The sequence below is a fragment of the Streptomyces sp. NPDC001770 genome, assembly GCF_053596135.1.
The window spans coordinates 1-57108 of record NZ_JBSFFN010000042.1; the positions used below are offsets into that span (position 1 = coordinate 1).

General features: G+C 72.5%; 52 protein-coding genes and 1 pseudogene. 23 read left to right on the top strand and 30 right to left on the bottom strand.

Annotated elements, in window-relative coordinates; all coding sequences use genetic code 11:
• Nucleotides 1-171: 171 nt before the first annotated feature.
• Nucleotides 172-642, bottom strand: coding sequence for a nitroreductase family deazaflavin-dependent oxidoreductase (locus ACWCSV_RS29505; RefSeq protein WP_451147371.1), 471 nt, complete (start codon nt 640-642; stop codon nt 172-174).
• Between the two features lie 191 nt (nt 643-833).
• On the opposite strand from ACWCSV_RS29505, the gene ACWCSV_RS29510 reads away from it, so the two are divergent.
• The gene (locus ACWCSV_RS29510; protein ID WP_451147373.1) at nt 834-1553 is read left to right on the top strand and encodes a TetR/AcrR family transcriptional regulator; all 720 of its coding nucleotides are present in this window, start codon (nt 834-836) and stop codon (nt 1551-1553) included.
• A 3-nt stretch (nt 1554-1556) separates the two neighbouring features.
• Here ACWCSV_RS29510 and ACWCSV_RS29515 read toward each other — a convergent pair whose 3' ends face one another.
• From ACWCSV_RS29515 to ACWCSV_RS29530, 4 genes and pseudogenes are all read right to left on the bottom strand, one after another.
• Entirely contained in the window at nt 1557-2585 is a 1029-nt protein-coding gene (locus ACWCSV_RS29515) for a LacI family DNA-binding transcriptional regulator (RefSeq protein WP_451147375.1), read from the bottom strand.
• 52 nt (nt 2586-2637) lie between these two features.
• Nucleotides 2638-3486: pseudogene (locus ACWCSV_RS29520) on the bottom strand (ATP-binding cassette domain-containing protein); the annotation flags it as partial.
• 71 nt (nt 3487-3557) lie between these two features.
• Entirely contained in the window at nt 3558-4553 is a 996-nt protein-coding gene (locus ACWCSV_RS29525) for an ABC transporter permease (protein WP_451147377.1), read from the bottom strand.
• Between the two features lie 6 nt (nt 4554-4559).
• Entirely contained in the window at nt 4560-5573 is a 1014-nt protein-coding gene (locus ACWCSV_RS29530; RefSeq protein ID WP_451147379.1) for a substrate-binding domain-containing protein, read from the bottom strand.
• Nucleotides 5574-5851: 278 nt separating this feature from the next.
• Here ACWCSV_RS29530 and ACWCSV_RS29535 point away from each other — a divergent pair, with 278 nt between their 5' ends.
• On the top strand, nt 5852-6865 hold the full coding sequence (locus tag ACWCSV_RS29535) for a carbohydrate kinase family protein (protein ID WP_451147381.1): 1014 nt from the start codon (nt 5852-5854) through the stop codon (nt 6863-6865).
• Between the two features lie 136 nt (nt 6866-7001).
• Nucleotides 7002-9428 (top strand): glycoside hydrolase family 32 protein, encoded by a 2427-nt coding sequence (locus ACWCSV_RS29540; protein ID WP_451147383.1) that lies wholly within the window; start codon nt 7002-7004, stop codon nt 9426-9428.
• A gap of 51 nt (nt 9429-9479) precedes the next feature.
• Here ACWCSV_RS29540 and ACWCSV_RS29545 read toward each other — a convergent pair whose 3' ends face one another.
• On the bottom strand, nt 9480-10226 hold the full coding sequence (locus ACWCSV_RS29545; RefSeq protein ID WP_451147385.1) for a maleylpyruvate isomerase family mycothiol-dependent enzyme: 747 nt from the start codon (nt 10224-10226) through the stop codon (nt 9480-9482).
• Nucleotides 10227-10401: 175 nt separating this feature from the next.
• The gene (locus tag ACWCSV_RS29550) at nt 10402-11664 is read right to left on the bottom strand and encodes an MFS transporter (RefSeq protein ID WP_451147387.1); all 1263 of its coding nucleotides are present in this window, start codon (nt 11662-11664) and stop codon (nt 10402-10404) included.
• A 121-nt stretch (nt 11665-11785) separates the two neighbouring features.
• Between ACWCSV_RS29550 and ACWCSV_RS29555 the strand changes: the two genes are divergently transcribed.
• Nucleotides 11786-13000, top strand: coding sequence for an ROK family protein (locus ACWCSV_RS29555; protein ID WP_451147389.1), 1215 nt, complete (start codon nt 11786-11788; stop codon nt 12998-13000).
• Between the two features lie 117 nt (nt 13001-13117).
• Here ACWCSV_RS29555 and ACWCSV_RS29560 read toward each other — a convergent pair whose 3' ends face one another.
• Both ACWCSV_RS29560 and ACWCSV_RS29565 read right to left on the bottom strand, forming a co-directional pair.
• Nucleotides 13118-13642, bottom strand: coding sequence for an ATP-binding protein (locus ACWCSV_RS29560; protein WP_451147391.1), 525 nt, complete (start codon nt 13640-13642; stop codon nt 13118-13120).
• A 411-nt stretch (nt 13643-14053) separates the two neighbouring features.
• Nucleotides 14054-14371 carry a hypothetical protein gene (locus tag ACWCSV_RS29565; protein ID WP_327174102.1) on the bottom strand — a complete coding sequence of 106 codons (318 nt, stop codon included), beginning with the start codon at nt 14369-14371 and terminating at the stop codon, nt 14054-14056.
• A gap of 262 nt (nt 14372-14633) precedes the next feature.
• Here ACWCSV_RS29565 and ACWCSV_RS29570 point away from each other — a divergent pair, with 262 nt between their 5' ends.
• Nucleotides 14634-15767 carry a PLP-dependent cysteine synthase family protein gene (locus ACWCSV_RS29570; RefSeq protein WP_451147393.1) on the top strand — a complete coding sequence of 378 codons (1134 nt, stop codon included), beginning with the start codon at nt 14634-14636 and terminating at the stop codon, nt 15765-15767.
• Nucleotides 15768-15889: 122 nt separating this feature from the next.
• On the opposite strand, the gene ACWCSV_RS29575 is transcribed toward ACWCSV_RS29570, so the two are convergent.
• A complete protein-coding gene (locus ACWCSV_RS29575) occupies nt 15890-16348 on the bottom strand; it encodes an SRPBCC family protein (RefSeq protein ID WP_451147395.1) in 459 nt (152 codons plus the stop codon).
• A gap of 121 nt (nt 16349-16469) precedes the next feature.
• Nucleotides 16470-17330, bottom strand: a complete 861-nt coding sequence (locus ACWCSV_RS29580; protein WP_451147397.1) for a DeoR/GlpR family DNA-binding transcription regulator — start codon at nt 17328-17330, stop codon at nt 16470-16472.
• Between the two features lie 245 nt (nt 17331-17575).
• Here ACWCSV_RS29580 and ACWCSV_RS29585 point away from each other — a divergent pair, with 245 nt between their 5' ends.
• Nucleotides 17576-20059: a hypothetical protein gene (locus ACWCSV_RS29585; protein WP_451147399.1), complete on the top strand. Its 2484-nt coding sequence runs from the start codon at nt 17576-17578 to the stop codon at nt 20057-20059.
• Here the strand turns inward: ACWCSV_RS29585 and ACWCSV_RS29590 are convergent.
• From ACWCSV_RS29590 to ACWCSV_RS29615, 6 genes are all read right to left on the bottom strand, one after another.
• On the bottom strand, nt 20029-22464 hold the full coding sequence (locus ACWCSV_RS29590; RefSeq protein WP_451147401.1) for a right-handed parallel beta-helix repeat-containing protein: 2436 nt from the start codon (nt 22462-22464) through the stop codon (nt 20029-20031). The two genes, ACWCSV_RS29585 and ACWCSV_RS29590, sit on opposite strands and share 31 nt — an antisense overlap.
• 292 nt (nt 22465-22756) lie before the next feature.
• Nucleotides 22757-23365: an Rv1733c family protein gene (locus ACWCSV_RS29595; RefSeq protein WP_451147403.1), complete on the bottom strand. Its 609-nt coding sequence runs from the start codon at nt 23363-23365 to the stop codon at nt 22757-22759.
• Between the two features lie 163 nt (nt 23366-23528).
• Complete coding sequence (locus ACWCSV_RS29600; protein ID WP_451147405.1) at nt 23529-24353, bottom strand: MOSC domain-containing protein; 825 nt, start codon at nt 24351-24353, stop codon at nt 23529-23531.
• Nucleotides 24354-24440: 87 nt separating this feature from the next.
• Nucleotides 24441-25022 carry a DUF6643 family protein gene (locus tag ACWCSV_RS29605; RefSeq protein WP_451147407.1) on the bottom strand — a complete coding sequence of 194 codons (582 nt, stop codon included), beginning with the start codon at nt 25020-25022 and terminating at the stop codon, nt 24441-24443.
• Nucleotides 25023-25260: 238 nt separating this feature from the next.
• Nucleotides 25261-25635, bottom strand: coding sequence for a fluoride efflux transporter FluC (locus ACWCSV_RS29610; protein WP_451147467.1), 375 nt, complete (start codon nt 25633-25635; stop codon nt 25261-25263).
• Nucleotides 25635-26102, bottom strand: coding sequence for a fluoride efflux transporter FluC (locus ACWCSV_RS29615; RefSeq protein ID WP_451147409.1), 468 nt, complete (start codon nt 26100-26102; stop codon nt 25635-25637). The genes ACWCSV_RS29610 and ACWCSV_RS29615 overlap by 1 nt, the downstream gene beginning before the upstream one ends.
• Nucleotides 26103-26308: 206 nt before the next feature.
• Here ACWCSV_RS29615 and ACWCSV_RS29620 point away from each other — a divergent pair, with 206 nt between their 5' ends.
• Genes ACWCSV_RS29620 through ACWCSV_RS29660 form a run of 9 tightly spaced genes read left to right on the top strand, consistent with a single transcriptional unit; the run spans nt 26309 to nt 34696 of the window.
• Nucleotides 26309-27262, top strand: coding sequence for an urea transporter (locus tag ACWCSV_RS29620; RefSeq protein ID WP_451147469.1), 954 nt, complete (start codon nt 26309-26311; stop codon nt 27260-27262).
• A 49-nt stretch (nt 27263-27311) separates the two neighbouring features.
• Nucleotides 27312-27617: an urease subunit gamma gene (locus ACWCSV_RS29625; RefSeq protein WP_451147411.1), complete on the top strand. Its 306-nt coding sequence runs from the start codon at nt 27312-27314 to the stop codon at nt 27615-27617.
• The gene (locus tag ACWCSV_RS29630) at nt 27614-28729 is read left to right on the top strand and encodes a sirohydrochlorin chelatase (RefSeq protein ID WP_451147413.1); all 1116 of its coding nucleotides are present in this window, start codon (nt 27614-27616) and stop codon (nt 28727-28729) included. The genes ACWCSV_RS29625 and ACWCSV_RS29630 overlap by 4 nt, the downstream gene beginning before the upstream one ends.
• A complete protein-coding gene (locus tag ACWCSV_RS29635; protein ID WP_451147415.1) occupies nt 28726-29220 on the top strand; it encodes an urease subunit beta in 495 nt (164 codons plus the stop codon). Before ACWCSV_RS29630 ends, ACWCSV_RS29635 begins: the two co-directional genes overlap by 4 nt.
• A complete protein-coding gene (ureC, locus tag ACWCSV_RS29640; protein WP_387370443.1) occupies nt 29220-30944 on the top strand; it encodes an urease subunit alpha in 1725 nt (574 codons plus the stop codon). The genes ACWCSV_RS29635 and ureC overlap by 1 nt, the downstream gene beginning before the upstream one ends.
• A gap of 9 nt (nt 30945-30953) precedes the next feature.
• On the top strand, nt 30954-31697 hold the full coding sequence (locus ACWCSV_RS29645; protein WP_451147417.1) for an urease accessory protein UreF: 744 nt from the start codon (nt 30954-30956) through the stop codon (nt 31695-31697).
• 23 nt (nt 31698-31720) lie between these two features.
• Complete coding sequence (ureG, locus tag ACWCSV_RS29650) at nt 31721-32341, top strand: urease accessory protein UreG (protein ID WP_451147419.1); 621 nt, start codon at nt 31721-31723, stop codon at nt 32339-32341.
• Between the two features lies 1 nt (nt 32342).
• Nucleotides 32343-33302, top strand: a complete 960-nt coding sequence (locus ACWCSV_RS29655; RefSeq protein ID WP_451147421.1) for an urease accessory protein UreD — start codon at nt 32343-32345, stop codon at nt 33300-33302.
• Between the two features lie 44 nt (nt 33303-33346).
• Nucleotides 33347-34696: an ammonium transporter gene (locus ACWCSV_RS29660; RefSeq protein ID WP_451147423.1), complete on the top strand. Its 1350-nt coding sequence runs from the start codon at nt 33347-33349 to the stop codon at nt 34694-34696.
• 24 nt (nt 34697-34720) lie between these two features.
• Here ACWCSV_RS29660 and ACWCSV_RS29665 read toward each other — a convergent pair whose 3' ends face one another.
• Nucleotides 34721-35902 carry a glycosyltransferase gene (locus ACWCSV_RS29665; protein ID WP_451147425.1) on the bottom strand — a complete coding sequence of 394 codons (1182 nt, stop codon included), beginning with the start codon at nt 35900-35902 and terminating at the stop codon, nt 34721-34723.
• A gap of 57 nt (nt 35903-35959) precedes the next feature.
• Here ACWCSV_RS29665 and ACWCSV_RS29670 point away from each other — a divergent pair, with 57 nt between their 5' ends.
• The 4 genes from ACWCSV_RS29670 (at nt 35960) to ACWCSV_RS29685 (ending at nt 39582) form a co-directional block, all read left to right on the top strand.
• On the top strand, nt 35960-36745 hold the full coding sequence (locus ACWCSV_RS29670; RefSeq protein WP_451147427.1) for a glutamate racemase: 786 nt from the start codon (nt 35960-35962) through the stop codon (nt 36743-36745).
• A gap of 70 nt (nt 36746-36815) precedes the next feature.
• Nucleotides 36816-37379 (top strand): hypothetical protein, encoded by a 564-nt coding sequence (locus ACWCSV_RS29675; RefSeq protein WP_451147429.1) that lies wholly within the window; start codon nt 36816-36818, stop codon nt 37377-37379.
• A 108-nt stretch (nt 37380-37487) separates the two neighbouring features.
• On the top strand, nt 37488-39071 hold the full coding sequence (lnt, locus tag ACWCSV_RS29680) for an apolipoprotein N-acyltransferase (protein WP_451147431.1): 1584 nt from the start codon (nt 37488-37490) through the stop codon (nt 39069-39071).
• Between the two features lie 22 nt (nt 39072-39093).
• Nucleotides 39094-39582: an NUDIX hydrolase gene (locus ACWCSV_RS29685; RefSeq protein WP_451147433.1), complete on the top strand. Its 489-nt coding sequence runs from the start codon at nt 39094-39096 to the stop codon at nt 39580-39582.
• A 10-nt stretch (nt 39583-39592) separates the two neighbouring features.
• On the opposite strand, the gene ACWCSV_RS29690 is transcribed toward ACWCSV_RS29685, so the two are convergent.
• Nucleotides 39593-40714 carry a glycoside hydrolase family 26 protein gene (locus ACWCSV_RS29690; RefSeq protein ID WP_451147435.1) on the bottom strand — a complete coding sequence of 374 codons (1122 nt, stop codon included), beginning with the start codon at nt 40712-40714 and terminating at the stop codon, nt 39593-39595.
• Between the two features lie 69 nt (nt 40715-40783).
• Nucleotides 40784-42070, bottom strand: a complete 1287-nt coding sequence (locus ACWCSV_RS29695; protein ID WP_451147437.1) for a cytochrome P450 — start codon at nt 42068-42070, stop codon at nt 40784-40786.
• A 293-nt stretch (nt 42071-42363) separates the two neighbouring features.
• Between ACWCSV_RS29695 and ACWCSV_RS29700 the strand changes: the two genes are divergently transcribed.
• Entirely contained in the window at nt 42364-42774 is a 411-nt protein-coding gene (locus tag ACWCSV_RS29700) for a tyrosinase family oxidase copper chaperone (RefSeq protein WP_451147439.1), read from the top strand.
• Nucleotides 42775-42792: 18 nt separating this feature from the next.
• The gene (locus ACWCSV_RS29705; protein ID WP_451147441.1) at nt 42793-43653 is read left to right on the top strand and encodes a tyrosinase family protein; all 861 of its coding nucleotides are present in this window, start codon (nt 42793-42795) and stop codon (nt 43651-43653) included.
• Nucleotides 43654-43748: 95 nt separating this feature from the next.
• On the opposite strand, the gene ACWCSV_RS29710 is transcribed toward ACWCSV_RS29705, so the two are convergent.
• The 9 genes from ACWCSV_RS29710 to ACWCSV_RS29750 form a co-directional block, all read right to left on the bottom strand.
• Complete coding sequence (locus ACWCSV_RS29710; protein ID WP_450779332.1) at nt 43749-44051, bottom strand: chaplin; 303 nt, start codon at nt 44049-44051, stop codon at nt 43749-43751.
• A gap of 134 nt (nt 44052-44185) precedes the next feature.
• On the bottom strand, nt 44186-45346 hold the full coding sequence (locus ACWCSV_RS29715; protein WP_451147443.1) for a GNAT family N-acetyltransferase: 1161 nt from the start codon (nt 45344-45346) through the stop codon (nt 44186-44188).
• Entirely contained in the window at nt 45343-46032 is a 690-nt protein-coding gene (locus tag ACWCSV_RS29720) for a lipopolysaccharide biosynthesis protein (protein WP_451147445.1), read from the bottom strand. The genes ACWCSV_RS29715 and ACWCSV_RS29720 overlap by 4 nt, the downstream gene beginning before the upstream one ends.
• Nucleotides 46029-47159, bottom strand: a complete 1131-nt coding sequence (locus ACWCSV_RS29725; RefSeq protein WP_451147447.1) for a glycosyltransferase — start codon at nt 47157-47159, stop codon at nt 46029-46031. The genes ACWCSV_RS29720 and ACWCSV_RS29725 overlap by 4 nt, the downstream gene beginning before the upstream one ends.
• A complete protein-coding gene (locus ACWCSV_RS29730; protein ID WP_451147449.1) occupies nt 47156-47965 on the bottom strand; it encodes a polysaccharide deacetylase family protein in 810 nt (269 codons plus the stop codon). Before ACWCSV_RS29730 ends, ACWCSV_RS29725 begins: the two co-directional genes overlap by 4 nt.
• Complete coding sequence (gene murJ, locus ACWCSV_RS29735; RefSeq protein ID WP_451147451.1) at nt 47955-49751, bottom strand: murein biosynthesis integral membrane protein MurJ; 1797 nt, start codon at nt 49749-49751, stop codon at nt 47955-47957. Before murJ ends, ACWCSV_RS29730 begins: the two co-directional genes overlap by 11 nt.
• On the bottom strand, nt 49748-51157 hold the full coding sequence (locus ACWCSV_RS29740; RefSeq protein ID WP_451147453.1) for an O-antigen ligase family protein: 1410 nt from the start codon (nt 51155-51157) through the stop codon (nt 49748-49750). Before ACWCSV_RS29740 ends, murJ begins: the two co-directional genes overlap by 4 nt.
• Before the next feature lie 2 nt (nt 51158-51159).
• Nucleotides 51160-52650, bottom strand: coding sequence for an exopolysaccharide biosynthesis polyprenyl glycosylphosphotransferase (locus ACWCSV_RS29745; RefSeq protein ID WP_451147455.1), 1491 nt, complete (start codon nt 52648-52650; stop codon nt 51160-51162).
• Nucleotides 52647-53777, bottom strand: a complete 1131-nt coding sequence (locus ACWCSV_RS29750; protein ID WP_451147457.1) for a glycosyltransferase family 4 protein — start codon at nt 53775-53777, stop codon at nt 52647-52649. The genes ACWCSV_RS29745 and ACWCSV_RS29750 overlap by 4 nt, the downstream gene beginning before the upstream one ends.
• Before the next feature lie 855 nt (nt 53778-54632).
• On the opposite strand from ACWCSV_RS29750, the gene ACWCSV_RS29755 reads away from it, so the two are divergent.
• Together ACWCSV_RS29755 and ACWCSV_RS29760 are read left to right on the top strand one after the other, a co-directional pair.
• Nucleotides 54633-55541, top strand: coding sequence for an endonuclease/exonuclease/phosphatase family protein (locus ACWCSV_RS29755; RefSeq protein ID WP_451147459.1), 909 nt, complete (start codon nt 54633-54635; stop codon nt 55539-55541).
• Nucleotides 55542-55990: 449 nt separating this feature from the next.
• Entirely contained in the window at nt 55991-56296 is a 306-nt protein-coding gene (locus tag ACWCSV_RS29760; RefSeq protein WP_451147461.1) for a hypothetical protein, read from the top strand.
• Nucleotides 56297-56326: 30 nt separating this feature from the next.
• Here the strand turns inward: ACWCSV_RS29760 and ACWCSV_RS29765 are convergent, their stop codons facing one another.
• Entirely contained in the window at nt 56327-56974 is a 648-nt protein-coding gene (locus ACWCSV_RS29765; protein WP_451147463.1) for a nitroreductase family protein, read from the bottom strand.
• Nucleotides 56975-57108: the final 134 nt, after the last annotated feature.

The following is a 57108-nucleotide window of genomic DNA, read 5'->3' on the forward strand; positions in this document are numbered from 1 at the left end:
GGTGCTGCTGGCACCCCTGCTGCTGGCGGTGGCGCTGGGCGTGCGGCTCTCCTCGCGCGGTCCCGTCTTCCACCGGCAGATCCGGCACTGTTGTGCCGGTTCTCCGCGTCCGTGGCACACGCACCCGCGGTGCTGGACCAGCGGCCCAGGGCATGATCCGGACGAAAGGCCCTACCGGGCTTTCCGCTCCTCCACGGTGATCCGGAAGACCGGGTGGTCGGGGCAGGCCGCCAGCAGCTCCGCGTCCGTCGACGTGGCGGTGATGCCCTGGAAGTACTGGTTCACCTCCCAGCCCCACCGCTTCAGGTAGGCGCGGACGATGCGGACCTTCTGCGCGTCGTCCGCGATCTCCACCGCGGTGAAGGCGCGCGTCCTGCGCCCGACCCGCAGCTCACCGCCGCCCGCCGCCCGCATGTTGCGCACCCACTGGGAGTGGCCGCGGGCCGAAACCAGGTACTGCTCGCCGTCATGGGCGTGCGGATTCACCGGTACGCGCTGCATCCTGCCGCTCTTGCGCCCCCGCACGGACATCTCCGCCGAGCCCATGAGGCTGAAGCCGTGGCGGGCGAGCCACCCGACCGTGCTGTTGAAACGGGTGCTGATCGCACCGGCTCTGAAGTAGTACGGCTGTGCCTGCGACATGGTGTCCCCTGTTCCTGAGCGCGACATTCCCTGCGGGTGAGAGTCCCCGAGCGCGAAGTGGTCCGTCTTCGACGGGCCCCTCCGAGAGCGGTGCTCTCTGTTGAGATCAGTGTGCTCCAGCAGGGCCGACTGTGCAAGAGCAGTGCTCTCGTTTCTGGCCGGTGATCCACCCGCATGGCAGAATGGGCCCCATGAGTGCCATCAGGGGAGCCAGGGAACGCGCCCGTACCGAGATCACCGCCGCCATCAAGGACGAGGCGAGAGCGCAACTCGCGGCGGAGGGGGCCTCCAGGCTCTCGCTGCGTGCCGTCGCCCGCGAGCTGGGCATGGTCTCCTCGGCGCTCTACCGCTACTTCCCCAGCCGCGACGAGCTGCTGACGGCGCTGATCATCGATGCCTACGACGCGATCGGCGAAGCCGCCGAGAAGGCAGGCAGTGACGCCTCCGCCTCCCCGGACGGCTCACCCGCCACCGCCTGGACGGCCGTCGCCTGCGCCGTACGGGAATGGGCCCTCGCCCACCCCCACGAGTACGCCCTCATCCACGGCTCGCCCGTCCCCGGCTACGTGGCCCCCCAGGACACGGTGGGACCGGCCTCCAGGGTCGGCATGACCCTCATCGGCCTGATCCGCGAGGCCCACCGGGGCGCGGGCGTCACCACGCCGCCGCTCTCGGACGCACTGCGCCCCGAGGCGGTCCGGATGGCGGCCGAACTCGCCCCGGACCTGCCGCCGGCCAACGCCGCCGCACTCGTCATCGCCTGGGCCCAGCTCTTCGGACTCGTCTCCTTCGAGGTCTTCGGCCAGTTCAACGGGGTGGTGGAGGACCGGGAGGCGCTGTTTCGCCAGGCGGCCGACGGGCTCGCGCGCTCGGTCGGCCTCAAGGCGCCCGCAGCGCTTCCCGAAGAGTGAGGATCACCCGTGGCGAGGGGCGGGAAGTTCGCCGGAACCGCGGGGCACCAAAAGGGTCTCGACCATCACGGTGCGCCCCCGGGAGCGGTCCCCGTCGAGGCGTTCGATGGCGAGGGCCCCCGCCAACTCGCCCATGGCCGCGGGGTTCTGGGCGACGACCGTGAGCCCGGGATCGAGGATGGCGGCCATGGGCACGTCGTCGAAGGCGACGACCGCGACGTCCTTGCGGCGGCTGCGCGAGACCTCGGTCAGCACGCCGATCGTCATGACGTTGTTGCCCGACAGCAGCGCGGTCGGCGGGTCGGAGAGAGCGAGCAGCCTGGCCGTCGCCGCCGCCGCTCCTTCCGGGTCGTGGGCGTCGGCGACCAGCGCCCGGTCGTAGGGCAGTTCGGCCTCGGCGAGCGCCGCGCGGTAGCCGGCTATTCGTTCGCGGCGGGTGTACAGGCGGGCCGGCAGATCGCCGATGAAGCCGATCCGGCGGTGTCCGCGGGCGATCAGGTGGGCGACGCCCTCCCGCGTACCGGAGCGGTTGGAGCTGACCACCGTGTCGGCGGTGAGGCCGCTGCCGGGCCGGTCGAGGAAGACGACGGGCATCCCGGCCGCCCGGTGCGTCTTGAGGTGGGCGTGGTCGGCGCCCACCGCCGGCGCGACCATGAGGACGCTCACCCTGCGCGCCAGGAACGTACGGATCAGGGCGTGTTCGCGCTCCGGATCGTCGTCGGACGAACCCATCAGGAGCGTCAGACCGCGACCGCGCACTGCCTCCTCGATGCCCCCCGCGACCGCGCCGAAGAACGGGTTGCCGAGGTCCGGCACCACCAGCCCGACGGTGGTGTCGGGGCCGCCCACCCGGATGCTCCTGGCCATCAGGTTGGGCTGGAAGCCGAGCATCGCCACGGCGGCCAGAACGCGCTTCCTGGTCTCCGGGGAGCTGGGGCCGTCCTCGTTGAGGACCCGGGAGACCGTTTTGGCACTGACGCCGACCTCACGGGCGACGTCCGCGAGGGTCGGTCTGCGGGACGACGATGCCATGGACCACCTTTTTCTGGAGGGCGTCCCCTCGGACGCCGGGGACGGCGGGGCAGCTCCCCCGCACTCCGGCTGCCGAGGCGGCGTCACTGTCCGCCACGACCGTACCCCCGTCCGGACGCACGCCGAGCGCGCCGGTCATGATGGCCACGACTTCCGCCATGGAGTAGTCCGAAGGCCTGATCACGGCCTCGCGCCGGCCGAGCCGGTGGACGTGCACCCGGTCGGCGATCTCGAAGACGTGCGGCATGTTGTGACTGATGAGGATCACCGGCACCCCCTTGTCACGGACCCGGCGGATCAGATCGAGCACCTGCCCCGACTCCTTCACCCCCAGCGCGGCCGTCGGCTCGTCCATCACCACGACACTGCGGGCCCAGGCGGCGGCCCGTGCGACGGCCACCGCCTGACGCTGACCGCCGGAGAGTGTCTCCACGGGCTGGGACAGCGAGCCGATCTTGACCTTGAGTTCGGCCAGGTGCGCGGCGGCCTCCTGGCGCATCGCCTTCTTGTCGAGCATGCGGAGCACCGAGCCGAGCACACCCGGGCGACGGATCTCCCGGCCGAGGAACATGTTGGAGGCGATGTCCATGGACGCGGCGACGGCGAGATCCTGATACACCGTCTCGATGCCGCGCGCCCGCGCGTCCTGCGGTCCGGCGAACCTGACCGGCTCGCCGTGCAGCCGGATCTCCCCGGCATCGGGCACCAGGGCGCCGGTGAGCGCCTTGATCAGACTCGTCTTGCCGGCGCCGTTGTCACCGATGACGGCCAGTACCTCACCGGGCATGAGCTCGAAGTCGGCCTCGTCGATGGCGGTCACGTGCCCGTAGCGCTTGACCAGCCCGCGCGCGCTGAGCACCGGGGTGGGGCCGCCGTCCGGTGCGGACGGCGCCGCGGGCATGGCCGGCCGCGGATCGGCGTCCGCCTTGGACGGCTTGTACGCCGCCGGCTCTCGGGGCTGGTCCGGGTGGGTCATCGGTTCCCCTTGCGCGAGAGCTGGTCGACGGTGACCGCGAGGATCACCAGCACACCGGTGACCAGGGTCTGGTAGACGGACGAGACGCCCATCAGCTGGAGGCCGTTGCGGAACACACCGACGATGAGTACGCCGACCAGAGTGCCGAGCACCGTGCCCCGGCCGCCGAACAGGCTCGTCCCGCCGAGCACGACCGCGGTGATGCTGTCGAGGTTGTCGGTCTGCCCCGCCTGCGGATCGCCGACGCCGGTACGGGACACCAGCAGCAGAGCCGCGATCCCGTAGACCAGGCCGGCGATCGTGTAGACGCCCACGGTGAGCCGGGACACCCGGATGCCGCTGAGCCGGGCGCTCTCCGCGTTGTTGCCGAGGGCGTAGACGTGCCTGCCCCAGGCAGTACTGCTCAGCGCGTAGGCGAAGCCCAGGAAGAGCGCGATGGTGACCAGCGAACCGTAGGTGACGTCCGTCCGGCCGAGCGGAAAGGTACGGCCCAGCACGGTGAGCGGTCCGGGAAGGCCGGTGACCGTCTGCTCCTCGGAGTAGATGTGGGTCAGGGCGAAGGCGACATTGAGCATTCCCAGCGTCACGATGAACGGCGGCAGCGGCACGATGCGCACCAGAAACCCGTTGAGCAGGCCGAACCCCGCACAGGCCAGGATTCCGAGACCGATGGCGAGCAGCGGCGGCAGCGGACCGCTGACGGCCGGCTTGGCGATGAGGATGCCGCCGAACGCCATGACGGCGCCGCAGGAGAGGTCGATCCCGGCGGTGAGGATGATCAGCGTCTGCCCGATGGCGAGGGTGCCGACCACCATGACCTGCTGGAGGATCAGCGAGAAGTTGCCGCCGGACAGGAACTGGTCGGTGGCCGTGGTGAAGAACACCGACGCGAGAATGAGGGCCGCGAGCGGCCCCGCGGCCGGTGCGGTGAGGAGCCGGCGCAGCGCGGCCGTCCTGTCGGCGCGGACGGCAAGCGGAGTCGAAGGGGTCACAGCGGCTCAGCCCCAGCAGTTCTCGAGGCCGAAACCGGAGTCCTCGGACGCGGCACCGGCCTGCGGATCGTCGGTGATGAGCTGGACACCGGTGTCGGTGTAACCGGAGGCCTTCTTGCCGGACTTGGCGTACTCGGCGACCGCCTTCACGCCGTCGGCCGCCATCTTCAGGGGGTACTGCTGCGAAGTCGCCGCGATCCTGCCGTCCTTGACCGCCCGTACCCCGGTGCAGCCGCCGTCGATCGCGACGATCATGACGTCCTTCTCGCGACCCTTGGCCTTGATGGCGGTGTACGCGCCGAGCGCGGCCGGTTCGTTGATCGCGTACACCAGATTGATGTCGGGCGCCTTCTGCAGGCACGTCTCCATGGCGGTCTGGCCCTTGGCCTGGTCGCCGCCGGTGTCCTGGGAGCAGACGATCGACGGGTCGGAGGCGTCGATGCCGAAGCCCTTGACGAACCCGTCGTGCCGCTGGACGCCGACCGACACACCGGGAGCGAGGTCCATCGTGGCGATCTTCACCGGCTTGCCTCCCATCGCGGCCCTGGCGTAGGCGCCGATCAGCTCACCGGCCTTCACGTTGTCGGTGGCGAACAGCGCGTCGACGGCGGACTGCGGCTCCGGCGGAGTGTCCAGGGCGATGACGAGCACGCCCTTGGCCCGGGCCTTCGCGATCGCGGGGACGATGGCCCTGGAATCGTTCGGGGTGATCAGCACTCCCTCGACCCCGGCGGCGACCATGTTCTCCAGCGCGGTGATCTGCCCGGCATTGTCCCCGTCGAACTTCCCGGCAGCGGTGCTGAGTTCGACGTTCGCGCTCTTGGCCGCCTGTTCGGCTCCCTGCCTCATCTTCACGAAGTACGGGTTCGTGTCCGTCTTGGTGATCAGTCCGACCTTCACCTTGCCCCCGGACGAGGAACCGCCGGCGGAGCCGGTACCGGAACCGGATCCGCAGGCGGCCAGGGAGAGGGCGAGGCCGACGGCGCCGATGGCGAGGGCCGGTTGGGCTCTACGGAACATGGTGCAACTCCTGGGGACGCGGTGGGCCGGCCGGCAGCCGAGTGGTGCCGGGAGACGCTCTCGTGGCGATGTCATCGTTGACACATGTCATCGTTGACACCGCATGCGGAGGATGATGGACTCCCGGTCCGGCAACGTCAATCCCTTGCGCTGAAAAGCGAGTTGGCCGAACAGAAGGCCGATCCATGGTGCTGCGCCCCCGGACACCGCCCGGGGTCCGCGTGGCGCACGCCGCCGCGCAATCCCCGATTCCACGTCCCACCTGGAGGGTCAACCCCATGCAGACACCGCGTCAGGTCACCGTGCTGGGCGAGTGTGTAGCCGACCTCTTCGCCGAGCCCGGCCCCGCCCTCCCGCACACCGGTGCATCGAGCCCCGTCCCGCATCGGCAGGGCATGACCCTGCGCGTCCTGCCGGGCGGTGGTCCCGCCAACACCGCGGTGGGGCTGGCCCGACTCGGCACGCCGACCCGGTTGATGGCCCGGTTGTCCGGCGATGTCTTCGGCCGCCTGTTCCGTGCCCGCCTGCTGGAGTCGGGGGTCGATCTGTCGGGCGCGCCGAACGCCGCCGAGCCGAGCACGCTCGCGGTCGCCGACGTCGACGCGGGCGGGACGGCCTCGTACTCCTTCCACGCCGAGGGCACCGCGGACTGGCAGTGGACGCGTGCGGAGCTGGCCGCCGGTGATCCGCGCGACTCGGCCTGTGTGCACACCGGTTCGCTCGCGCTGGTCCGCAGCCCCGGGGGCTTCCTGGTGGAGGAGCTGCTGGCCGTGGCGCGGCTCCACTCCACGGTGAGCATCGACCCCAACGTCCGTCCGGCGCTGGTCGATCCGGAGGTGTACCGCGACCGGCTCCCCGGCTGGTGCGCGGTGGCGGACATCCTGCGGCTGAGCCAGGACGACCTCGACGCGGTGGCCCCGGGCGCCACGGTCGAAGCGGCCTGCGACGGCTTCCACGCGGCGGGCGCCCGGCTGGTCGTGGTCACCCTCGGCGCACACGGAGCGCTCGCCTCGCTCGGCGGCCGGCGGATCTCCGTACCCGGTGTGCCCACCCGGGTGGTCGACACGGTCGGCGCCGGGGACGCCTTCACCGCGGGGCTTCTGCACCACCTCGGGGAGCACGGCCTGCTGGGCGGCCGGCTCGAACGGCTGACGCCGGCCGAGGTCGCGGCGGCCTGCGCGTACGCGGTCCGCGTGGCGGCCCTGACCTGCGCCGTCGCCGGTCCCAATCCGCCGTGGGCCCACCAGATGGAACCTCGGCCCGGCACCACCAAGGCCCCGAGCCTCTCCTGACGGGCCGGAACGGATCCTGTTCGGAGCGTTGACGGGCTCCCGGCCGGGGCCCATCATCTGTCATCGATCGGGTGTCATCGATGACAGATGTCAACGATGACACCCATTCGCCTCCCTGCAGAGAGAGTGGGTTCACATGCGCCGAAGAGTCGGGGCGCTGTTCGCCGCGCTGATGACGAGCCTGGCCGCGGGCCTGGTCGCGCTGGTTCCGAGCGCACCTGCGGCCGCCGGGACCACCGGGGACTATCCCGGGTTCCCGTATCCGACGACCACGTACAGCGAGCCGCTGCGCGGCCAGTTCCACTTCAGCTCGCAGTCGGGCTGGATGAACGACCCGAACGGACTGGTGTACGCGAACGGGGTCTACCACTTCTTCTACCAGCACAACCCGCACGGCCTGGCCTGGGACACCATGCACTGGGGGCACGCCACCAGCCCCGACCTGGTGCACTGGACCCAGAAGCCGATCGCGCTGGAGCCCGACGTGCACCCCGGCACGCTCTTCTCCGGTGGCGGGGTCGTCGACAAGGACAACACCTCGGGGCTGAAGACCGGATCCCTCGACCCGATCGTGGTGTTCTCCAACACCGACGGCGTCAGCGTGTTCTACAGCAATGACAACGGCCAGACCTTCCAGGCGTACGACAAGGGCCGCAAGCAGATCCAGATACCCGACGAGAGCCGTGACCCCAAGGTCTTCTGGGACGCGGCCCGCCACCGCTGGACCATGGTCGTCTGGTCGGACGAGGGCGGCAACGGGGTGAGCATCTACACCTCGCCGAACCTCCTGAAATGGACCTTCGCCAGCCGCTTCGAGGCACCCTGGCTCTTCGAATGCCCCGACATGTACCCCCTGGCCCTCGACGGGAGGACCGGCCAGCAGCGCTGGGTGCTGACCTCGGCCTCCAGCCAGTACGTCGTCGGATCCTTCGACGGCACGACGTTCAGCACCGACTGGACCGGCCCGCAGCAGATGGACCTGGGTACGACGTACGCCGGCGGCAGCTTCTACGCCGCGCAGACGTTCACCAGCACACCGGACGGCCGCACGGTGCAGATGGCCTGGCAGGGCGGCAACCGCGGCAGCACCTGGACCGGCAACGCGACCTTCCCGGTGTCGCTCGGCCTGGTCAGCACCGCGGACGGGCCCCGGATCACCCGTACCCCGGTCGCCGAACTCGCCTCGCTGGGCTCGGAGACCAGGAGCTGGAAGAACGAGACGGTCGACGCGGACCAGGGAGGCAACCTCTTCAAGGACGTCAAGGCCGACACCTACGAGATCACCGCGCAGTTCGACGTGAGGGGCGTGAGCGCGCAGCGGTTCGGCTTCGACCTGCACGCCCGGTCCGACGGCACCGCCGACCGCAGCGTGGTCTACGACACCGGGGCGCAGACCCTCCAGGGCAAGCCGCTCAAGCCGGTGAACGGCAAGGTCACCATGCGACTCCTCGTGGACAGGGGCCAGTTGGAGACGTTCGCCGACGGCGGACGGTACTCCCTCTCCGACAACGCGGACTTCGATTCCGCGGCCGACAGCCAGGGCATCCGGCTCTTCGCCGCCGGCGGCAAGGTGAAACTGGACAGCGCGACCTTCACCCGCCTCAACACCAGCTGGGGCACGGACCAGGCGACCCTTCTCAGCAACCTGAAGGGGCCCTGGCACGCGGCCGGCGGCGCCTGGAGCGACGTCAGCACGGGCAAGCGCGCCACCACCAATGGCGACGGCTTCTACATGAGCGCGGAGAGCGGCGGCGACGCGGTCTACCAGGGCGACATCTCGCTGGACACCGCGCACGCCGCCGGCCTGACGTTCCGCGCGAACTCCGGCGGCGCCGGCTACACGGCGACCCTCGACACCAGCGGGGTGGTCAAACTCTGGCGCCCGGGCAAGGACATCGCCGTCCACACGGCACCGGTCTCCGCCGGCCGCACCTACCACCTGAAGGTACGGACCGACGGTTCCCGCATCCGGGTCTGGCTCGACAACGGCACCGACCCCGTCATCGACGCCACCGACTCCACGTACACCAGCGGCCTGTTCGGCGTGAACGTGTACAACGGCACGGCGACGGTGCAGAACCTGAACACCGGTACGGCGGGCTTCTCCGCCTTCCCGGCGGGAAGCTGGACACCGCACGGCGGCAACTGGACGGTCACCCCCGCCGGACTGAGAGGGGCCTCCGGCCAGAACGGCTTCTACCTCAGCGACCGCTCCGGCACCGACTTCACCTACGAGGGCGACCTGTCCGTCACCAACGGCACGGCCACCGGCCTGACGTTCCGCGCGAACTCCGGCGGCGCCGGCTACACGGCGAACATCGACACCAGCGGGGTGGTCAAACTCTGGCGCCCCGGCAAGGACATCGCCACCTACGCCACCCCCGTCGTCGAGGGCCGCACCTACCACCTGAAGGTGCGGACGGAGGGTACCCGTATCCGGGTCTGGTTCGGGGGCGGTGCCGACCCCGTCATCGACGCGACCGACGACGCCTACCCCGGCGGACTCTTCGGCGTGAACGGCTTCGCGGCGAACACCGTCGCGCAGAACCTGACCGTCGGCTGACCGGACGGGCCTTCCCGGAGCCCGCGGGCGCCGGGAAGGTTCACACCCGCGTCACCAGGTGATGGCGGACTTCTCCGTCCAGAGCCGCGCCAGGGCCCCGTCGCCTTCGAGGGTGACCGAGGTGAGCGGCAGGCGGTTCCACAGGGCCAGACAGAGGGACTCCGCGCTGCCGCTCACCACGCAGTCGGCGACGGCCTCACGGTTGTCGTCGCGTACCGCCCGCGGCGGTTCGGCCGAGAGGCGGACCGTCCAGGCGGCGCCCGCGTCGACCGCGTGCACCCGCAGGACGCGCGGGTCCTCGGTGCGCACCCTGCTCTTGGCGCGTGCGTGGAAACCGGTCAGCAACTCGTCGATGCCATCGAGCGCGGTGCTCGTGCCCACCGGTGAGTACGGGGCTCCGAGCGCCGATTCCGCGTCCACCCGGTGGATCGTCGTCTCGTGCAGCTGACGGCGGGCCCAGAACGCCGACCCCGAGGCCGCCGGCATGAACGTCCAGCAGACGAGGTCGCGAGGAGCGGCTTCCAGCGCCGCCACCAGAGCCCGGTGCCCGTCGGCGAACCAGTCCAGCAACTCCTGTTTGTCCAGGTCGGGTTCGCCCTCGTCGTCGACGTACTCGGTGTGCCCTTCCACGACGAACGCCGTCGCCCACCGGTGCACCGTGCCGGTGTGGCGCAGCAGGTCGCGCACCCGCCAGCCCGGGCACGTCGGCACGGTGGCGTCCGTCCCCGCCCGCTCCGCCGCCGCGACGAGCAACCGGCCTTCGACGCCGAGCTGTGTGATCTGTTCGGACATGTCCATGGCGCAGATTCTGGCAGGGCCGGGGGCGAGGGCGGTGACCTTCTCGCCTGCTGGAATCAGCGGTGTTCCGCTTCGGAGCGAGAGCCGGGACGCGGAGGACTTCCTCCGCGTCTCCGGTCCTGCGAGCCGGTCCTGCGAGCCGGTCCTGCGAACCGGCGGTTCTGCGGCGCGGCCCTCAGGCGCCGCCCGGAGATGCGGTGCGGGAGACGTACCCGAGCACGGCAGCCGCCGCGGCGAGCAGGGCCACCGTGGTCAGGGCCATCGGCAGCGAGAGCCAGTCGGCGAGGAAGCCGATGACGGGCGGCCCCATCAGCATGCCGCCGTAGCCGAGGGTGGAGGCGGCGGCCACACCGCCGGGGCCCGCCAGTGCGCCCGCCCTGCCGACCGCGACCGGGAAGATGTTGGCCAGTCCGAGCCCTGCCACGGCGAATCCGGCGAGCGCCAGGGGGACCGTGGGGGCGAGCGAGCCCAACAGCATGCCGGCCGCCGCGGCGCCGCCGCCGAACACCAGCGTCCGCGTCTGGCCGAAACGTTCCAGCAGAGCCGTACCGGTGAGTCGGCCCATCCCCATGGCCAGGGCGAACAGTGAGTAGCCGGCGGCCGCCGTGCCCGGTGTGGCGTGCAGATCCTGGGTCAGGTGCAGCGCACTCCACTCCGCGAGCGCGCCCTCGCCGTACGCGGTGCAGAGCGCGATCACGCCGAACAGGGCGACCACGCGGCGGACGGCCGGGCTCATGCGGGGCGAGGAGGCGCGGGTGTCCGGCGCGGAGGGCGCGGGAATCGCCGAAGGCACGGTGGACCCGGTGGAAGTGGCCGCCGCGCCCGGTGTGTTCCGGAGCATGAACGGCCCCGCGACCGCGGTGACCAGCAGGCCCGCCGCGGCGAGCAGGGTCAGGTGGGCGACGGGGGAGAGGTGGCCGGCGGCGACTCCGCCGATCCCCGCACCGGCCATGCCGCCGAAGCTGAACGCGGCGTGGAAGCTGGGCAGTACGGGCCGGCGGATGGTGGCGACGAGGTCCACCGCCGCACTGTTCATGGCGACGTTCATCCCGCCGTACGCGGCGCCGAAGACCAGCAGCAACAGTCCGAGCGTCAGCGCCGAACCGGCGTGCGCGGGCAGGGCGATGCTCAGGGAAAGCAGGATGCCGCACCAGACGCCCACCCGGTGGCTGCCGAAGCGGTGGCAGAGCCGGCCGGTGAGGACCATCGTGATCACCGCGCCCGCCGAGACCCCGAGCAGGGCGAGCCCGAGCGAGGAGGCGGAGGCACCGATGTGGTGCTTGATCGCCGGGATGCGTACGACCCAGCCTGCGAAGAGGAAACCGTCGAGGGCGAAGAACGCGGTCAGCGCGGTGCGGAGCCGGACCGCGGAGGGTGGAGCGGTGTCTCCGCCATGGCCCCCCGTTCGGACCGTCCGCAGTTTGTTTAGGTGCGGCACAAACTCAGCATAGGGGCGTGTCGGGGGCGGGCACAAGACACGTGCGCACGTGACCCGCGGCACGTCGTGACCTGGTGCCGAAGCGTCAGGGGCACCTCCGGATCGTGGGAGACTCGCCCCCATGAACGGCAAGGTGTCCACTACGCGGACGAAGCTGGAGAGGGGCCGCAGCGCGCTCGGGCCGGCCCTGGAACTGGTGCACACGGGGCGCGCGCCCACCCGTGCCGTGCTGACCTCGGAACTGGGCGTCACCCGCGCCACCGCGGGGGCGGTCGCGGCCGAACTGGAGGCGCTGGGGCTCATCAGGGTCGATTCCAGCCCTGGTTCGGCCGCCGGTTCGCAGGGCCGCCCCTCGCACCGGCTGTCGGTGCGCGAGACCGGCCCCGTCGTACTCGCAGCCCAGGTGCACTCGGACGGTTTCCGTGCCGCACTGGTCGGACTCGGGGGCCGGATCGTCGCCACCGCGCCGGGGTGCGGCACGGTCATGGCCGACCCCGCGCAGGTGCTCGGCGAAGTGGTGGAGGCGGGCGCGCAGCTGCTGCGCGGCAGTGGGCTGCGCTGCGTGGGCGCCGGACTCGCCGTCCCCTCGGCCGTGGCCGAACCGGAGGGAACGGCCCTGAACCCGATGCACATCGCATGGCCGGCCGGCGCCCCGGTGCGCGAGATCTTCCGCTCCTGCGTGCGTGAAGCGGGCATCGAGGGGCCGGTGTTCACCGGAAACGACGTCAACCTCGCGGCGCTCGCCGAACATCGGCACGGCTCCGGGCGCGGTGCCCGGCACCTGCTCTGCGTGGCCACCGGCCACCGGGGCGTCGGCGGCGCACTGGTACTCGACGGCCGCCTGCACACCGGGAGTTCGGGGCTCGCGCTCGAAGTGGGACACCTCACCGTGAACCCCGAGGGCCGTGCGTGCCACTGCGGAGGCCGGGGCTGCCTCGACGTCGAGGCGGACCCGCTCGCCTTCCTCCTCGCCGCGGGCCGGACGCCCGGCCCGGAGGAGTCGCTGCTCAAGCAGGCCGGCGATCTGCTGCGGACGGAGTACGGGGACGGGGACGTACGCCGCGCCGCCGAGGCGCTCATCGACAGACTGGGACTGGGGCTCGCGGGGCTCGTCAACATCCTCAACCCCGACCGGGTCATCCTCGGCGGGCTGCACCGGGATCTGCTCCAGGCCGACCCCGAGCGGCTGCGGGCCGTCGTCGCCGATCGCAGCCTGTGGGGGCGCAGCGGCAGCGTGCCGATCCTGCCGTGCACGCTGGCGCACGACAGCCTGGTGGGCGCGGCCGAACTGGCCTGGCAGCCGGTGCTCGACGACCCGCTGACCGTCCTCGTCTGACTCGTGGGAGGAAGCCCTCCCGCATCACGCGGAGCGGCCGGTGTCCGGAGAACGTACGGTTCCCGGACACCGGCCGCGAGGTCGGACCCCGTGTGATCGCAGAGTGGTGAGGGTGCGTCAGCCGAGTACGGCCGACCGGCTGGGGAACTGGGCCGAGGCTTCGACCGCCCCTGCGTACCGCCCCCCGAACGGGCCGTCGGTCATCGATCCGTACACCGCGAGCGGTGGCAGCGCCCTCGTCGCGACGGACGGGGTGGGCAAAGTGAACCAGACGATCTTGCCCGCCCCGTCTCCGGGACGGACACCCCAGCTCTCGCTGACGGCGGCGATGAGGGCCAGTCCGCGCCCGGACGTCGCGAAGGTGTCCGCCACGTTCACGGCGGGCAGACGTGGGTCGTGGTCGTGGACGGAGACCGTCAGGCGGTCGAGCAGCAGCTCGATGTCGACGGTGCACGACTTGTCCGGTTCCGCGTGGCGGTGGACATTGGTGAGCAGTTCGGTGACGCCCAGGGCCGCATGGTCGATCAGAAGATCGAGATGCCAGTAGCGCAGTTGCGCCGAGATGATTCTGCGGACCTGACCGATCCGCGACGGCAGTGCCTGGAGCTCCACCGTGCAGTGCCTGCTTGGCTCGCTGATCACGGCTGCGACTCCCCGAAAGTGGTCCGGAAGAAGACGGAGGAACGGATCCAGCATGTGGCTGGCTGGTGTTTCTGGTCTGCTGTGGTCCGTCGCGGCGGCCTGCCACCTTCAGTCGCAGGGTGACCTTCGGTAAACCGTCCGTGACGTGTGTTCAGCGTCGCTCAGGGCGCCCCGCTCCGCAACTCGCGGCCGTGGGTGCGGGGCATGGGCGCGGCTCATGGGTCGAGGAGAAGGCCGGACACATCGTGGCGGAGTCCACCCCGGGGTGGATGCGAGGGTGCCGGCCGGTCGCCTGCGGATGCGCGCGAGAGGCGACGCTCCGGAGGCCGATGCGGCGGTGCGGGCCCGGCGGTCCCGGTCCGGCGGTTTCGGTCCGGCGGTGCCGTGCGTCGGCAGGCCGGTGCGGCGGGGTCAGCGGTGGCGGCAGCCCGCGCTGCGCAGCACCTCCAGGAAGTGATGTATCGGCGCCGTCCCGTCCGGCCGCCGGCCGCGTTGTCCCATGGTGAGCCGGTAGCGCACGCCGTTGACCCGGGCGACGGCCGAATCCGTCTGGGAGAACCACCACTTCCACGCGCTGACCGCTCCCACCGGCGCACTGTCGATCTCCCGGCCGTTGCTCGTGAGGAGAGCGACCCGGCCGTCCTTGACGATCACCTGCCCGGCCCGGGTGAGCGACCGGGCCCATCGTTCGATCCGTACCCCCCGTGCGCTGAACTCCACGTCGTCCACCGCTCGGTCGCCCCCCTTCGCACATCGACTCCTGGAAGGAAGTCTTCCCGTCCCGGCACTGCTTCACGTGCGCGTGTCGGGCTGAATCGCGTGTACGCAAGGTGACTCCGGGCGACGTGTGTCGCCCAGGTCCGCCCCGTCGTCCGGTCTTCGCACCCAAGCATTTCCTGGGGGAGATCCAAGTCCCTGTTTGCGCAGGTGGGGGGAATATCGTGGGAGGAAGGCACCACAGGTTCCGCAGGCTCCACCAGGAGGATCAGCGATGGGCATCAGCGAGCACGGACGCGACGAAGAGGCCGTCGCGACGATCGACGTCGACCGCAGTGACTCCGCGTACCGGTCGTGGCTCAAAGAGGCCGTGCGCAAGGTGCAGGCCGACGCCAACCGGTCCGCCGACACCCACCTGTTGCGCTTCCCGCTGCCCGAGGAGTGGGGCATCGACCTGTATCTCAAGGACGAGTCCACCCACCCGACCGGCAGCCTCAAGCACCGCCTCGCCCGGTCGCTCTTCCTCTACGGGCTCTGCAACGGCTGGATCCGCCCGGGGAAGCCGGTCATCGAGGCGTCCAGCGGTTCGACCGCCGTCTCCGAGGCGTACTTCGCCAAGCTGATCGGGGTGCCCTTCGTCGCGGTGATGCCCCGCACGACCAGTCCCGAGAAGTGCCGTCTGATCGAATTCCACGGTGGCCGCTGCCACTTCGTCGACGACCCCCGGGCGATGTACGAGGAGTCGGCCGCGCTCGCCGCGGAGACGGGCGGCCACTACATGGACCAGTTCACCTACGCGGAAAGGGCCACCGACTGGCGCGGCAACAACAACATCGCCGAGTCGATCTACCAGCAACTCCGGCTGGAGCGGTACCCGGACCCCGCGTGGATCGTCGCCACGGCCGGGACCGGCGGCACCTCGGCGACCATCGCCCGGTACGTCCACTACATGCAGCACGACACCCGCATCTGCGTCCCCGACCCCGAGAACTCCTGCTTCTTCGACGGCTGGACGCGGCACGACCCGCTGGCGAGCAGCGACTGCGGCTCCCGCATCGAGGGCATCGGCAGGCCCCGGATGGAGCCGAGCTTCGTCCCCGGGGCCATCGACCGGATGATGAAGGTCCCGGACGCGGCGAGCGTCGCGGCGGTACGCGCCCTGGAGCGGGTGATGGGCCGACGCGCGGGCGGCTCGACCGGCACCGGGCTCTGGAGCGCATTCAAGATCATCGCCGAGATGGTGGAGCGTGGCGAGCAGGGCAGCGTCGTCACGCTGATCTGCGACTCCGGTGATCGCTACCTGGACAAGTACTACTCCGACGCCTGGCTGGACGAGCAGGGGCTCGACATCGCCCCCTACGCCGCCGCCCTCGACACCTTCCTGCGCACCGGAGGCTGGCCCGCCTGACGCCCTCGGCTCCCTGGCCACGGTGGTGGCCGGTCGATCCCCGGCCCGCCGCGACGCGGCTACACCCCGCCGCGACGCGGCTACACCCCGCCGCGACGCGGCTACACCCCGCCGCGACGCGGCTACACCCCGCGCGGCGCGCGGGCCGGGGCTTCGAGGAGGCCGTCGAGCACCCGCCCGAACATCCGCCGCCCCGCCGCCGCGAGCAGGGGATCGATCCATCGGCCCGGAAGGAACAGCCGGACGTCCTCCACCCACACCACGTGGGAACCGGCCTGGGTCGGCACCACGTCGATCGACGCCCGCCCCCGGACCGTCCGCCCGCGCTTCTCCAGACGGCAGAGCCCCGCCCGGCCCGCCTCGGGCGGCGTCCAGCGGACCACTTCCATGGGGTCGTCGAAGGTGAGCGGGCCGACTCCGGTCCGCGCGACGAACACCGTGCCGACGCCGGTCCGCGTGCCGGCCGGGACGAGGACCGAGGTGAGCGGCACATGCGCACCGTGCCGCTCCCAGTCGGTCACCCGGCGCCACGCCTCGGCGGGGGGAAGAGACGAGAATCGTTCGATCCGGAATACGGCCACCGTGCGATCCTAAGGAGGTGGGCCGCCGGATGCGACGCGAAACGGAATCTCCGGCGAGGAGCGGCTGCCCCGTTCGTACACCCGAGCGGTGCGGGGCCGGCCGTGCGGGCGGGCCCGTGTCTCAGACGGGGTCCGGTCCCTCGTCGGGTTCCTTCGCCCCCGCCGGGCCCGCGACCAGGAGGCCGCCCGGCAGCAGTTCCTCGATCTCCTCCCGCGCCTGCGCAGGCAGCCCCGCGTCCGTCACGAAGGTGTCCACCTCGTCGAGCGTCGCGAAGGAACTCAGGCCGACAGTGCCCCACTTGGTGTGGTCGGCCACCACCACGACCCGGCGTGCGGCCGACACGAACCGCCGGTTCGTCTCGGCCTCCGCCAGGTTCGGCGTGGAGAGCCCCGCCACCTCGGAGATGCCGTGCACCCCGAGGAAGAGCACATCGAAGTGGAGCGAGCCGATGGCACGGTCCGCCACCGGACCAACGAGCGAGTCGGAGGGGGTTCGTACCCCGCCCGTCAGCACCACCGTCGCCGCGCCCGCGCGGGTCGCGCCGGCGGAGGACGGACGGTGGGCGTCGTGGAACACGTCGGCCACCCGCACCGAGTTGGTCACCACGGTCAGGTCCGGTACGTCGACCAGCCGCCGCGCCAGCGCGTAGGTCGTCGTGCCCCCCGAGAGCGCGATGGCGCTGCCCGGCGCGGCCATCGCCGCCGCGGCCCGCGCGATGTCCTCCTTGGCGCCCGGCTCCAGGGCCGACTTCGCCTCGAAACCGGGCTCGTGGGTGCTCGTCCCGACGACCGGCACGGCGCCGCCGTGCACCTTCTCGATGACGCCCTGGCGGGCCAGCGCGTCCAGATCACGCCGGATCGTCATGTCGGACACGTTGAGGCGGCGGGTCAGCTCGTTGACGCGGACCCCGCCGCGCTTGCGGACCTCGTCGAGGATCAGGGCGCGGCGCTGCTCCGCGAGCAGGTTCTGATTCTCGCTCAACGCGGTGTCCGTCCTCTCCTGCGGCCGTACGGCTCCGCGGCACAGCGGAACGCCGCCCAATCCTCCCATGCACCGCACCGGCAGGTTCACCGAGGTCCGGACGTGGGGAGATTCGGTGAGAGGCCGTCGCGCGACGCCGATCCCGGCGATTCTGTCGGCACGGGTGCCGGTCTTCTCCGAGCCGCCCGGCCCCACCCCTTCCACGCCCGCCGGACGGCCGGGCAGACCGGAGAGCGAGTACTCCCTTGGCCCCCGCCCCCCAGGTTTCCCGTTCCACCGGGATCGCGCTCGAACTGCTCGTCCACGGAGTCGGCGGCACCACGCCGCAGGAGATGCTCGGCGATCCGCGCGCGGTGCGCGTGACCGGCGACCTCACCGCCGCGATGTACCGGCGCCCCGAGGACGTGGACGCCGAGGAACACCCTGAGCGCTACCGCGAACAGCCCGTCGCGGAGGCCTACTGCTGGTCCAACCTGACCTCCGGCAACGGCTCCCGCGCCCTGTGGCTGCTGCTCCTCCCGTTCATGGTCGTCAACCTCGCGCACTGGATGCGACCGGCGGCGACCGGACGCAGCCGCGCGGTCCGGTTCTACGGCGTGCTGGTCCGGGTCCTCGCGCTCAGCCTCACCGTGCTGCTGACGGCGGCTGCCTGCGAGGTGGCGCTCGACCTCGTCGCGTGGCAGTGCGCCGGCGTGTCCGCCTGTTCGGACCGGCGGTCCTGGCTCGGCTTCCTCTCCGCCGAACAGGGCGGCTGGTGGTCGCAGCCCGGCAGGCGGCTCGCCCTCGCCGCCGTGCTGCCCACCGCCCTCGTGACCCTGCTCTGGTACCTGTCCAACCGCACCTGGAGCGCGTACGAGTCCCAGCGCCCCTTCCTCGGCACCGACTCGCGGGGCGACTCGCGCGGAGGCCCGGACGGCGGCCTGGACGGAGCCCCGGACGCCGGCCCGCCGGAACCCAAGGTCCGCGCACCCCACGCCACGCCGGCCCCCGACGACATGCCGGAACCAGTGCCCGCCGCGCGCCCCGCGCTCGGCCGCCCCGGCTTCTGGTACGGGCGCCGCCTCGTCGCCCGGCTGCGCGCCGCGCACACCGCCGCGGGGCTCCTCACCGTCGCGGTCTTCGTCGAGCGGGCCGCCGCCGACTACGACTCCGCCCACTCCGGCCCCGGCCCCGTGCTCCTCGGCAGCCTGCTGACCACCGCACTGGCGCTCTGCGCCCTCCTCGTCCTCGCCGTCGTCTGCCGCCGGGGCCGCAGCGAGCGCCGGCTCGACCACCGCCTCGACGGCGCGGTCATCACCTTCCTCCCGTCCGCCGCCCTCGTCCTGCTGGCCCTGTCCCTCGTCCACGCGGCCTGGTCGCGGCCCGGCTGGACATCCTCGGGCGTGCTCGTGGCGGGCGAGGACACCTTCCGCGCGCTCACCGTCGGCCAGGGCCTCCTCGTGGTCGCGCTCGCCGCCGTCGCGCTGAGCCTCCACCGCCACGCCCCCGACGCCCGCACCACGCTGTACGGGCTGGGCGGCCCGGCGATCGCCATGCTGGCGTGCGCGCTGGGTGGCGTGATGACCGGCGGGCTCGCCCAGCGGGTCGCCGACTGGCTCGACGGCCCGGGCACCCCCGGCATGGGAGCGGGCTCGGCCATAGGAGGTCCGCCCGTCCTGCTGAGCTGGCAGGCCTCGGTGCTCCCGGTGCTGCTCCTCGTCCTCCTGGTGCCCGTGGGCGTGCTTCTCGTCCGTACCGCCCGACTGGCCCGCCGCACCGAGCCGGTCGTCGCCGCCGAGTACGCGCCGGAGTACGGGGGCCGCACCCCCGAGCGCGGACGCACCCGGCAGATCGCACGGGTACGGGCCACGGCCCGACTCACCGACGAGGCGTCCTGGATCATCGGACTGGTGTCCGGGTCCACCCTGCTGCTGGGCGGAGCGGCGCTGGCGGGCTCCTGGGCCACCGGGCAGGTGCCCGGCCGGGCCATGGACGGCACCGGCCCCTTCCTCGAATCCGCCGCCGAGGCGGCGCAGTCGACGGGGTCCTGGATGGTCGGCTTCGGCTTCATACTCTTCGTCGCCTCCGGCCGGCGGGCCTACCGGGACGCCTCGGCCCGGCGGACCATCGGCATCCTCTGGGACGTCGGCACGTACTGGCCGCGCGCCGCGCATCCCTTCGCGCCCCCCTGCTACGCGGAGCGGGCCGTGCCCGACCTCGCCTCCCGGATGTCCGCCTGGACGGCCAGGACCGGCGGCCGGCTCGTCATCTCGGGCCACTCGCAGGGCAGTGTGCTCGCGGCCTCCGCGGTCTGGCAGCTCCCTGCCGTCACCCGCCGCCGGGTCGCCCTCCTCACCTACGGCTCACCCGTCGAACGCCTGTATGGTCGCTGGTTCCCGGCGTACTTCGGTCCCGCCGCGCTGCGCGGGCTGCACGGATCGGTCCACTGCTGGCGCAACCTGTGGCGGGCCACCGACCCGATAGGAGGACCCGTCCGGGTCGACAGGGCCGCCGGGCGCCCCGAGGTCGACCGCGGACCACTGAAGGACCCGCTGGTCCACGGCCGCACCGCCGAACTGCCCCTGCCCGAGCCCATCCTGGGCCACGGCGACTACCAGGCCGACCCGGTGTTCGCCCGGGAACGCGCCGCGCTGCTCGCCGAGCTCGGCCCCGTACTGCCCCGGCAGGGCGACGGGGCCGCGCACCCGAGCAGCGAGGATCAGGGCAGTTCGGGCAGGTCCTCCGGGTAGAGCAGGGTCAGGTCGTCCGTGCTCGTCTCGGCGAACTGGGCCACCCGGCCCGCGTGCCGCTCCACCATCGACTCGAAGGTCTGGCGCGCGGTGCGGCCATTGCCGAAGGCGGGGCCCTTGGGCAGTTCCGTGAAGTACTTCGTCAGAGCCTCGCCGGTGCCCTCGGCGAGGGTGTATTCGTGCTCCTCGGCCTGCTGCCGGACGATCCGCAGGAGTTCGTCCGGCTGGTAGTCGCCGAAGGTGATGGTCCGCGAGAAGCGCGACGCCACCCCGGGGTTGACGGTGAGGAACCGCTCCATCTCATGGGTGTAGCCGGCCACGATCACCACCACGGCGTCGCGGTGGTCCTCCATCAGCTTCACCAGGGTGTCGATGGCCTCCCGCCCGAAGTCCCGGCCGGAGTCCTCGGGCGAGAGGGCGTACGCCTCGTCCACGAAGAGGACTCCGCCCCGGGCGCGGTCGAACGCCTCCTGGGTACGGATGGCGGTCGAGCCGATGTGCTCGCCGACCAGGTCCACCCGGGAGACCTCGACCAGGTGACCGCGCTCCAGCACGCCCAGAGAGGCCAGGATCTCGCCGTACAGCCGGGCCACCGTCGTCTTGCCGGTGCCGGGGGAGCCGGTGAAGACGAGGTGGCGCCGGACGGAGGCGGCCTTCAGACCCGCCCGCTGCCGCCGACGGCCCACCTCGATCATGTCGGTCAGCGCCCGGACCTCCCGCTTGACGCTCTCCAGCCCCACCAGCGCGTCCAGTTCGCCGAGGACGGCATCGGAGTCGCGGACCGGCGCGGCCGGCGCGTCGGGCACGGGCGCCGCGGAGGTCGCCTCGGCCCGCTGCGCGGGCGGCGAGCCGAGCAGCCCCGGCGCCGACGCCTGGGTCGCGGTGAGCACGGGCGCGGCGGGGGTCCCGCGCAGGGCGCTCTCGTCGCTGGTGCAGTCCTCCACGACCGGCCCGGCGCCGCCCGATCCGTCGTGCGCGCCCTCGGGGAACTCGTAACCGCCCCGCGCGCAGCGCTCGGTACGGCACCGGGTGAGAGTGGTGCGGCATCCGTCCATCACATGGAAGCCGTACCCCTCGCTGCCGGTCACCCGGCAGCCGTGGAAGGTGCCCCGGCCCTCGGCGGAGACGTAGAACCCGGCCTCGGCCGGGGAGGTGACCGTGCAGCGCTCGATGGTGGGGTCGGCGCCCTTGGTGACGATGACCCCGGTCTGCGCCGCGTCGATGGTGCAGTTGTTGAGGGTGCCGCCACTGCCGTGGTCGCGGAACCAGGCTCCGGTGGACGCCTCGCGGATACGGCAGTCGTCCAGCTGTGCGGTGGCCCCGTCGCTCACCGAGACGGCGGTGTTGCGGATCTGGGTGAGATCGCTGTCCACCACGTCGGCACGGGAACCGCGGTCGAGCACGAACAGGGCGTCGGGCACGTCGTGGACGCGGCAGGCGTCCAGTATCACCGTGGCACCGTCACTGACCCAGACGGCCGGGTAGTCGCCCGTGCTGTCGTGGATCTCGCACTGGTTGGCGTCGACCCGCGTGCCGGGGTCCCAGACCGAGAGCCCGTTGCGGCCGAACCGGCGGACCGTCGAGCGGGTCAGCGTCAGCACCGAACGGGAGCGCAGGTCGATCGCGTTCTCCGGGATGTCATGGATGTCGCAGTCGGCGAGCGTGAGCACGGCGTCCGTGTCCAGCGTGACGCCGTCGCCTGAGGTGCGGTGCACGGTGCAGTCGGTGAGATGGGCCGAGCCACGCGCGGTCACCTGGACCCCGCTGCCCTTGATCTCGTACACCTCGCAGCCCACGGCCTCCAGCCCGCTGCCCTCGCCGGTCACGCTCAGCCCCGAGCCGGAGGAGTGGTGGACGCGGCACCGGTCGAGCCTGGGGTGGGCGCCGTCGCGCACCGATACGCCGGACTGCCCCGCCGACACGACCTCGCACTCCTCGAACACACCGGCCGCGCCGTCCAGGACGGCGATCCCGACCCCCGCCGGATTGTCGACGGTGCAGCGGCGCACGGTGGGACGGCCGGCGCCACGGACCTCGATCCCGGCAGCCGAGCGGGTCACTATCCGCAGGTCCACGAGGTCGGGGGCACCGCCCTCCACCAGCACCGCCGGGGCCGCCGAGTCCTGGCCCTCCACATGCAGGTCCTGGATGATGGCGGAAGCCCGGACGGTGAGCGGCACGCCGTCCACCGGGGCGATCCGCACCGAGCCGACGGCCCCCTCGGGACCGCGCAGTGTGACCGCCCGCTGGACGACGAGATTCTCCCGGTACGTTCCCGGAGCGATCGTGAGGACATCGCCCTCGGCCGCCGCTTCCAGGGCCGCGCCGAGCGAGGGGTACTCGCCGGTGCGGCGCCGCCATCGCGATGTACCGGTGTGCGTCACCTGGACCGTGCCCTGTGCCATGGCGCTGTTCTGCCCCCACCTCGTGCTGTGTGCGATCCCTCGTACCCGTACGCACAGTCGTGCGACCGCGGGGTGCCGTCGGCCTTCCGACGACGGCGCGGGCGGGTCCGCCCTGCCGAGGGGAAGGGCGGGCCGGTCCACCGTAGCGCGCGCCGGGGGCGGGAGTTGACGACTCCTGCCCCGACCTCATCGAAGTGGGGCCCCGTACAAGGCCGTCGGGCCGCTCCGCAGGGTGCTGCGGGACGCCCGGGAACCCGGTCCGGACGGCCCCGTACGGCGCTCACGCTCGTGCTCAGGACCCCGTTCCGGCTCTGCCCCAGTCCGGGCCCACCGACGCCCAGGCCCGGTCCAGCCGTTCGTACCGCCGCCGCACCATGAACCGCACGCCGGCCCGCCGGGCCACCTCCGCGGCACCGGTCGTCAGCAGGAACGCGCCCGCCCCGGCCAGGCCCGCGTGGATGCGCGCGGTCGTCGCGTCCATGGGGCGCGGGGTGAGACCGCCCCGGTCGTCGGTCCATATCCGCACCCGCTCGCCGGGCTTGCGCACGCGCGCCGCGGTCGGCACCGCGCCGTGCCGCTCGCGGCCGTCCGGCGCCTTCCACCTCGCCGTCACCGACTGCCAGGTCGCCGGGCCGGCCCCGCCCTCGGGGTCGCCGGGGAACGCCGCCGGGCGTGCGGACACGCTCACCACGACCGCGTTCACCCGATGGCGGTGCTCCTGCTGTTCGCGGATCGCGTCGCGCAGGGTGGAGTCGGCGGACAGGCCGCAGAGACAGCCGACGGCGGGCGCGACGACCAGCACGAGGACGAGTGCCCACAGAGCCAGCCACGCCTCGCGGCGGTCGGTGACCCGGCACAGAGGATTGTGCCGCCAGCGCCAGAGCCCCAAGACCGCTCGCACAGCTGCCTCCCTCGCCTCTCTCCCCATGCACCGCCCGCCCGGACGCACGCATCCCCCCGCGAAGCGCCCGCGCGGGCGCGGAGGGCGGCCTCACCACCCCCAACGCTCGTCCGCCCCCCGACCGTTCCCGGCCGGCTGCGGGCCGCCGCCGCGGGCGTGCGGCTCATTCCAGAACGCGGACCGGGTCCCCGACCCGGACGGCGCCCGTGCCCTCGGGCACGAGGTGCATGCCGAAGAGCAGCTTCGCCCCCGTCCTGCGGTGCAGGGCGAGCGTGCGCAGCGGTTCCCTGCCGCGCTGCGCCGTCGACTGGTCGATGGTGGTGATCGCGCATCTCTGGCACGGCTTCGCCACCCGGAACGCGACCGGTCCGATCGCGACCCGCCGCCAGCCGTCCTCCTCCCAGGCGCCGGTGCCGTCCACCACGGCGTTGGGCCGGAACCGGTTCATCGGCAGCGGGCCCTCCTGCGGGTGATCGCCGCTCGCGATCAGCGCGTTGAGGGCGTCCAGCGAGGCGACGGTGGTCAGCAGCAGCGGGTAACCGTCCGCGAGACTGACCGTCTCCCCGGGCCGCGCGTACGCCGGGTTGACGGGCCTCCGGAACGACGGCTCGTCCTGATGGACGAGCCGGACCTCCCTACCGAGAAACCCGCTCAGCCAGACATGCGCGGCCGGTGCCGCCTCGACCACCTCGAACCTCTTGCCGAACAGCTCCACGACGACCGTGTCCGCGCTCCCCGGCACCACCACCCTCAGCGGCTGCCTGCCGGGGGCGGACAGCTCCACCCCGCCGTCGGGCAGCGGCATCGCGGAGATCCCCGTCAGCCGGGGTTCCTGACGCTGTGTGACCGCTGTGCCCGTTGGGTCCACCAGCATCCAGCGACGGTCGCCCGCGAGTCCCCACGGCTCGACGACGGCGCCATCGACGGTCAGTGCCGCCAGCGACTTGACGGGATGGAGATGGAGTGAGCGCAGAACGGGATGAACCATCCGCCCATTTTGTCAGCGTCCCCGGGGCGTCCCGCACGCACCCGTCCACGGCCACGACCAGGGCCGTTCCCTCCGGACCGGGTTCGGTCAGTAGCCCCGGCCCTGGTACGGCTGGTCGTACGGGTCCTCGTACGGCGAAGGCGCCGGCGCGGGGCGGGGTGCCGCCGGCCGCATCGCCTCGTAACCGGTGGCGGGCGCGGGCCGCGGCGGCTGTTGCTGCTGCGGGTAGCCACCGCGCCCCGGTGCCTGCTGCTGGGGGAAGCCGCGCGACGGGGTCTGCTGTGCCGGGAACCCCCGTGCGGGCGTCTGCTGCTGCGGGTAACCCCGCGCGGGGGAGGGCTGCTGCGGGATGTACGGCGCGGGGGCGTGCTGCAGCTGTGCGGGCTGCATCTGCGCGGGGTGCATCGGAGCCTGCGGCTGGTACGGCTGCGCCATCGGCTGCTGGTAGCCATAAGAACCGACGGGCTGGGAAGGAGCAGCGGGAAGGGCCGGCAGCGAGGAGGGCAGCGCGGGGAGGTAGCTGTTGCCGGTCTCGTAGGCGGCGGGCACCCGGATCGGCGCGATCTGAGGCGTGCCTCGCTCCGCGACCAGGGAGTCGTAGATCGGAGTGTCGGCGAACGACGGTGCGGCGTAGTAGCCGCTTCCGTAGCTGGAGCGGGGGGAGGTCATGCCACCTAAGTTAAGCCCACGATGTGCCAGTTGGGGAGGCCGCCCAGAAGGTTGTTTCCCTAGTTGTGTGCCAGCTGAGTTCACCAATGCGAGCGAACTTCCCATAAAGGGTCACCGTGGTGTGTAGTGATCGTGTAAAGGGGACAATGTCGGGCGGTCGTAAGATCCTGCCGCGTCCCGGTTTGGGCGGACGGGCAGGACGTCGTGCGAGCGGCAGGGAACGGGATGCCGGCCGCCCTCAGAAGATGCCTCCGGCCACTGCCGCCCCCGCGAAGGACAGCCCGACACCCGCGCCCACACTGAGCACCAGATAGCCCCCGGCCGTCGCCAGGCGCCGTGTCGAGGTGAGGGTCAGCAGCTCGTAGGAGAATGTCGACCAGGTCGACAGCGCCCCGCAGAAGCCGGTGGCGAGCAGAAGCTGGACCCGGGTCCCCACGTCCCCGTCCGAGGCCGCGGCGGAGACGAATCCGAGCACCAGCGAGGCGGCCGCGTTGGCGGTGAAGGTGCCCCAGGGGAACACGGTGTGCAGACGGTGCGAGGCGCCCACCCCGAGCAGGTAGCGGAGAGGGGCGCCCACCAGCCCGCCGGCGAGGACGAGCAGCCAGTCGGCGATCACGCGCCCTCCCCGGAGGTGCGGCGGCCGCCGAGGAGCGCGTGCGCGCCGAGCGCCCCCACCGTGACGGCCGCCAGGGCCGCCACCACCGTCAGCAGCAGGCAGCCGACCGCGTAGCCGGGCTGCCCTCTGTCGAACAGCTCCCGCACGTCGTCCACGTAATGCGAGAACGAGGTGAACCCGCCGAGCACACCGGTGCCCAGGAGCGGGCTGACCAGCGGGTGGGTGCCGGGAAGGCGGAGCTTCACCGTGACCATCAGGATTCCCATGAGGAAGCAGCCGACGACGTTGATCAGCAGGACCGTCCAGGGGAACGCGGCAGGGCCGTTCGGCCAGATCAGTTCGGCGCCGTAGCGGGCCGCCGCCCCGGCCGCCCCGCCGATCGCGACCGCGGCGACGACGGACGTCCGGACCCCGGGAGGGTGGTCCGGGTGCGGCCGGTGATGAGCGAACGGCTTGGGAGTCATCCGCCGAATCTACGGAGCGGCACCCGCGAGGGGCGGCGCAGCGCGCACGGCACCCGGGGCTTGAACCCGGGCGGCTCAGCATCCCCGCTCCCGGCAGGATATATAGCTTTTCCTATGCATGTAATGGGACTTGCGTGTTGATGACGCATCGTCCGTGCCGTCCAGGAGAGTGCTGCTCTCCGCTTTCGCGGGAGCGTTCCTTGTCCATGACCGCGCCGGACGTGATCCGGAGACTCGAACGGCGACAGCCGAGCGCGTATCTGCTGGCATCGGTGCGGGGAGTCGGGCAGGTGGACCTGCAACCCGCTCTTTGGACCGGCGTACTGATTCTCGCCGGGCTCTGGGCGGCAGGCTGGCGCATCGGACTCTTCGCCACGCTCGGTACCCTGATCTCCACCGCGACCGCCTGGGCACTGGGCGCCGACCGAGACGGTATCGCGCGCGGACTCCAGGGCTACTGCGGCTGCCTGACCGGCATCGCCCTGGTCACCTCGCTCGGGCACCATCCGGCCACGTACGTCCTGACCGTCGTCGGCGCGATCATGTGCACCCTGCTGATGGCGGCCCTCACCACGTTCTTCGCCCCCTACGGACTGACCGCGCTCACCGCGCCCTTCTGCCTGGTGTCCGGCGTCATGGTGCTCGGCGCACCCTCCTTCGCCAGGATCTGGCACGGAGCCCCCGACGCGGTGGCCCCCACGAGCGGGGACACCGGCATCTCCTGGAACGACCTGTGGCACGCCTTCTTCACCAACGTCTCGCAGATCTTCCTGGTGGACGAGTGGTACGTGGGGCTGATCATGCTCGTCGGCCTCGCGTTCGCCGGGGTGCGCGTGCTCCTGTACGCGGCCGCCGGCAGCGTCGTGGGGATCGTCGCGGCCTGGGCGCTGGGCGCCCCCACCGCGTCGATCGCCGACGGCATCTACGGCTACAACGCCGTGCTCGTCGCCATCGCCGTCGGCGCCGTCTTCCTCACCGCCACGGTGTGGAACGGCGCCTACGCCCTGTTCGGCGCGGCCGCCACCACCGGACTGACCGCCTCGCTCACCTCGCTCTTCAAACCCTTCGGCGGTCACACCTTCACCTGGCCGTTCATCCTCACGACCTGGGTGCTCATGGCGGCCGTCCCCCTGCTGCCGCGCTTCCGCCGGAGCGGCTGACCCCGCCCTGACCCGTACGACCCTCCGCACGCACTGAGAGGTACCGACGATGAACCTCGCACCACGCGAGATCGACAAACTGCTCGTGTACGTCGTGGCCGACCTGGCGCGCAAGCGCCAGGGCCGCGGGCTCAAACTCAACTACAGCGAGTCCGTGGCGCTGATCTCCGAAGCGATCCTGGAGGCAGCCCGGGACGGCAGGAGCGTCGCCGACTGCATGGAACTCGGCCGTCACGTCGTCGGCGAGGACGACACCATGCCCGGTGTACGCGAGATGCTCGGGCTGCTGCAGATCGAGGCGTCCTTCGTCGACGGCACCAAGCTGGTGTCCTGTCACGACCCCATCGGCGGATGAACACCCTGCCGGACGACTGCCGCGTGATCGCCGTGTGCGGTCACGAGGCGGCGCACGGAGAGGCGCTCCGGGATCTGGAGGCGCTCGGAGTCGTCGTCGTGTCCAGCGGGCGCGAGCTCTACCGCGCAGCCGCCGAACCAGGTCCCGGGACCGAACAGCTCTGTGTGGTCCCGATGACCCTGGGGCGAGACCCACGGCTCGTGGCCGACACGGCCCGTACCCTCCGAGCGCTGCCCTCCGACGGGGGCTCGCGGGAGTCGCGGGTCCTGCTCGCCGAGCCCTTCGGCACCTCCACGCATCTGATCGCCTGGCTGCGCGCGGCCGCCGGCCGTGTCCCCGCCACCTCCTCGGTGCTCGTCACCGCCCCGGCGGGCGACCCCTTCGACGACGCCGAGCTGTACCGGGTCGCGAGCCTGGTCCACCGCTACGGCCACCACCCCCTGGTCGAGGTCGCGTTCACCGGCGGCGGTCCGGACCCCGCCGAGGGCGTCAGGCGCTGCCTCCTCCTCGGCGCGGACCGGGTGGTGCTGCTCCCGGCCGCGTTCGCCGTGCCGGAGGTACCCGCCGTCCCCGACGCGGCGGGCCGGCCCGCGGCGCGGATCGAGTGCGCCGGCCCTCCGGTGTCGCGGGCCGCGCTGACCCGGGTCCTCGCCGAGCGGGTCGCCGACGCCAGGAGGCGCTGGAACGAGCTGGCCGACGACGGGATCTCCGCCGGGCTCTCCGCGGCCGACGACCACGGGCACGGCCACACCCATCCGCCGGGCGAGGGCCACGACCACGGTCACGGTCATGAGCACGGGGCCGGCCACACGCACGCGACGGACGAGGACCACGACCACACCCACCCGCCGGGCGAGGGCCATGACCACAGCCATGACCACGGCCACAGCCACGATCACGGACACACCCACCTGCCGGGCGAGGGCCGCGACGAGGGCCACAGCCACATGCACAGGCACGCGTCGGGCGACGAGCACGAGCACCCCCACAGCCACCCGCACACACACCATGACCCCCACGACGTCCGCGACGTCCACAGCCATTCGCACCCCCGCCCGCACCCCCACGTGATCGTCGAAGGTGCGGACCGAGCCGTCAGGAGCTCCGCATGACTGACCGCCAGAAGTACCTCTACGGCGAGGACCCCATCGAGATCAACGCGGGCCGGCGGACGGTCAAGCTGACCGTCAGCAACACCGGAGACCGCGCGATCCAGATCGGTTCGCACTACCACTTCTTCGAGGTCAACTCGGCGCTCTCGTTCGACCGCCAGAAGGCGCTCGGCATGCACCTCAACATTCCCGCCGGCACCTCGGTACGCGTCGAGCCCGGCGGTTCGCGCGAGGTGGAACTCTGCACCTACGCGGGAACGGGCCGCCTCGTCGGCTTCAGCGGCCTGCTGAACGGCAGTCTCGCCTCCCACCCGGCGAAGGTGGAAGCGGTCCGCAAGGCCATCGAGCAGGGCTTCGAAGGGGCCGGACCCCGGCGTACCTGGGCCGACGACAGCGAGACGCGGTCCAAGGCGACGCCGCGGAGCAAGGACACCAAGGCCTCCACCGACAAGCCGGCCAAGGACAAGGCCAAGAAGAAGGGTTCACGCTGATGCCCATCCTGCCGCGCAAGCAGTACACCGACATGTTCGGCCCCACCGTCGGTGACCGCTTCCATCTCGCCGACACCAATCTCGTCGTCGAGGTCGAGAAGGACTTCAGCGAGGGCCAGTACGGCGACGAGGTCCTCTACGGGGGAGGCAAGACCATGCGCGACGGCATGGCGTCCGACCCGCAGGCCACCAGCGCCCAGGGCGCCCTGGACACCGTCATCACCAACGTCGTCCTCATCGACCCCGTCGTGGGCGTCGTCAAGTGCGACATCGGCATCAAGAACGGCTTCATCGCGGGCATCGGCAAGTCGGGCAACCCGCAGACCCAGAACAACGTCCACCCGGATCTCGTCATCGGTCCCGGCACCGAGGCCATCGCCGGCGAACACCTCATCGCCACCGCCGGTGCCATCGACACGCACGTCCACCTGATCGCGCCCCAGCAGGCGGAGCAGGCGCTGACCAACGGCATCACCACCCTCATCGGCGGCGGCACCGGCCCGTCCGACGGCACCAACGGGACCACTTGTACCCCCGGCCCGTACAACATCGCCCGGTTCCTCCAGGCGGCGGAGACCTTCCCCGTCAACCTCGGCATCATGGCCAAGGGCAACGGAAGCCTGCCGGAGGCGCTGAACGAGCAGATCGTGGCCGGCGCCTGCGCCCTCAAGGTCCACGAGGACTGGGGCGCCACCCCCGCCGTCATCGACAACGCCCTGAGCGTCGCCGACCGGCACGACGTGCAGGTCGCCATCCACACCGACAGCCTCAACGAGAGCGGCTTCTTCGAGGACACCCGCTCGGCGATCGACGGCCGCACCATCCACACCTTCCACAGCGAGGGCGCGGGCGGCGGCCACGCACCGGACATCATGCGCGTCGCCGGCGAGCCCAACGTGCTGCCCTCCTCGACCAACCCGACGCTGCCGTACACCAAGAACTCGGTGGACGAGCTGCTCGACATGGTGATGGTCTGCCACCACCTCAGCCACGACATCCCCGAAGACGTCTCCTTCGCCGACAGCCGGGTCCGCGCCGAGACGATCGCCGCCGAATCCGTCCTGCACGACCTCGGCGTGATCAGCATGTTCTCCTCGGACTCGCAGGCCATGGGCCGGGTCGGGGAGTCCGTCACCCGGGCCTTCCAGACCGCCCACCACTGCAAGGACAAGCTCGGCGTCCTGGAGGGCGACTCCGCCCGGAACGACAACCAGCGGGTGCTGCGCTACCTCGCCAAGGTCACCATCAACCCGGCCATCGCCACCGGCATCTCCGACCACGTGGGCTCGATCGAGAAGGGCAAGATCGCCGACATCGTGCTCTGGCCCATCCACTCCTTCGGCGCCAAGCCGAAGATGGTGATCAAGGGCGGCATCATCTCCTGGGCGCAGATGGGCGACCCCAACGCCTCGCTGCCCACGCCGCAACCGGTGATCTACCGGCCGATGTTCGGGCAGTACGGCAAGGCCCTCCAGGCCACCCACGCCACCTTCATGTCCCAGGCGGGCATCGCCGCCGGGGTGCCGGCCGAGCTGGGCCTGGAACGCATGATCCTCCCGGTGAGCCGGACCCGGACCATCGGCAAGCACAACATGGTCCGCAACGACGCCCTGCCCGACATCAAGGTGGATCCGGAGACCTTCAAGGTCACGCTCAACGGCAAGGTCGCCACGATCGACCCGGCCGAGAAGCTCCCCCTCAACCACCTGTTCTTCCTCGTCTAGGGCTGACGCGTGTACCAGGACGAGGGCGACCCCGCGACGAGAACGGCGGGGACCACCGACGGCGCCCAGGGGCTCGGCCCGCTGCTGGTCAGCCTCCAGCTGACCGACTCGGCCTTCCCGAGCGGCTTCTACACGCTGTCGCACAGCCTGGAGGGCTTCGCGCAGGCCGGAGCGGTCGATGCCGACAGCCTGCCGTCGCTCCTGGAGGACCTGCTGCTGCACGCCGTCGGGCCCGCCGACGCCACCGCCCTCGCGCTCGCCCACCGGGCGACACGCGCGGGTGACGTGGAGGCCGTCGTCGGGATCGACGAGCATCTGTTCGCGACCAAGCTCGGCCGGGAGATGCGGCAGGCCGCCACCCGGACCGGCCGGCAACTCCTCGACCTCTCCCACGAGGTCTTCGGACACCCCGAGATCGGTGACTACTTCGGCCGGGTCGTACGCAGGGAAGCCCCCGGCACCCAGGCGGTCGCCGCCGGGATCATCTACGCCGCGACCGGCGTCCCGGCCGGCCAGGCCGTCGCCTCGGACCTCTTCGCGTTCTGCGCGAGCTTCGCGGGCGCGGCCCTGCGCCTGCGGCTCACCGACCATCGCAGGGCACAGACCCTGCTGCGGGGCGCCGCCCCCGTCATCCGTACCGCCGTCGAGGCCGCGCTCCGGCGCGAACTCGCGGACGTCGGGGCCTCCGCCTTCGCCTCGGACGTCATGTCGGGCCGTCACGAACGGGCTGAGGCCCGGCTCTTCGCCAGCTGACCCCCACACCTCACGGAGCACCCATGGACGACAACGTACTGCGCGTCGGAATCGGCGGACCGGTCGGTTCCGGCAAGACCGCCCTCATCGAGGCGCTGGTCCCGGTCCTGATCGCGCGGGGCCGCCGCCCCGCCGTCATCACCAACGACATCTACACCCAGGAGGACGCCCAGCACGTCCGCCGTACCCTCGCCGGGGTGCTGGACCCGGAGCGGGTCGTCGGCGTCGAGACGGGCGCCTGCCCGCACACCGCCGTACGGGACGACCCCACCATGAACCTCGCCGCCGGGGCCGAGATGCTGGAACGCTTCCCGGACACCGACACGCTGCTCTACGAGTCCGGCGGCGACAACCTCACCCTCACCTTCAGCCCGGCGCTCGTCGACCTCTTCCTCTTCGTACTGGACACCGCCGAGGGCGAGAAGATGCCGCGCAAGAGAGGCCCCGGCATCACGGAGTCCGACCTCCTCGTGATCAACAAGATCGACATCGCGCAGTACGTCCGTACCGACGTCGGTGTCATGGAATCCGACGCCCACCGGGTCCGCGACAACCGCCCCGTCGTTCTCACGGACTGCCTCACCGGCGTGGGCATCGAGGACATCGCCCTCTACCTCGAATCGCGCCGCAAGGTCCTGATCTGACATGCCGTCCAACCCGCCCGCCGCCAGGACCGACCGGCTGGCCCCCGCGTACTACGCGGCGGGCCGCGTCCCCCCGGCCGTCGCGGCCCTGGCGTCCGTACCCGACACGCTCGCCGCCGGCTCCCCGGCCAAGGTGGGCGTCCTCGACCTCGTCTTCGAGGTACGCGGTGGGCGCACCGAACTCGTCGAGCGCTACCAGAAGTCGCCCCTCCAGATCATGCGCCCGCTGTGGATCGACCCCGCGATGCCCGGCATGAGCCACGTCTACCTGATGGCGACGGGCGGCGGAATCGCCCAGGCGGACCGCTACCGGATCGACGTCCGGTGCGGGCCCGGTACCCAGCTGCACCTGACCACCCAGGCGGCCACCAAGGTCTTCCGGATGGAACACGACTTCGCCAGCCAGTGCGTGCACCTGACGGCCGAGGAAGGCAGCTATGTCGAGTACCTGCCGGACCCGCTGATCCTCTTCAAGGACTCGCGCTTCTACCAGCGCACCGAAGTCGAGGTCGCCCCCGGTGCGACCGTCGTGCTGGGCGACACCCTCACCGCCGGGCGGCTCGCCCGCGGCGAACGCCACGACTACCGCGTCCTCGCCACCGACCTGCGGTTCACCCGCCCCGACGGCACCCTCCTGGGCGTCGACACGGTGCGTCTCATGCCGGGCGGACCCGGCGGGGGAGTGGTGGGACCGGGCGTGTTCGCCGGGCACGACCACGTCGCCTCGGTATTCGTCGTCACCGACCGCGCGCCCGCCACCGGGATCGCCGACACACTGCACACCGCGCTGGCCGGCTCGGACGTCCTCTTCGGCGTCAGCACACTGCCCCGGGAATGCGGTGCCTGGGTCCGGTTCCTGGACGACAGTCCCGTCCGTGTCGCCGCCGCGCACGAGGCCGTACGCCAGGCGGTGCACCGCCTCCTCACCGGCCGATCCGCGCCGGACCTGCGCAAACCGTAGTCCTCCCGCACGAAGCCGCCCCCACGCCCCAGAGGTGCCCACCGATGAACACCGCTCCCGCGCCGATGCCGCCCGCCTACGACTCCGGCGACACCGCCTGGCTGCTCGCCTCCACCGCCATGGTGCTGCTGATGACGCCCGGGCTGGCGTTCTTCTACGGCGGCATGGTCCGCACCAAGCACATCCTGATGATGATCAAGATGAGCTTCGCCGCGCTCGCCTTCGGCACGCTTCTCTGGTGGGTCATCGGCTACACACTCGCGTTCGGCCCCGACGTCGGGGGCGCCGGACTGATCGGGAATCTCGATCACTCCTTCATGCGCGGAATCGAACTGACCACCCTGTCAGGACACATCCCCACCTACGTCTACAGCACCTTCCAGATGGGCTTCGCGATCATCACCGTGGCCCTCATCAGCGGATCCATCGCCGACCGGGCAAGGATGAGGGGCTGGCTCGTCTTCGTCGTCCTGTGGCTGCTGATCGTCTACATCCCGCTCGCCCACTGGGTGTTCGACACCGATGGCTGGATCGTGAAGCACCTCGGCGCACTCGACTTCGCCGGCGGCCTCCCGGTGGAGCTCAACTCCGGGGTGGCCGGTCTCGCCGTGGCGCTGGTGCTGCGGGCACCGCGCGACTTCGCCCGGCGCGAGGAACGGCCCAACAACATCCCGCTCGTCGTCATCGGGGTGGGCCTTCTCTGGTTCGGCTGGTTCGGCTTCAACTCCGGCTCCGCGCTGAGTGACCAGGGCACCGCGGCGGCGGCCTTCATCAACACCCAGCTCGGCGCCGCCGGCGCCATGGTCACCTGGCCCCTGGTCGAGAGGTGGCGCACCGGCAGGGTCACCACCATGGGCGTCGTCTCCGCGGCCGTCGCCGGCATGGTCGCCATCACACCCGCCTGCGGCGAGATCAACACCCTCGGCGCGGTCGTCACCGGACTGGTGGTGGGCGCTGTCTGCGCCTTCGCCATCACCCTGAAGTACCGGTTCGGTGTGGACGACACCCTGGACGTGGTCGGCGTGCACGGTGTCGGGGGCCTGATCGGCCTGATCATGGTCGGTCTCTTCGCCACGGCCCGGATCAGCGGCAAGAAGGGGCTCTTCTACGGCGGAGGCTGGGGGTTGCTGGGCAAGCAGGTCCTCGCCATCCTCGCCGTGATCGTGTTCTCCTTCGCCCTCACCTGGCTCATCGCGAAGCTGGTCGACCTGACCGTCGGCTTCCGCGACAAGGCGGAGTACGAAGGGGTGCCGGGCGAGGAGCAGGAGCGCGCGTACGACTTCCAGACGGCGGAGCGCCTCGGCGCGCTGGTCTCGGGGAAGCCCGTGAGCAGCGACGACGAACTCGTCGAGCAGATCACCCGCCTGCTGCGCGCCCGGGAGGACTCCCGGTAGCCCGGCCGGCCAGGGGCGTCCGCCTCACCGCTCCGGCGCGGTCTCCGGCCGGGGATAGGTACGCCCCTTCCACGCGGCGCCCCGCCCCCGGTAGTGCTGGACCGCCGAGTCGACGGTCATCAGCAGATACAGCAGGGCGGTGAAGGGCAGCAGAGGCGCGAGCCAGAGCGACTGGCGGTAGTACGTCAGCATCGGCAGGTACGTCACCGTCATCACCGTCCACGCCAGCCCCCCGGCCCACGAGGCCGCCGGATCGACCAGGGCCGAACCCGCCACCAGCGTCACCGGCGGCGCGAGATAGACGAGAGCGAGCCCCGGCACCGTCCCCGCGAGCAGCAACGGACTGTGCCGCAGCTGCGCGTACGCACTCCGCGAGACCATCCGCCACAGCTCCCCGAGCCCCGGGTAGGGGCGGACGCTGTCCACCCGCTCCGCGAGACCCAGCCAGATCCTGCCGCCGGTGCGCTTGACCACCCGCGCCAGCGACACGTCGTCGATCACCGCCTGCCGGATGGACTCCGGGATCCCGGCCCGCACCGCGGCCTCGTCCCGCAGCAACACGCAGCCCCCGGCCGCCGCGGCGGTCCGGGACCCCGCCCGGTTCACCCGGCGGAAGGGGAAGAGCTGCCCGAAGAAGTAGACGAAGGCCGGCACCACGAGCCGCTCCCAGCAGCTCTCCACCCGGAGGCGGGCCATCTGGGAGACCAGGGCGTAACCGTCCGGCCCCGCCGGTCCGGCCGCCGCCACCAGCTCCCGCAGGCTGTCCGGCTCGTGGGCGATGTCCGCGTCGGTCAGCAGCAGGAATTCCGGGTTCCGCCGCCGCGCCACCGCGATCCCGTGCCGCACCGCCCAGAGCTTGCCCGTCCACCCCGGCTCCGGTTCGCCCGGGGAGACGACCTGGAGCTCCAGCCCGCCGCACCGGTCCGCCAGCTCCCGCGCGAGTTCCCCGGTGCCGTCCGTACTGCAGTCGTCGACGAGGACCACGAAGACCTGCCCCGGATAGTCCTGCGCCAGCAGTGACGGAAGGCTCACCGGCAGGATCGGCGCCTCGTCCCTGGCCGGTACGACGACGGCGACCGAGGGCCAGCGCGCCGGTTCGGACCGTACCGGCAACCGCTGGTCCGTACGCCAGTAGAACCCCTGGCCGAGCAGTAGCCACACCCACGCGATCAGGGAACCCACGGCGATCCAGGCAACGGCGCTCATCCGCCGAGTCTGCCCCACTCCGACCGGCCGTGGAGGGGGGTGGCATAAGGTGACCGGGTGAAGATCGCGCTCATGGACTCAGGAATCGGACTGCTGGCGGCCGCCGCCGAGATGCGCAGACTGCGCCCCGACGCGGATCTGGTGCTCTCCTCCGACCCCGGCACCATGCCCTGGGGACCGCGCGAGCCCGAGGACGTCACCGCGCTCGCGCTCGCCGTGGCCCGCGCCGCCGCGGCGCAGCGGCCGGACGCGCTGGTCGTCGCCTGCAACACGGCGTCCGTGCGCGCGCTGCCCGCGCTGCGCGCCGAGCTGGAGCCCGCGCTGCCGGTCATCGGCACCGTACCGGCGATCAAGCCCGCGGCCGCCGGCGGCGGTCCGTTCGCCATCTGGGCCACCCCCGCCACCACCGGCAGCCCCTACCAGCGTGGGCTGATCCGGGAGTTCGCGGCCGACGTGGACGTCACCGAGGTGCCCTGCCCGGGCCTGGCCGACGCCATCGAGTACGCCGACGAGGCCGCGATCGACCGCGCCGTGGCCGCTGCCGCCGCCCTCACCCCCGCCGATGTGCGCACGGTGGTCCTCGGCTGCACCCACTACGAGCTGGTCGCCGACCGCGTCGCCGACGCCCTGCGGCGGCCGGGCCGCCCTCCGGTCGTCCTGCACGGCTCCGCCGGCGCCGTGGCCGCCCAGGCGCTCCGCCGCATCGGCGCCGAACCCGCTCCGTCGGCCGAACCGACCGGTTCTCTCACCGTCCTCCTCGGCGGGCGCGAGGCCGAGCTCCCGGACGCCGCTCTCACCTACGCCGAGGGCAGGCTGCTGCGGGGCGTGGGCGTCTCCCGCTGACCCCGGCCACCGCCCGATCGGCCTCCCGACACCCGCCGCGCGGGCGCGGGTCATGGGTACGCTGCTGAGCATGACGGACCACCCCGGCCGTGCGGCGCACGGCTCGACCCAGGCGCCGTCCACCATGTGGACCGGCAAGGCGACCAACCGCGCCCAGTGGCTGCTGGCCTTCGTGGGAGCGGCGTGCCTCGCCCTCGGGGTCGAGATCGCCCTCGATTCCAACTGGACCTCCGGGGTCGCCCCCCTGGTCATGTCGGTGGTCGGCTGCGTCGCCGCCGGACTCCTGATGCTCTACGGCACCCTCGCCTTCGTCCACGTCGCGGTGAAGGTGGACGGCGACGCCCTGGAGGTCCGCTGCGGCCACATGGGGCTGCCGCGCCGCCGCATCCTGCTCACCCATGTCGTGGGCGCCGAGTTCGTCCCCCGGGTGACCCCGCGCCAGTGGGGCGGGTGGGGCTACCGCTGGCGCCCCGACCAGGGCACCGCCGTCGTGGTGCGCCGGGGCGAGGCGCTGCTGCTCCGGCTCGGCGACGGCATGTCGTTCACCGTCACCGTGGACAACGCGGAGGCCGCGGTGCGGTTCATCCGCGACCGGCTCCGCCTCCCGGCGGCCGGCAAGCCGTCCGAGGCCTGATCCGGGGACCCGGCCGCCGGCCGGCCGGTGCTCCGTGACGCGGCATCCCCCGGACACCCGGGTCTCCCCGCTGCCGCGCGCACAGCAGCCGCCCGTAGACTCCCGCAGGTGAGCGCCACCATCACCTCCGTCGACGAACCGTCGCCCGTTCCCGAGTCACGTCCCCGCGGGCGGTGGCTCAGCTGGGCCCGGCCGGCCGCGGCCGTGCTCTCCGGAGCGCTGCTGTACGCGAGCTTCCCGCCCCGGCCCCTGTGGTGGCTGGTGCTGCCCGGCTTCGCCCTGCTGGGCTGGGTCCTGTACGAACGCCGCCCGCGCGCCGCGTTCGGCCTGGGCCTGCTGGCCGGGCTCGGCTTCATGCTGCCGCTGCTGCACTGGACCGGCGAGGACGTCGGCGCGGTCCCGTGGCTGGCCCTGGCCGCGGCCGAGGCGCTCTTCATCGCGGTGGGCTGCGTCGGCATCGCCGCCGTGACCAGGCTGGCGTACTGGCCGTTCTGGGCGGCGGCCGTCTGGACCCTCGACGAGGCGGTCCGGGCCCGGGTGCCGTTCGGCGGGTTCCCCTGGGGCAAGATCGCCTTCGGTCAGGCCGACAGCGTCTTCCTGCCGATCGTCGCGCTCGGCGGTACACCGCTCCTCTCCTTCGCGGTGGTCCTCTGCGGGTTCGGCCTCTTCGAGGTGGTCCGGCGGGTCCGCGCGTACCGCTCGACCGGGGAGCTCCCGCGCGCGGCGACCGCGATGGCCGCGGCGGCGGTGCTGGTCCCCGTCGCGGGCGCCTTCGGCTCGCTCCCGCTGGTCGACAACTCTCCGGAGGACGGCACCGCGACCGTCGCCGCGATCCAGGGCAACGTGCCGCGTCTCGGCCTGGACTTCAACTCCCAGCGGCGCGCCGTGCTCGACAACCACGTCCGGGTCACGGAGCAGCTCGCGGCGGACGTCAAGGCGGGCAAGGAGCCCCAGCCCGACTTCGTCCTCTGGCCGGAGAACTCCTCCGACCTCGACCCCTACCGCAACGCCGATGCCTGGGACGTCATCGACCAGGCGGTCCGGGCCATCGGCGTCCCCACCGTGGTCGGCGCGGTCGTCGAACCCGACACCGGCAAACTGCGCAACACGCTGATCCAGTGGGACCCGGAGAAGGGCCCCCTGGACACGTACGACAAGCGGCACATCCAGCCGTTCGGCGAGTACATGCCGATGCGCTCGGTCGCCCGCGTCTTCAGCAAGGACGTCGACCGCGTCCAGCGTGACTTCGGCTCCGGCACCAAGGTCGGCGTGTTCGACCTGGCCGGTACGAAGGTCGGCTTCGTCACCTGCTACGAGGCCGCGTTCGACGACGCCGTGCGCGACACCGTGAAGGCCGGTGGCCGGCTGATCGCCGTACCGAGCAACAACGCCACGTTCGGGCGCACCGAGATGACCTACCAGCAGCTCGCCATGTCGCAGGTGCGGGCGGTGGAGCACGGCCGCGCCGTCGTCGTACCGGTCACCAGCGGGGTCAGCGCGGTCATCCGTCCGGACGGCACGATCGTGGAGAAGTCAGGGTTCTTCACTCCGGCGGCCCTGGTGGACGAGGTGCCCCTGCGCTCCACGCTGACCCCCGCCACCCGGATGGGCGCTCTCCCCGAAGGGATCATCGCCCTCTTCGCCGCCGCCGGCATCGTGTTCGCCGCCGTACGCTCCCGCCGCGGCGCCTGAAGATCACGTTAGGCTCGTCCGCATGGCTACTCCCGACTTCATCCGCGCGATCAGGGCCACCGCCGGCCATCAGCTGCTGCTGCTGCCGGGGGTGAGCGCGGTCGTCTTCCACGAGGACGGCCGGGTTCTCCTCGGCAAGCGTGCCGACACCGGCAAGTGGTCGATCATCGGCGGCATCCCCGAACCCGGCGAGGAGCCCGCGCGGACCGCCGTGCGCGAGGTGTACGAGGAGACGGCCGTGCACTGCGTGGCCGAACGCGTGGTGCTCACCGAGGCGCTGAAGCCCGTGGAGTACCCGAACGGGGACCACTGCCAGTACCTCGACATCACCTTCCGGTGCCGGGCCACGGGCGGCGAGCCGCGCGTCAACGACGACGAGTCGCTGGAGGTGGCCTGGTTCGCCCTGGACGCGCTGCCGCCCCTGGCGGAGTTCGCGCGCTTCCGGATCAAGCAGTCCCTCACCGACGGCCCCACCTGGTTCCGGGCCGCCGGGAGCGACGGCCTCGGCTGAGCCTGCGGGCTCAGAGCTTCACACAGATCCGCCGGCTCTTCGTCCAGTCGGTGAACCAGTCGCTCAACGACAGCGGGAAGCACCATTCGGCCGGTCCCGGCGCGGAGGACGGATCAACCGGGAGCGGCCGGCTCTCGTCACTGAGGAAGGAGCGGTAGAGCTTCGACGCCGCCGGGTTTCCCTCGCATCCCCACACCCCGTGCGGGCAGTAGTCCGTGATCGTCTGGTAGACGGGCGGGTGGAGATCCATCCATTCGAGCATGCGGCGCATGTACTCGGGGTTGTCGCCGTTGCGGAAGAGACCCCACTCCGGGTAGGAGATCGGCTTCTTGTGCTCGGCCGCGAAGTCCACGTGCTTCTGCAGCCCGTATTCGCCGTACACCTGGTCGTCGAAGTTCTCGCCCGGCGGCTGGTCGTAGGAGTCCATGCCGACGATGTCCACGAAGTCGTCACCCGGATAGCAGTCGGTCCAGGGCACCGCGTCCCGTCCCCGGCTCGGCGCGAAGTCGAAGCGGAACCGCTGGCCCTCGACCGAGCGCATGGCGGTGACGATCCGCTGCCAGTACGTCTTCCATGCCGCCGGGTCCGGCCCGCAGCGGTGGGCGTAGGTGGTGCCGTTCATCTCCCAGCCGAGCACGATCACGGTGTCCGGGATGCCCAGCCCCACCAGCCGCTCGGCGAGCTTGCGGAAATGCCGGTCGTACAGGCCCGCCGCACCCGACCGCAGCCGCAGCCGAACGGTGGCGTCCGGGACCCGCACCTCGTTCCGCTCCAGCATCGGCGTGTTGAGGACGAACATCCGGTCGTTCTGCGCCTGCCGCCACCGCGCCCACGCGCCCAGGAAGTCTACGGAGCCTTCGATGTTCACCCAGAGGTCCCCTGGGAGGTAACTGTGCCCGACGCGCAGCTCCTTCCCGCCGAGCCACCGGGACATCTCCGCCATGCGCGCCACGCCGTCGGGGCCGTAGTCCAGATAGGCGCCGACCGCCGTGCTCCGCGGATCCACATGCGGTCCGGCACCGTCGGCCGAGCCCGTCCCGGTGACCCGGAAGCCGGAGGCACCACTGACGGCGAGCACACCGGCCGCGACCGTGCCCACACAGAGATTGACGATACGGCGACTACGGGACACGGCTGCTCCTCGGTATCGGTGGACGTCCGGCCGGCCCGGCGGCGGCTCGGCTCCACGGGCGGACACCACCTACGGCGTCGGGACGGAATCGAAGGTCAGTGCCAGACCGCGGACCCGGTTGTCGAAGTTGGAGTCCACCAGCTCCGGTTCGCCGAGCGCCCGCGCGGTGTCGGCCCGGGTGAGCACCTCCGTGAAGAGCGCCCGCATCTCCAGGCGGGCCAGGTGCGCCCCGAGGCAGTGGTGCGGGCCGCCGCCCCCGTACCCCAGATGCGGGTTGGGCGAGCGGGTGATGTCGAAGCGGTCGGGCTCCGCGAACACGGAGGCGTCGCGGTTGGCGGAGGCGTAGAAGAGCACGGCCTTGTCGCCCGGCCGGAAGGTGCGCCCGCCGAGCTGGTGCTCGGTGGTGACGGTCCGCCGGAACTGGATGATCGGCGTCGAATGCCGGACGATCTCCTCGACCGCCCCGTCGATGTGCCCGTCGAGGTCGGACACCAGCAGCGCATGCTGGTCGGGGAAGCGCGACAGCAGCGCCATCCCGTGCGCCAGCGCGTTCCTGGTCGTCTCGACCCCCGCGACCAGCAGCAGTGAGAAGAAGGCGCCGAGTTCGCGGGCGCCGAGCGACTGGCCGTCCACGTCGGCCCGGACCAGGGCCGAGATCAGGTCACCGGTGGGCCGGCGGCGCCGCTCGTGCGCGATGCGCGCCATCACGAGCTGCATCCGGGCGAGCGACCGCAGCCCCCGGCCGGGCACCCGGATCCGGGCCAGTCCGCGCCGCTCCACTCCGACGTGGCTCGACGCGTGGTCGATCTGGGTGGCGATCCACGGCCGGTACGTCTCCGGAATGCCCATCAGGTCGCAGATGACCTCGAACGGCAGACGCGCGGGCGCCGACCGCATGAAGTCGGTGGAGCGGCCGGCCACCGCCTCGTCCACCAGCCGGCGCGTGACCCGGGAGATGTTCTCCTCCGCCTCCGCGAGCAGCCTGGGGGTGAAGGCGCGGGAGACGATCCGGCGGAGTCCCGCGTGGTCGGCGCCGTCCATGTTGACCATGGAGTTGCCGAAGACGGCCTTCGCCCAGCGGGCGGGCTCCGGGACGGTGACCCCCGGCGCACTCGCGAAGACGTCCGCCCGGCGGCTCGCCGCCCGGACGTCCGCGTGCTTCACCAGGGCGTAGAAGGAGAGCCCCGCCTCCCGGCCGGTACGCGCGGTGAACCGCACCGGAGCGTCGAGCTCGCGCAGCATCTCGAACGCCCGCAGCCGCTCGTTGCGCGGCAGCCGCCAGAACGCCGGGTCCGCCAGATCGACGTCCCTCGGCCGCTCCGTACGCACACCGGGGACCTGTCCGGGAACGCTCATGTCCACCACCTTCGGCAGTCGGGACTCCCATGCTGAACCGGCCATGCATACCCGAGGCCCGACGCGGCCGCGAACGGCCCGGATTTCCCACGGTTGAGGGATTGACCGGCGGTACGGCGAGCCGTTACGGGCCAGAGGCCGGCACACGCCGTCTGATGGGCGTCGATACCGGCCGCACCGACAAGCGGCTTCACCGACAAGCAGTTTCACCGACTGGTTCACGAGTGCTTTCAGAGAGGCGGAAACGGATGGGTTCGAGCAGGAAGGCCCGAGGACCCGTGGGTGGACGGAGCGTGGCGACCCGCAGAGGTGTGCTGCGCTCCGTCTTCGCCGTCGGGGTCGTGGCCGGAACCGGGGCGGCCTGGGAGCCGATCGTCGCCCGCGGCCCGGAGAGCCACACCGGTGCCGGCGCACCTCCGCGGCCTGGGGAGACCACCGAGATGTACCGGGGGCGGACGATCCGGGTACACGTGGACGCAGGCCCGGGCGGCACCGCCGGGCCCGGCGTGCGGACCGCGGGCGCCGGTCTCCTCCCCGGGGTCAGCATCGACGGCGCTCCCCTGCACCTCATGCGACGGGCCGACGGGAGCTACCTCAGCGCGGTCACCCACTACGAATCGCATCCGACGCCCCTCGCGGCCGCGCGCGCCGCGGTCGACGTCCTGGGCGCGGCCCGGCTGTCCGCCGCACCCCACAGCATCTGACCGAAGGGCAGGTGGAAGGTGTACACGCGAAAGAACCAGCGCGATCTCACCCGGAGCGAACGGAAGCGGTTCGTCGACGCCGTGCTGACGCTCAAGCGATCGGGGAGGTACGACGACTTCGTGGCGACGCACCGCGAGTTCTACGTCACCGACGGGGAGGACCGGCCGCGCGCCGCACACATGACCCCGTCGTTCTTCCCCTGGCACCGCCAGTACCTGCTGGAGTTCGAGCGGGCTCTGCGGGAGGCGGACCCGGCGGTCTCCGTCCCGTACTGGGACTGGACCCTGGACCGCTCGCCGGGGGGACCGCCGTGGACGCCGGACTTCCTCGGCGGCAACGGGCGGGAGGGGGACCGGCAGGTCACCACGGGCCCCTTCGCGTACCGGGAGGGGAACTGGCCCCTCAGCAACGGCGTCACCGACGACCTGTTCCTGACCCGTGACTTCGGCCGGCCGGCCGACCCGGTGGCCCTGCCCACCGCGAAGGACGTGCGGGGAGCGCTGAACGACCCGCTGTACGACGCCGAGCCGTGGAACAGCGTCAGCCGTGCCGGCTTCCGCAACCGGGTGGAGGGATGGGGTATCCGGGGGGCGCGTGCGATCAGCAACCACAACCAGGTGCACCGCTGGGTCGGCGGCGTGATGGCGGGGGCAGGCTCCCCGAACGACCCGGTCTTCTGGCTGCACCACGCGTTCATCGACCGGCTCTGGGACCGCTGGCAGAAGGCCCATCCGGGGTCCGGCTACCTGCCCGCCCGGGAGCTCACCGGCGACGATCCGCAGCGCGGCCGGGTGTTCGCCCGGAACGAGCCGCTGCCGCCCTGGGGGGTCGCGCCGGCCGGGCTGCTCGACCACAGCCGCGTCTACCGCTACGCCTGACCCGCACGTCCTCCGGCGGGCGATCCGGACGGCACGGCGGCCGGTCTCCCCTCCGGGGATGAGGAGGGGAGACCGGCCGCCGTGTACGGGTCCGGTCAGTGACCGTACGCGTCGTGGTCGCCCTCGTAGGCGTCCTCGTGCTGGAGCGGCTGCGGGGCCGAGCCGTTGACGCAGGTGTTGCCGAAGGCCGGGTTCAGCAGGCCGACGACGTTGATCGTGTTGCCGCAGACGTTGACCGGGACGTGCACGGGCACCGAGATGATGTTGCCCGAGACGACACCGGGGGAGCCCGCGGCGACCGCACCGGCCCCGGCGTCGGCCGAAGCGAGGCCGGCACCGCCGGCGATGAGGGCGCCGGTTCCCGCCAGGACGGCGGCGACCTTCGTGATACGCGACATCAAGAACTCCTAGGGAAGAACGTTTTGTTGTGGAGCTGCGGAGCCTTCCGGCCCCGCACTGACTGACAAACGCCGGGAGTGGCCGGCGGTAACGGATCGGTACGGAAGTTCTGGGTACGGCTCCGCCGGATGGCTCAGCGCCCCACCCGCGTCAGCGCGGTGAACCGCTCGTGCCAGTCCCGCGCCGCGGGGAAACGTGCCTTCACCGTCCTGGCCGCCCGGTCCCGCGCGGCCACCTGCGCCGCACGCAGCCGCAGCACCGGTTCGAGCCCAGGCCGGGACAGCAGCAGCCGCTGGTTGACCACCGAGACCGGCTGCCAGTAGCTCTTGTACTGTTCCGCGCCCCGCAGCAGACTCAGCGTCCGCCGCCCGTCGGCAGCCGCCTGCCGGGAGACCTCGCGCAGCAGCAGGGTCGCCACGTCCACCTTCTGCTCCCGCAACCGGGGGTGCGCGCCGTACAGGTAGCAGCCGGTCAGCGGACCCGCGTGCAGAGACAGGTTCGCCGCCAGCACCTCTCCGTCCAGCAGGAACTCCGTGAGCGTCGCCCCGCCGTCGCGGACCATCCGCCCCGCGGCGTGCGTCAGATGGGCCGCGAAGCGGGGACGCAGATGCTCGGGGTTGACGCCTCGCCCGCTCCACTGCAACGCGTGCAGCCGCAGCAGATCACCCACGGTCGCCGGCACCCGCTCGACCGGGACCTCCCGGCACACGACGCCCAGCGCCTCCACCTTCCGGAGCTTGGCCCGCACCCGCTGGGCGCGGGAGCCCGACATCTCCTGGGCCAGCGTGGCGAGCGGCGCGGCCGGCAGCTCCATGCAGGTGGAGTCCGTGAGCCGGACGCGGGGCCCGGTCCAGCCGGTGAAGAGCCGCTGCACCAGGGCGTCGGGGCGCACCTCGCGCAGGTCGATCACACTGGAGCACGCCGCCCGGCGCAGGCCGCGCGCCAGGGCGTCGACGACCGCCCCGGTCTCCGCCTCACCGGACTCCTCGTCGACGAGGACGTCGAAGAAGTCCGAGATCGCCCCGCCCATCGGCATCAGCACCGGCATCGGCCGGTGGGCGAGCAGCAGCGCCGCGGCGCCGGCCAGCCGCCCGCCGCGCCGCACCAGGACGACCCGGAGGTTCGCGTCCCGCCCGTACGACAGCCACCAGGAGTGCAGCCAGGCGTGGGACTGGAACGGTGTGGCCGACGGGCAGCGCCGGTGCAGGGCGTCCCACTCGGGCGCGAGCGCGGCGAACTCCCGGCCGTCCCGGCAGAGCGTGACGCTCAGGGAGTCCTTCGGCAGGGGTGTCATCGCGCGGGCTCCCGCTCCTCGGGCACCAGGGACTCGGCCTCGTGCGCGGGCCCGGGGACCGGGGCGGCCGGAGCCGGGGTCAGGTGCTCCTCGGGGCGGCGGCGGACAAGGAGCAGCAGCCCGCCCACGAGCCCGCCCGCGCTGCCGCCCACGGCGGCGGAGAGCGGTACGGAGGGCGAGGCCGGGTCGCTCGGTGCGACGGCGTGGGTGAACTGGATCAGCTTCACCCCGGTGTCCTTGGAGACGTGGCCCCCGCTGACGATGAGGGCCTCGACGACGGCGTCCGCGATCTCCGCCGCCTGCCGGGGCCGCCCGGCCGTGCCCGTGACCGCGATCATCGGCGAGTCGGGGGAGGTCTCCGCCCGGACGTGGCCCCGCAGCTTCCGCAGGGGTTCGCCCGCGGCGCCCTGCGCGTAGCCGAGGGTGGCGTCGCCGGTCGCCAGCCGGCCGTACGACTGCGCGTACCCGAGCGCGGCCGTCGGGTCGGTGGTCTTCGTCGCCGCGACGGTCATCGCGTACCCGGTGGCCTCGTAACTCTCCGGCGCGAGCAGGCCGTAGGAGATTCCGCAGGCGGCGCCCAGCAGGGCGCAGGCGGGCAGCGGCCACCAGACGGGCGGGCGGAGAGCGGAGCGGAGCCTGCGGGTCCGTCCGGGAGCGGCCTGGTTCTGGGCGGGGGTTTCGGTCATGACTCTGCTCTTTCCAGGGGACGGGACGTGGCGAGGACGTGGCGGTACACGTCCATGAGGTGGTGACTGCTGCGCCGGATGTCGTACGCGGCGACGGCGGCGGGCGGGGGAAGACGCTGAGGGCCGGGATCCGCCAGACTCCGCAAGGAGGAGGCGAGTTCGGCGGGATCGCCGGAGATCCGGCGGGCGCCGGGGGCGCTTCCGGCGGGGAGGTCGTCGAGCGCGGGGCAGGCCTGGTGCAGCACGGGCAGACCCGAGGCGAGCGCCTCCACGACGGCCAGCCCGAACGACTCCTCGCGGGAGGCGGAGACGAACACGTCGACCGCGCCGAGCACCGCGGGCACGTCGGGTCCGGGTCCCGAGGCGTCGCACGCTCCGAGGAACCGGACCCGGTCCGTCGCGCCGAGCCGCCCGGCCAGGGCCCGCAGCGACGCGAGCTCCGGCCCCTGTCCGGCGAGCACCAGCCGTACGCCGGGCAGCGCCGCGACGGCCCGCACGAGGACGTCGAACCGTTTGCCCGGGACCAGCCGCCCCACGCCCCCGACCACGTAGGCGTCCTCGGGCAGGCCGAGGAGCGCGCGGGTGGCGCGCCGGGACTCCGCGTCGAACCGGAACGCCCGCGCGTCGATGCCGTTCGGCACCAGGTGGATGCGCTCCTCGGGCACGCCCCACTCGCGCAGCCGCCCGGCCACGGTGGGGGAGACCGCGACCGTCGCCGACCCCAGCCGTTCGGTGCCCAGGTAGAGCGCGCGGGTACCCGCGGTCAGCGGGCGGCCCTCGATCTCCGCGTGGCCCAGCGAGTGTTCGGTGGACACACCGGCGCGGACCCCGGCCAGCCGCGCGGCGATCCGCCCGTAGACGCAGGCCCGGTAGAGGTGGGTGTGCACGAGGTCGTACGCTCCCCGGCGCACGAGCCGGGTGAGCCGGCCCACCGCTCTCAGGTCGCGGTTTCCCGCCATGCCGAGATGGGTGACGCGCACCCCGTCGGCGCGCAGTCCTTCGGCCACCGCTCCGGGGTTGGTGAGCGTCACCACGTCGCAGGAAACCGGAAGATGACGGATCATCAGGCGCAACTGCTGTTCCGCACCGCCGATTCCCAGGCCCGTGATGACATGCAGTACCTTCACCGGCGGGCCTCCGCGAGCGGACCCGAGGGCACCGGCCCCGAAGGAGTGCGGCCCGCCCGGTGGCGCATGTGGTGCCGCAGCTCCTTCGCGCGCAGCCGCAAGCCCTGGTCGGAATGGCTGACATGAGTACGCGGGAGAGCGAACTCGCCCACGAGGGTGCCGGGTTGAAGGGCGCAGCCGTATGCGTACCCCGCCGCGCGCACCGAGTCGAGCACCCGCTGGTCGGCGTAGCCGTACGGGTGGCAGAAGCCGTCCGGGGAGGTCCCGGTGAGCTCCCGGACGAGCTCGCGGCTGCGCCGGGTCTCCGCGTGGAGCTCCTCGTCGGGCAGTGCCGTCAGGTCCCGGTGGTAGAGGCCGTGGGAACCGATCTCCATCCCGGTACCCGCGAGCCGGCCGATCTGCCGGTGGGTGAGGAGCGGCTTGCGCGGACCCTTCGGGTCCCACTCGTTGGTTCCGCCGTCGCGTCCGGGCAGGACGAACACGGTGGCGGTGAAGCCGTACCGGCGAAGGACCGGCAGTGCCTCGTCCACGAAGTCCGCGTAGCCGTCGTCGAAGGTGAGGCCCACCAGGCCGCGCCCGCCCTCGGCATGTGCGCGCAGCAGGGTCCCCATCGCCACGCCCGTCAGCCGGCGGCTCCGCAGCCAGGCCAGTTGGGCGTCCAGGCGTTCGGGGGAGACGGTGATCCCGTACGGGTCGTCCGTGGGGTCTCCCACCGAGTGGTAGGTCCAGATCCACGGCAGGGCGGCGGCCGTGCGGGGACGGGCGGAGCGGGGCGCGGCGACTCGCGCCGACGGGTCAGTTGCCATGGATGAACCTCTGTCGGGTCAGGGTCAGCAGATGGACGACTTCGGGAACCCGGCACACGCGTCCGGTGAGGAGGAAGACCGAGGGAACGAGGACGCATCCCGCCGCGAGGCCCAGGAGGGGACCGGCGACGACGCCCGCCGATCCCCAGCCGGCCGCGGCGGCGACGGCGGCCGGCACCGCCAGGCGGAGGAGGGAGAGGCTCACGGCCCGCACCTCGATGGCGACCACGCGGGATCCGAGCCCCTGGAGGAGGAGCGCCGCCGTGACGGTGATCCCCACCGCGTTCGCGGCGGCGATGCCGAGAACGCCGTAGGAGTACGTCACGGCGAAGCCGGTGCCGGTCGTCACGACCAGCCCGGTCGCCATCGCGAAGCCGGGGTACCAGGTGGGGCGCCCGGAGGAGAAGAACGGCCGGCCGAGCGCGCCGACCAGGCAGTGCCCGAGGAGACCGAGCGCGTAGACCCGCATGACCTCGGCGGTGGCCCGGGTGTCCTCCGCGCCGAACGCCCCGCGCTGGAAGAGGACTTCGATGATCTGCGGGGCGTACCCGACGACCATCGCGGTGCCGAGCAGGACCACCAGCGCGGCCAGCGCCAGATCGCGTTCGACCCGCAGCCGGGCGCCCTCCCGGTCGCCGTCCGCCATCGCCTGCGCGACCACCGGGAAGGTCACCGTGCAGATCATCAACGACAGCACCATCGGCATCTGCGCGACCTTCTGCGCGTAGTTCAGATGCGAGATGGAACCCGCGGGCAGCGAGGAGGCGAGGAACCGCTCGACCAGGACCTGCGCCTGACGGCTCACCACGAAGAGCAGCACGGGTGCGAGCACGGCGGCGCCTGGCAGCCGCGCGGCGGAGCGCGGCCCGCCGGCTACGGCGGCAGCCCCGGCCTCCAGGAGCTCCGGGAGCTTCGCGCGCCCGCCGCGCTCGCGGGTGAGGACCCGGGAGCAGAAGGAGGGGACCTGGACCAGGACCATCAGTACGCTGCCGGCCGCCACCCCCACCGCCGCTGCCCGCACTCCCCACACCGAGTGCAGCCCCAGGGTCATCGCGATGATGCCGACGTTGTACGCGACGTAGACGGCGGCCGGAGGGCCGAAACTCCCGTGCGCCCGCAGCGCCGCGCTGAAGTATCCGGTGACCCCGAAGGTGAGCACGGTGACAGCGGTCAGCCGGGTGCAGTCCACGGCCAGCCGGGGATCCGCCAGCCCGGGCGCCAGCATCCCGACCACCCAGGGAGCTCCCGCGAACAGCAGCGCGGCACCCCCGGCCAGCAGGGTGAAGAGCCTCGGGAGCGTCGCCGCCACGAACACACGGACCGGCTCCTCGGGGGCACCGAACGGCCCGGCGGGCCCGGCCGGAGCCGCCCGGCGCGCCAGTACCCGGCTGAAGGCCGGGACCAGCAGCAGCGCCATCCCGTCCTCGATCAGCAGCGTCGCCGCCATCTCCGGGACGGTCCAGGCCACCAGGAACGCGTCGCTGTCGCCGCCCGCGCCGAAGAAGTGGGCGACGGTCTGGTCGCGCAGCAGCCCCAGCACGGCACCGAGCAGCGTCAGCCCGGCCGTCGCCGCGGCGGCGCGGGCCAGGAACCGCGGGAGCACCGGGGAGATCCGACGGGATGCCGCCTTTTCGGTGGCGACGGCGTCACCCGCCGGAACTCCGGGCACCGGCAACTCCGCCTCCTGCTGCGGCTGCGGCGCCCGGCGGGGCGCCGCCACCCCGGGCCCCTCCGCGCCGGGCGGCGGCCCGGCGGAGGGGCCGGCCCCGGTCGTGGTGTCGCTCACGCGCAGGCCGCCTCGTCCGGGACGTCCAGCGCCCACCACGCGCCCAGACCCAGCACGACACCCGTGAGCACGGTGGTGGGGCCGCCGATGTCCGCGTAGAGGAAGTCGACGGTCTGCCACACCACCAGCCCGACGGCGACCAGCCCGCAGTCGATCGCGCCGGCCCGCCGGCGGCGGGCGAGGAAGAGTGCGCGCACCGACGCCACGAGCACCGCCAGCCAGCCGCCCACGACGGTGACGAACCCGATCAGCCCCTGCTCCCCGAGGACCAGTAGATACATGTTGTGCGGAGACAGCAGGGTCTGCCTGCGGAATTGCTGACCTGCCCCCTCCGTGTCGCTGCCGGAGGACAGACCGATCGAGGCGTGGCCGTCGCGGAACTCCGGGAAGCCCTTGAGGCCGACGCCGGTCGCCGGCCGGTCCCGCCACATGCTCCCGGCCGCCTCCCACAGGGTGTACCGGTCGTTGACGGAGCGGTCGGGGGCCCGCGCCACGTCGGTGACGCTGGAGAGCCGCTCCCGGACCATGTCGGAGCCGACGCCGAACCCGCCGACCAGGACCACCGACAGCGCGCCCAGCACCAGCAGCGACCGGGTCGCCGTACGCCGCCCGGTCAGCACCACGACCGTGAGCGCGGCCAGCGCCGTCGCGATCCAGGAGCCCCGGCTGAAGGAGACGGCGAGGGCCACGACCAGCCCGGCGGTGACGAGGAGCGCGCAGGGGCGCAGCCAGCGGCGCGCGGAGGCGGGCGGGCAGAGCGCGTACGGGACGGCGGCGAGCAGGCCGTACGCGACGACCGTCGCCATGCCCATGATGTCGCCGGGCCCGAACGTCCCCACCGCGCGGACCTCCTCGCCCATGTAGGAGGCCCCGGTGCCGGTGGTGAACTGGCGGACTCCGACGAACCCCTGGACCACGGCGAGCAGGACGAGCGCCCCGGCGAGGAGCCGGAAGCCGCGGGCGTCCCGGACCGTCAGGCACACGGCGAGCGGCACGAGGACGAAGACCTGCAGGTAGCGGACGAAGCCGGGGAGCGCCGCCACCGGGTCCGAGGCGGTGACGGTCGCCGCGGCGAGCCCGGTGACCGTGAGACCGGCGATCAGCACCGCGCCCGCCGGCAGCGGGCGCACCCGACGTGCCAGCAGCCGCCCCAGGCAGCACAGCACCGCCACGCCCGACGCGAGGTCGGCCGGAAGCGCTCCCTGGGAATCGGGAGTCCCGGCGCCGGGGGCGGGGAGGGCGAGCAGCAGGACGGTCGCCACCAGCGGCAGCAGGGTCCAGAGGTCCAGCGCCCCGCCCGGTGGTGCTGCCCTCACCGGAGGAGCCGGTGGGGCCGTCGGGGCGACGGGTACGCGCGACGCGACAGGGGCGGGTGCGACCGGGGCGTCGGTCGTGGGGGGTGTCATGCTCAGCTGCCTCCGCACCGGAAGAGGGAGAGGACCGTGCGGGCGAGCACGCACAGGTCCTGCCAGAGTGACCAGGTCTCGATGTACCGGTTGTCGAAGCGGGCGCGGTCCTCGATCGAGGTGTCGCCGCGCAGACCGTTCACCTGGGCGAGTCCGGTGATGCCCACGGGCATCCGGTGGCGCGCCTGGTAACCGGGGTGGATGGAACTGAACTGGGCTGCGAAGAAGGGGCGTTCGGGGCGAGGGCCGACCAGGCTCATGTCCCCGCGCAACACGTTCCACAACTGCGGCAGTTCGTCCAGGGAAGTACGGCGGAGCGCCTTGCCGACCGTACTCATCCGCCGGTCGCCCGCGACGTTCCACCGGGTCGCCGACTCGTGGGCGTCGGCAGGACGGAGCGTACGGAACTTCAGCAGGGTGAACGGCCTTCCGTGCAGGCCGAGTCGCTCCTGTCGGAAGAGCACCCCCGGCCCGTCGCAGAGCCGTACCGCACACGCGCAGGCCAGCAGCGCGGGGGAGGCGGCCAGCAGGGCGCCGGAGGCGAGGACGATGTCCATCGCGCGCTTGGCCGCGTGGGAGGACGGATGCCGGCGCGCGGCGATCAGGCGGTGCGCGGAGTACCCCCACAGGTGGTCCGGACGCACGGGCCGGTGCTCCGGCATCGCACCGGTCGCGGGAGGCTCGATCAGCCACATGCGGCAGCCGTGTCCGGCGAGGAGGGCGAAGAGGTCGGTGCCCTCGGGGGTCGCCGCCGGGTGCTCGGTGAACAGTACGTGCCCCACCCGCTTGCGTACGACGGTCCTGCCCACCTCCTCCCGCGTGCGCAGCACCGGAGTCCTGCCCACCGCTCCGTCGTCCGCCGCCGGGCCGGCGTCCGCCGCGCGCAGTGCGACCCGCCCCACGGCCCGGAGGCCGTACTCGGTGCGCTCCCGGAGGGCGATCGCGGCACTCCGGGCGAGCGGCCCGGATCCCACGACGAGGGCCGGCCGGGGGTGGCGGCCCGCGGCACGCGCACCGGCCCGGTACAGCACACCGCGCGCCACGCAGCAGAAGAGCGTCTGCACCCCCACCGCGCAGAGCAGCGTGGTCCAGCCGATCGCGTAGCGGGTGTCGTACGTGGTGAGGGTCTCGGCGGTCACGAACCACTGGAGCAGCGTCAGCCCGAGGACCGCCGGGAACTCGGCCGCCGCCGAGCGGGACAGCCGGGGCCGGTACAGGCCGCGGGAGGAGTGGAGCAGCAACTGCGCGGCCGCCTGGACCGCGAAGACGGCGACCGGCCAGCGCGGAGCGGGACCCACCGCCGGGGCGAGGCACGCGACGAGCCCGTCCGCACCCACGAGCAGCACGGTCAGCCGGTGCCGGCCGACCTGCCGGACGACCGGCTCGGAGTAGCGCCGGACCGGCCCGCCGCGTGGTCGATGGACGGTGGAAGAAGCAGGGGGCAGCGTGGCCCCCCGGGCAGTGCCCGGGAGTGATGCACTCTCCGTCGTCATCGCTCGGTGCGCTCTCTCGTCGTGGTGCCGGACGGGTGGACAAGTTCCTGGTAGAGGCGGGTGACCTCCGCGGCGGTCCTGCTCACGTCGAAGACCGCACGGGCGTGGAGCTGGGCGGCGTGACCGAGTTCCGTACGGAGCGCGGGGTCGGACAGCAGGGCGGTGAGCGCGGCGGCCAGGGCCGCCGGGTCGTCCGGGGGAACGAGGCAGTGGCCGTCCTGGCCGGGCGGCAGGCTCTCCCTGGCACCGGCCACGTCGGTCATCACCACCGGCCGGCCGCACGCCATCGCCTCCAGCGGTGCGAGGGCCATGCCCTCCCAGCGCGAGGGCAGGACGACGGCGTCGGCCGCGTGGATCCAGGGGCGGACATCGTCGGCCGCCCCGGCGAACAGCACGTCCGCCGGGGCCGCTTCGCGCAGCCGGGCCTCTTCCGGACCGCTGCCCACCAGGGCGAGACGGGCGGTCCCCGGGCGCATCGCGCGCCACGCCTCCAGCAGGACGTCCTGGCCCTTCTGCCGGCTCAGGCGGCCGACGCAGACCAGCAGGGGCGGTCCGTCGGGGAGGCCGAGGGCGGTCCGGGCGGCGGCCCGCTCCCGGAGCCCGGCCGGCCGGAAGTGTCCGAGATCGATGCCGTTGTGGATCACCGACCAGCGGGCCGCGATGCCCGCCCGCTCTCCCGTCCGGCGCTCGCAGTCGCTGACGCAGAGCACCCGGTCCGCCCAACGGGCCCCGAAGCGCTCCCACTTCACCGCGGAAGCAGCGGTCCCTCCGCGTACCGCCTCGAACGACCAGGCGTGCGGCTGGAACACGGTCGGAACCCGGCCGCGCACCGCCATCCGGCCCGCGAGACCGGCCTTCGCGCTGTGCGCGTGCACCACCTGCGGACGGTGCTCCCGGACCAGGGACCGGGCTCCGGCGATCTCGCGGGCCAGCCCGAGGCCGGGTTCCCGGACGGCCCACCAGCCGTGGACCTCCGCCCCCGCGGCGGACGCCAGCGCGGCCAGCGGGCCGTCCGGCGGACATCCGACGACGGGCCGGAACCCGGCGCGGACCTGCGCCCGTACGAGATCGACGACGACCCGGGCGACGCCGCCCTCCACAGGCTGAACGAGATGAAGAATCTTCAACAGAATTGCTCCGGGGGTGACGTTCTCGCGGCGCCTTCGGCAGTTTTCGTACGCACCCACCACATGGCCGGTCGAAAGTCATATGACCGATCGAGAAGGTGTGTACATGCGTTCTGTGTGGTTTCCGGGGAGCGGTCCTGGGCGCGCTCACCCTTCCGGGCAGGGTTGTTCGTGTCGCGCTTTCGCGCGAATGTGGAAAATGAGTTAAACCGAACTGCACTTTGACAGACTGTCAGCCGGAATGCGTGGATGACTCGCTCGTGCGACCGGTCGCGCCGGACCCGAATGCCGCACGTCGCTGACCTGTCCACATGCTCGGAGCGCCGGGATCCCGCAATAGCGGAAACGTTTCGGAGGGGTGTGGGGAGATACATCCTCACTCTTTCGTCCGAAGGTGGACCGGCTTGTTCGGCCGGCCTTTCCGTGCAAGCCCCTCCGCACACGTTTCTTTCCGCGGGAGGCGTGCGGTGAAGGGGACGTACGCGGGACGCCGTTCGCGCTCGTGGCGGCGACCGCCCCGCGTGCCGTGGAGCCGGTCCATTCGGCCGAATTCCCGGCCCTCGATCCGGTAAGGAGCTGCCCCGATATCACCGTCACGACGGAACACCCGCCCCGGCGGAACCGGAGGGGACCCGGCCGCGTCGTCCTCCGGTGCGGCCCGGAACCGGAGGGCGGAGTCGTGCGCCGGTTCCGGGCCACCCCGGGCGCCCTGCTCAGGGCCTGGCGATCCCGTACGGACCGAGGAGAACGATGCGACCGGCAGAGACCCCCGCGCCCCCGGGCATACCTCCGGCCGTCCCGAGCGCCCCGGCCGGCCGGAGGTGGTACAGCCCCGGGCGCGGGAGGACGGGGGCCGTGCTCGCCGCAGTGGTCGCCACGCTGCTCGCCGCGCCCCGGCTGGTCCCCAACACCCCCGGCCGGCTCGGAAGCCTGCTGGAGACCCTGCTGCCCTGGCTCGGCCTCGCGGTGCCGGTGCTGCTCTGCGCCGGACTGCTGAGAAGGGCGCCGGTGGCCGTGGTGGCCGCGCTGCTCCCCGCCCTCGTCTGGGGGGTCCGGTTCGGCGGCCTCTTCCTCACGGCGACGGAGGACTCCGGCGACCTGGTCGTGGTCCAGCACAACGTCAGCGACGAGAACGCCGACCCGGCGGGGACGGCGGCGGCCCTGAACCGCAGCGGGGCGCGGATCGTCGCGCTGGAGGAACTCACCCCGCAGGCCCTGCCGGTGTACGCGCGGGCGCTCGCGTCGCGCTTCCCGTACCACGGAGCGAGCGGCTCCGTGGGGCTCTGGTCGGCCTACCCCCTGACGGACGTGCGCCCCGTGGACATCCGGCCGCACGGCATCGCCGAGGGCTGGAACCGGGGCCTGAGGGCCACCGCGCACACCCCGGGCGGCGACCTCGCCGTGTACGTCGCCCACCTGCCGTCCATCCGCCTCGGTACGACCGGCCTGCGCTCCGGCCCCCGGGACGAGAGCGCCGCCCTCCTCGCCACCGCGATCCGGGACGAACCCCTGGCGCGGGTCCTCCTGCTCGGCGACCTCAACAGCACCGTGGACGACCGGGGACTGAACCCGCTCCGCGCACACCTGGACGCCCCCGGCTCCGGAGTCGCGTTCAGCTGGCCCGCATCCCACCCGGTGGCCCGTATCGACCAGGTCCTCGCGCGGTCCGTCCGCGTCACCGGCATCCGGACCCTCCCCGCGACCGGCAGCGACCACCTGCCCGTGGCCGCGTACGTCGACCTCGGCGGCGCGGGCGCTGAGTAGCCGTACTCATGCGGACGGAAGCCTCACCGCAGGACCATGACGGGCCGTCACGTCAGCGTGGACGCACACCGGGGGGCGACATGAGCAAGTTCGCGGGCGCGGTCGCCGCCGTCGCCGTTCCGGCAGCTTCGGTGGCACTGCACCGCCGACGCGGCGGGGCTCTCCGCGCACCGCCGGGCCGACGAGGCCGACCGCCGGATCGAGTCCCTGGCCCTGGCCCGGGAGTTCGAGTCGACGGTGAACCGGCTGACCAGCGACGAGGAGATCATCACCGGCCTCAAGGCGTTCCTGCGGCTGCTGCGCGCCGACCACGGCCACGGGGCGGTCTGACCACAGGCATCCGAAGACATCCGGACAGCACCTGAGCGCTGTCCCCGCTGAGTACCCGGCCGACCCGGCTGAGTACTCCGGCGCATCCGGGGGCCGGACGCCGCTGGTCGGATGGGACCATGTCCACCGAATCGCGCCCCCGCCCCCGTGCCCGCATCCGCCACGTCACCGTGGCGGGTTCCGCCCTGGCCGGGGCTCTCCTCCCGCTCGTCGCCGGTGTCCTGCTGGCGAAGGCGGCCGCAGGCGATCCGATGACCCCGGTGAACGCCCTGCTCACCCGTACCGGATCGGGCAGCCCGGTTCCGCCCTCGCAGTGGCGCGGCTGCGGCCGTGCGGTGCTGCGCCGGAGCGGGGAGAGCGGCGCGGGCCGCGCGGTGAGCGGTGCCGTCCGGCTGGCACGCGGGGTGCGGGCCGGACGCGGCTGACGCGGGGCCCGGGCAGGGGGGACCTGGGTGCTACCACCGCTGCCAGTGCAGGACCTGGTCGCGTGGCACCCGGTGGGCCGGCTTGAAGTCGGTGCCGATGGTGTGGGCGAGGGGCAGGAACGCGGCGAGCATGACCTCCTCGTACGGAACCCCGAGGACTTCCGCGAGCTCCCGCTCCAGCGGCCCTTGCGCGGTGGTCCAGACCGTGCCGAGCCCCCGTGCGCGGGCGGCCAGCATGAAGCTCCAGACGGCGGGCAGAATCGAGCCCCAGGTCCCCGCCTGTTCGACCACGGACGCGTGGTCCGTACGTCCTTCGACCGCGGGGATGACGAAGGCGGGCACCCGGTGGATGTTGTCGTGGAGATGGCGCAGCCCGTCGTGCACCTTCTCCATGGAGCCGGGCCGGACGTGCATGCGTTCCAGGTCCCGTCTGCCCAGCGGTGCCGACTCGTTGGCGGCGAGCGAACGCCGGAAGAGGTCCGCGACCAGTGCGCGCCGGTCGGGGTCGGTCACCACGAGGAAGTGCCAGCGCTGCCGGTTGCGGCCGGTCGGCGCCTGCGTCGCGAGGTCCACGCACTCCTCGATGAGTGAACGCGCGACAGGCCGGTCCAGGTCGAGCCGTCTGCGCACCGCGCGTGTGGTGGAAAGTAATTGATCGGGTGTCAGGTCGAGAGTCATGTGTTTCCTCGATCCGTTGATAGCGGGCTCGCGTCAACAAGCCTGCGATCCAGCGGTATTGGGGGTCATCGTGCTGCAGATGGTCTGTGTCCAGACAGTCTTGGTGCAGATGGAGGGTGAGCATGCGGAGGGGT

Excerpts from the sequence above, each read along its gene's own strand:
- ACWCSV_RS29600 (WP_451147405.1), bottom strand. The coding sequence starts at position 24,353 with ATGGTTCATCCCGTTCTGCGCTCACTCCATCTCCATCCCGTCAAGTCG.
- ACWCSV_RS29625 (WP_451147411.1), top strand. The coding sequence starts at position 27,312 with ATGAACCTCGCACCACGCGAGATCGACAAACTGCTCGTGTACGTCGTG.
- ACWCSV_RS29655 (WP_451147421.1), top strand. The coding sequence starts at position 32,343 with ATGCCGTCCAACCCGCCCGCCGCCAGGACCGACCGGCTGGCCCCCGCG.
- ACWCSV_RS29630 (WP_451147413.1), top strand. The coding sequence starts at position 27,614 with ATGAACACCCTGCCGGACGACTGCCGCGTGATCGCCGTGTGCGGTCAC.
- ACWCSV_RS29765 (WP_451147463.1), bottom strand. The coding sequence starts at position 56,974 with ATGACTCTCGACCTGACACCCGATCAATTACTTTCCACCACACGCGCG.
- ACWCSV_RS29710 (WP_450779332.1), bottom strand. The coding sequence starts at position 44,051 with ATGTCGCGTATCACGAAGGTCGCCGCCGTCCTGGCGGGAACCGGCGCC.
- ACWCSV_RS29685 (WP_451147433.1), top strand. The coding sequence starts at position 39,094 with ATGGCTACTCCCGACTTCATCCGCGCGATCAGGGCCACCGCCGGCCAT.
- ACWCSV_RS29605 (WP_451147407.1), bottom strand. The coding sequence starts at position 25,022 with ATGACCTCCCCCCGCTCCAGCTACGGAAGCGGCTACTACGCCGCACCG.
- ACWCSV_RS29570 (WP_451147393.1), top strand. The coding sequence starts at position 14,634 with ATGGGCATCAGCGAGCACGGACGCGACGAAGAGGCCGTCGCGACGATC.
- ureG (WP_451147419.1), top strand. The coding sequence starts at position 31,721 with ATGGACGACAACGTACTGCGCGTCGGAATCGGCGGACCGGTCGGTTCC.
- ACWCSV_RS29505 (WP_451147371.1), bottom strand. The coding sequence starts at position 642 with ATGTCGCAGGCACAGCCGTACTACTTCAGAGCCGGTGCGATCAGCACC.
- ACWCSV_RS29540 (WP_451147383.1), top strand. The coding sequence starts at position 7,002 with ATGCGCCGAAGAGTCGGGGCGCTGTTCGCCGCGCTGATGACGAGCCTG.
- ACWCSV_RS29535 (WP_451147381.1), top strand. The coding sequence starts at position 5,852 with ATGCAGACACCGCGTCAGGTCACCGTGCTGGGCGAGTGTGTAGCCGAC.
- ACWCSV_RS29635 (WP_451147415.1), top strand. The coding sequence starts at position 28,726 with ATGACTGACCGCCAGAAGTACCTCTACGGCGAGGACCCCATCGAGATC.
- ACWCSV_RS29730 (WP_451147449.1), bottom strand. The coding sequence starts at position 47,965 with ATGGCAACTGACCCGTCGGCGCGAGTCGCCGCGCCCCGCTCCGCCCGT.
- ACWCSV_RS29590 (WP_451147401.1), bottom strand. The coding sequence starts at position 22,464 with ATGGCACAGGGCACGGTCCAGGTGACGCACACCGGTACATCGCGATGG.
- ACWCSV_RS29715 (WP_451147443.1), bottom strand. The coding sequence starts at position 45,346 with ATGACACCCCTGCCGAAGGACTCCCTGAGCGTCACGCTCTGCCGGGAC.
- ACWCSV_RS29510 (WP_451147373.1), top strand. The coding sequence starts at position 834 with ATGAGTGCCATCAGGGGAGCCAGGGAACGCGCCCGTACCGAGATCACC.
- ureC (WP_387370443.1), top strand. The coding sequence starts at position 29,220 with ATGCCCATCCTGCCGCGCAAGCAGTACACCGACATGTTCGGCCCCACC.
- ACWCSV_RS29615 (WP_451147409.1), bottom strand. The coding sequence starts at position 26,102 with ATGACTCCCAAGCCGTTCGCTCATCACCGGCCGCACCCGGACCACCCT.
- ACWCSV_RS29720 (WP_451147445.1), bottom strand. The coding sequence starts at position 46,032 with ATGACCGAAACCCCCGCCCAGAACCAGGCCGCTCCCGGACGGACCCGC.
- ACWCSV_RS29740 (WP_451147453.1), bottom strand. The coding sequence starts at position 51,157 with ATGACACCCCCCACGACCGACGCCCCGGTCGCACCCGCCCCTGTCGCG.
- ACWCSV_RS29660 (WP_451147423.1), top strand. The coding sequence starts at position 33,347 with ATGAACACCGCTCCCGCGCCGATGCCGCCCGCCTACGACTCCGGCGAC.
- ACWCSV_RS29745 (WP_451147455.1), bottom strand. The coding sequence starts at position 52,650 with ATGACGACGGAGAGTGCATCACTCCCGGGCACTGCCCGGGGGGCCACG.
- ACWCSV_RS29760 (WP_451147461.1), top strand. The coding sequence starts at position 55,991 with ATGTCCACCGAATCGCGCCCCCGCCCCCGTGCCCGCATCCGCCACGTC.
- ACWCSV_RS29555 (WP_451147389.1), top strand. The coding sequence starts at position 11,786 with ATGAACGGCAAGGTGTCCACTACGCGGACGAAGCTGGAGAGGGGCCGC.
- ACWCSV_RS29530 (WP_451147379.1), bottom strand. The coding sequence starts at position 5,573 with ATGTTCCGTAGAGCCCAACCGGCCCTCGCCATCGGCGCCGTCGGCCTC.
- ACWCSV_RS29515 (WP_451147375.1), bottom strand. The coding sequence starts at position 2,585 with ATGGCATCGTCGTCCCGCAGACCGACCCTCGCGGACGTCGCCCGTGAG.
- ACWCSV_RS29675 (WP_451147429.1), top strand. The coding sequence starts at position 36,816 with ATGACGGACCACCCCGGCCGTGCGGCGCACGGCTCGACCCAGGCGCCG.
- ACWCSV_RS29620 (WP_451147469.1), top strand. The coding sequence starts at position 26,309 with ATGACCGCGCCGGACGTGATCCGGAGACTCGAACGGCGACAGCCGAGC.
- ACWCSV_RS29695 (WP_451147437.1), bottom strand. The coding sequence starts at position 42,070 with ATGAGCGTTCCCGGACAGGTCCCCGGTGTGCGTACGGAGCGGCCGAGG.
- ACWCSV_RS29545 (WP_451147385.1), bottom strand. The coding sequence starts at position 10,226 with ATGGACATGTCCGAACAGATCACACAGCTCGGCGTCGAAGGCCGGTTG.
- ACWCSV_RS29665 (WP_451147425.1), bottom strand. The coding sequence starts at position 35,902 with ATGAGCGCCGTTGCCTGGATCGCCGTGGGTTCCCTGATCGCGTGGGTG.